Here is a 57,671-nt window from a genome sequence, read left to right as displayed (position 1 = left end):
CGAAAGGGGTTTCTGCCTGTTTTGCAGGGGTTACAGATGGGTGGCTTTTGATAGCCGGCGGATGTAACTTTCCAAAAAAATCCGCCAAGGATGGAGGAAGCAAAGAGTTCTATCGGGATATCTATGTTACAGAACTTTCGGACGATTCTGTGTTCTTTTGGCGAAAGGTAGGGGAATTTCCGCAACCTGTGGCTTATGGAGTGTCGGTTTCTACTTCGGATGGAATTGTTTGTGTAGGAGGTATGAATGCTGAAGGGACATTGAATACGGTATATCGCATTAGTATGGAGAATGATAAAAAAGTGCTTATAGAAGTATTGCCGTCTTTACCATGTGCATTGGATAATATGTCGGGTTGTATTTTAGGTAATACAGTATATATTGCCGGAGGTAATAAAGATGGTAAACCATCTAATGTTTTTTATTGTCTGAATTTGGAAAAACTTTTAGAAGGTTGGCAAAAACTTCCGGATTTTCCCGGTCTTCCCCGTATACAACCGGTGTGTGCAGTGCAAACTGATGTAACAGGTCGTCCGGCTTTTTATCTATGGGGTGGTTTTGCGGTTGGGGTGGGAGGTTCTCCAGCTTCATTGTCACTGGATGGGTATGTGTATTCGCCGAATTCAGGAAAATGGACATCTTTGCCTGCTCCTGTAAATAGGCAGGGAGAAACGATTTCATTAGGAGGAGGTACTGCCGTTGCTTGGGGAGATAGTCTGATTCTTTGTATGGGAGGGGTGAATAAAGATATTTTCTTGCAAGCACTTCGAAAACCTGCTCCAGATTATTTATCACATCCGGTAGAATGGTATCGTTTTAATTGTTTTTTACTTGCCTATAATACTCATCGTGAGAAATGGCAAACTATAGAATGTATTCCCGCTACAGCTCGAGCAGGCGCTGCATGTGTGGTATGGGGTAAAGACTTGTTCTATATTAATGGCGAACTGAAACCGGGCATACGTACTCCGGAGATCACTAGAATTCGATTGGAGAAATAGGAAATTAATACTATAAAATCGTCAAAAGCGGGATAATTATTATCCCGCTTTTGACGATTTTATAGTAGAATTTATTTTAATCGAATAAACTCTTGAACTTTTTGAAAATCTTTTCTTTAATTGATGTATTCGGTTTGAAATTATCCGATGTTTCCATTTCTTCAAGAACTTTCTTTTCTTCTCTGTTTAGAGTTTCAGGAACATATACACTGATATTTACCAATAAATCACCGGTCCCATATCCATTTACATTGGGTAAACCTTTACCACGCAGGCGAAGAACTTTACCCGGTTGTGTACCCGATTCGATCTTTACTTTCACTTTGCCGTCAATAGTAGGGATTTCTACTGCACCACCTAAAGCTGCTGTTGGGAAACTGAGGAGAAGGTTGTATATCAGGTCATTTTCGTCACGGATTAACTCTTTATCAGCTTCTTCCTCTACGAGTATCAGAAGATCGCCTGGTACACCATTATGTTTACCGGCATTACCTTTACCATTCATGGAGAGTTGCATACCTTCTGCTACGCCTGCGGGAATTTTTACAGATACTACTTCTTCACCGTAAACGATACCTTCACCGGCACATTCCTTACATTTATTCTTGATAACTTTACCTTCACCACCACATGTGGGGCAAGTGGCACGTGTCTGCATAGTACCGAGAATGGTTTGTTGATTACGTATAACCGTACCACTACCTTTACAAGTCTGACAAGTTTCTGCACCTCCGTCACCTTCGGCACCTGTTCCGTGGCAATGGTTGCAAGGAACATATTTTTTCAGTTTAAATTTCTTTTCAACACCGGTAGAGATTTCTTTCAGGTTCAGTTTTACCTTTACCCGCAAATCCGAACCACGATAACGGCGTTGTTGGGCACTACCACCGCCAAATCCGCCGAAACCGCCAAATCCACTGCTGTGTCCGCCAAAAATGTCACCGAACATGGAGAAAATGTCATCCATGGACATACCGCCACTGAAACCACCAAACGGCCCTCCATTGCCGGCAGCGCCACCCAGTCCGGCATGGCCGAATTGGTCGTAACGGGCACGTTTGTCCGGATTACTTAATACATCGTATGCTTCTGCCGCTTCTTTGAACTTCTCTTCCGCCGTTTTATCACCCGGGTTTTTATCCGGATGATATTGAATGGCTTTTTTACGATAAGCTTTTTTTATTTCTTCTGTCGATGCTGTTTTTTCGACTTCCAATACTTCGTAATAATCTCTTTTTTCCATATAACTTTTATGTTATTCTCCAACCACTACTTTGGCGTGGCGGATGACTTTGTCGTTTAGCGTGTAACCGGTTTGTACGCAATCCAGAATTTTACCTTTCAGTGCTTCGTCAGGTGCCGGAATTACGGCAATTGCTTCGTGATAGTCTGTGTCAAGAGGGAGTTCTTTGGTATCAATAACCTTTACACCATTCTGTCCCAATACATTCATAAACTTATTGTAGATAAGTTCAACGCCTTCTTTTACGGCAGCAACGTCAGTAGCTGTTTCCATGTTTTTGATGGCACGCTCAAAATCGTCTACGATAGGAAGAATACTACTGATACTCTTTTCACTGCCATTCAGTATAAGTTCAGCTTTTTCTTTCATTGTACGTTTACGATAGTTGTCAAACTCAGCAGACAAACGCAGATATTTATCTTTCTGTTCTTCAATTTCCTGATTGGCTTTTTCCAACTCCTGACTCAGCTTTTCTTCTTCGGTCAAAGGTGTCTCTTCTTTTTCGGAAGTTTCTTTTTCAATTGTCTCTTCCTCATTGGGAACAGCCTGAGCTTTCAATTCTTCTTCTTTGTTGGTTTCTTTTTCTTTAGAATTCATATTGTTATGCTTATTATTCTTATAAAATGTTTTTGTTTTCATTGTTGTCAAGGGTTTAAGTTAATATGATACCACTTCTTCTGCAAAAACTTTGCCAAAAAGACTGTTTTCGTCGAAAACGTTGCAAAGGTAGTACTTTTATGTCAGATTGACAGCGAAATATTCTATAAATAGGAAGTTAATATCGCATTTGTATAATGTTAACTGAATAAGATGCAGTTAGTTAACTTCATTGTGTATAGTTAGTTAACTTCATCTGATGCAAGAAGTTAACTTGTTGTAGCCTGATTTAGAGTATTATTTCGTATCTTTGCAACTTCAAAATAGTAAATCATAATTAAATCGTAAATATAAAGATGATTACAGTCTCGAATGTTTCGGTACAGTTTGGTAAAAGAGTGTTGTTCAATGATGTAAACCTGAAGTTTACAAGTGGTAATTGTTATGGAATTATTGGTGCCAATGGTGCCGGAAAATCGACTTTCCTACGGACTATTTCGGGAGATTTAGATCCGACTACCGGGTCTATTATGTTAGGACCGGGTGAACGTCTTTCTGTTTTGAGCCAAGACCACTTTAAGTGGGATGCTTTTACAGTGATGGATACTGTAATGATGGGACACACGGTGTTGTGGGACATTATGAAACAGCGTGAAGAGTTATATGCGAAGGAAGATTTTACCGATGAAGACGGCTTGAAGGTATCTGAGCTTGAAGAAAAGTTTGCAGAACTGGATGGATGGAATGCCGAAAGTGATGCGGCTGCCCTTCTTAGTGGATTGGGTATTAAGGAAGACAAGCACTATGTATTGATGGGTGAACTGAATAATAAAGAAAAAGTGCGTGTCATGTTGGCACAGGCTTTGTATGGTAACCCGGATAACTTGTTGCTGGATGAGCCTACCAATGACTTGGACATGGATACCGTAAGCTGGTTAGAAGAGTATCTTTCTAATTTTGAGCATACAGTGTTGGTAGTGAGTCACGACCGTCACTTCCTCGATTCTGTTTGTACACATACGGTGGATATTGACTATGGAAAAATCAATCTTTTTGCCGGTAATTATAGCTTCTGGTACGAATCCAGTCAGTTGGCTCTTCGTCAGCAGCAGAATCAGAAGGCCAAGGCTGAAGAGAAGAAGAAGGAGTTGGAAGAGTTTATTCGCCGTTTCAGTGCCAACGTAGCAAAAAGTAAACAGACTACCAGCCGTAAGAAGATGCTGGAGAAACTCAATATAGAAGAAATCAAACCGTCTTCCCGTAAATATCCAGGCATTATCTTTACACCGGAGCGTGAACCGGGTAATCAGATATTGGAAGTGTCGGGTTTGACGAAGACCTTGGAAGATGGTACGGTATTGTTCCGTGATGTAAACTTTAACGTTGAAAAAGGGGATAAAATTGTATTTCTTTCACATGACCCACGTGCTATGACTGCTTTGTTTGAGATTATCAATGGTAACATAAAACCGGATGCGGGAACTTTCAACTGGGGTGTTACGATTACCACAGCTTATTTACCATTGGATAATACAGACTTTTTCAATACCGATTTGAATTTAGTAGATTGGTTGAGTCAGTTTGGTGAAGGAAATGAAGTGTATATGAAGAGTTTTCTTGGGCGTATGCTTTTCTCTGGTGAAGAGGTCTTGAAAAAAGCCAGTGTGCTGTCGGGAGGTGAAAAAATGCGCTGTATGATTGCACGTATGCAATTGCGTAATGCCAACTGTCTGATTTTAGATACACCTACCAATCATCTTGATTTGGAATCTATTCAGGCTTTCAATAATAATCTGAAGATTTATAAAGGGAATGTTCTGTTCTCCTCTCATGACCACGAATTTATTCAGACTGTAGCAAACCGTATCATTGAATTAACACCGAATGGTATCATTGATAAGATGATGGAATATGATGAGTATATCACTTCCGACCATATCAAGGAATTGAAAACACGGATGTACGGGGAATAAATATGAACTTAGGGGCGTGATGGCATTCGCGCTCCGGTAAGATAATGTATTTTGGGGCACGGATTACGGGGGGTACAGACTGCGATATTATTGGTTAAATAAAAAATCCGCGTAGTCCGTGCTTGAATTATTGTTTATAAATCAATTTATCTTCTTCTTCTCCGAAAATATTATCCCCAAGGGTCGTAATTTTGTTTCCTGTAGCAAGTACTTTACGCAAGTTGGTACAGCCCATGAAAGCTCCATATTCAATAGCTGTTACACTGGAAGGTAATATTATGGTACCGCATAAACGGGTACAACCGCTAAAGGCACGTTGTCCGATACTTTTCAAAGCATGAGGCAAGGAGATGTTTAGTAGATATTTCTTTTGTGTAAAAGTATAGTCGGGAATTATTGTGGCATTACTTTTCGATAAATCAATAGAAACGAGATTGGGCATATAGTTGCGTATCAAAGTGAAATCGGCTTCATCCATCTTACCTTCCACAGTGAGAAAATTCACATCTTTGGGTTGTATACCTTTCTGAATAAGTTCACTTGCCAAGCTTCCCATCATCCCTATTTGTACAGTAATACTTATCGGTTCTCCTTCGATGAATGCAAATGCTTCCCATCTTTTCCCACGACGATAAGAGTCACTACTGCCTAGTGGTACAAATATGGCTGTTATGCTGTCTGCCAATGCTTCGGGCAGTAAATTGGGAGGAGTTTTCTTTCGGATCTGGCAGATCTTCAAATTGGTACAACCTTTGAATGCACCATCTTCAATGTTTTTAGTCTTGTCGGATATAATCACTCTTGTCAGCGATGTCTTTCCTGTGAATGTACTGTCGTTGACTTGCGTACAGAAGGCATACGAAGGTATACAGTTGGCGGGATAAACATAAAAACGGTCAGGATGCGTGCCGTTCTTTCCGGCATACATACTGATGGATGCGGTAGAAATATCCAATATCTGCAAATTTTTGAATTTGTCTCTTAAGTGGCGGAAGTCAATAGCATTCAGCTTACCCTGCAGTGTAAGATGAGTTATTTGGTTGGCTTCATTTTCAGTCAACATTTCAACTAAAGTACCCGGTTTGGCTACATAATATCTTTTGGAATTCTGTGCGGAGACATTCAGCATGAAATACATTCCAACAGTGACTAATAGTATTTTTCTTAGGCTCATGTTTTGAATTCAGATTAATTAAGTGCTTCAAATATAGCGAGAATATGCAAAGAATTACTAATGTTTTTTCTTTTTATTGTTATTTTTGTCGGATATTAATCAATTATATCCGATTTTGTTTATGGAAGCAATGACTAAAAAGATACGTGTAGGACTTGCCGCAGTAGATATTATCATGTTTATAGTGCTTGCATTTATTATAATGATGTTTATCACTATACCTTTTGGAGTCCTGTTTGATAAACTGAAGGGTACAGATATGGCGGAGAACATTCCTTTTCTCATGATAAATGAAACGATCATGCTGATCGGTGTGTTTTTGGCAGCATGGATTGTATTGCGGTTTCGTGGGCTCTCGCTTACCGGTTTAGGACTTTCTTTGAAAGGACGTTGGAAAGATTGGTTGGGTGGAACTTTGTTCGCTTTTGTACTTTATATGATAGGTTTTGGGTTTTCTCTACTTGTAGGCGTGGTAGAGGTAACAGGAATAACCTTTCAACTATCTACTTTGCTGATGACTTTGATGTTTTTTCTCTTGGTAGGCATCACAGAAGAACTGGCTTTACGCGGTTTTGTCTTGGGGCGTTTGCTGGATGCAGGTGTGAACAAGTTTTGGGCACTTCTCATTTCTTCCATCCTTTTTTCATTGATACACATCGCAAACCCTAATTTTGCTTTTCTGCCGTTCCTCAACATTGTGTTGGCAGGAATTCTTTTAGGGGCATCCTATCTATATACCCGTAATCTTTGTTTTCCTATTGCTTTACACTGGTTCTGGAATTGGCTGCAAGGCCCAATATTAGGTTATGAAGTCAGTGGCAACAAATTTGGTACTAGCTTACTGACCCTGCATTTTCCCGAAGCCAATATAATGAATGGTGGTTCTTTCGGATTTGAAGGATCTATAATTTGCACGATACTTATGATAATTGGGACAGTGGTTATTATAAAGTTTCTTGTTCCACTCCAATCATCGTCAACTGTATCCTCTTGCGGTCAGGATCCACACTAAGCACCTTTACACGGACATGCTGATGAATGGAAACTATTTCATTCGGGTCTGATATGTATCTTTGAGCAAGTTGGGAGAGGTGTATCAGACCATTTTCCTTGATGCCTATATCGACAAAAGCACCGAAGTTGGTAATATTGCCTACAATACCTGGAAGTTCCATACCGATACGCAAGTCATTGATGGTACGCACATTCTTGTCAAATTCAAATATCTTGATAGGACCGCGAGGATCTCGTCCGGGTTTATCCAATTCCTGAAGTATGTCCTTCAGGGTAGGCATACCTACGGTGGGAGAAAGGTATCGTTCCGGTTGTATCTTCAGTCGTAATTCTTTGTTGGTAATCAACTCTGTTACGGTACATCCTAAATCTTTCGCCATCTGTTCTACAATGTAGTAACTTTCCGGATGTACAGCCGTGTTATCCAATGGGTTTTTTGCTTCCGGAATACGTAAGAAACCGGCACATTGCTCAAATGCTTTTGCTCCCATACGGGGTACTTTTAATAATTCCTTACGGGAAGCAAAAGCTCCGTTTTCAGTTCGGTAATTTACGATGTTTTGCGCCAGTTGCGGACCGAGTCCGGATATATAGGTCAACAAATGACTGCTGGCCGTATTTAGGTTTACACCTACTTGGTTTACACAGTTTTCTACTGTTTGATCCAGTGATCTTTTTAATTTAGTTTGGTCTACATCATGCTGATATTGTCCCACTCCGATAGATTTAGGCTCTATTTTTACGAGTTCTGCCAACGGATCCATCAGTCTGCGGGCAATGGATACCGCACCGCGTACGGTTACATCATACTCGGGAAACTCATCCCTTGCTATTTTAGACGCAGAATAAATGGATGCTCCTTGTTCACTTACAATGAAAATCTGGATATTGAGATTGAATGTCTGTTGTTTTAAGAAATCCTCCGTTTCACGGCTGGCAGTTCCGTTACCGATGGCAATTGCTTCTATCTTGTAAGCCTCTATCATCTTTTGTAATTTTGAAAAGGCCTCTTTCGGTTTGTTCACCGGTGGATGTGGATATATATTTTCATTGTGCAAAAGATTTCCTTGGGCATCCAAACATACCACCTTACATCCGGTACGGAAACCGGGATCGATGCCCATTACTCGTTTTTGTCCCAGTGGTGAAGCAAGTAGTAGTTGACGCAGGTTTTCTGTGAACACACGTATGGCTTCTTCATCGGCACGTTCTTTACTCAGTGCTGCAAATTCTGTCTCAATAGAAGGTTTCAACAGGCGTTTGTAAGCATCTTGTACAGCTTCGGTCACTTGTTGTCCACAAGTATTATGATTAAACACGAATTGTCGTTCCAGACGTTCCAAACATTCATCATCATCCGGGCTGATACTTACCTTCAGTATACCTTCGGATTCTGCACGCCGAATGGCGAGTAGGCGATGGGAACTGCAACGTTTTAATGATTCGGAACAATCAAAGTAGTCCCGGTATTTGTTACCTTCTTCCTCTTTACCCTTTACAACTTTGGCTGTTAATATTGCCTGGCGCGAGAAAATATTTCGTAATGTGTTTCTTGCACGCTCATTTTCACTCACTTGTTCGGCGATGATATCGCGTGCTCCTTTTAATGCGTCATCTGTATTTTTTACATCACCCTTGACGAAATCGGTAGCACGCTTCTCCGGATGAGGCTCTCGCTGTAACATCAATAAAGTGGCAAGCGGTTCCAATCCTTTTTGTCGTGCGACTTCCGCGCGTGTTTTGCGTTTGGGCTTATAAGGCAAGTAAATATCTTCGAGCACAGTACTGTCCCATGTTTCATCGATACGTTTCTGTAACTCAGGTGTCATCTTTTCTTGTTCCCGGATAGTATTGATGATGGTTTCTTTACGTTTAGCGATTTCATTCAGTTTTTCATACTGAGTTTGGATGGCTTCAATCTGTACTTCATCCAATCCGCCTGTTGCTTCTTTTCTGTAACGACTGATAAATGGAATGGTAGCTCCATCGTTTAACAAATGTAAAGTCTGCCCGATTTGTTTTTCAGATATCCCAAGAGTGGCAGATATTATGTTGTGAAAAATTTGTGTCATGTCAATTAAATGATATTGATAATAGAGAGCAAATGTACGAAAAAGTATCTTTTTTCTATATCTTTATAAGTTTTATTATATCTTTGTACCAGTTACAAAGTTGTTGAATGAATCAATCAAAACATATATTCCATCGAGTTCTGTCAATACTTATGGCACTTTGTTTTCCCGTCTTGTCTGCTTTCTCCATGATGGGTGAACATCCTGTATTGATTATCAGTTCCTATAATCCGGACGCGCGCCAAACTTCGGGTAATATTTCTGATTTTATAGAAGAATTTCAGCGTCTGGGAGGTAAAAATGGAGTCGTATTGGAGAATATGAACTGTAAAAGTTTCTCAGAATCCACTTTGTGGAAACGGAGAATGACAGAATTATTATCGAAATATAAAGGCAATAAAGAACCTGTATTGATTGTTCTTATAGGGCAGGAAGCTTGGGCTGCCTATCTATCGGTGGAGGAGTCCGTCCGTGGAAATATTCCTGTACTTACGTCGTTGACGAGCCGCAACATAATAAAATTACCGGAACAAGGGGTGGATTTGAAGACATGGATGCCTGAGTCTTTGGACTTCTTTGAGGATTTTCAGGGTTTGCCTATTAAAGCGGGTTTTATGTATGATTATGACGTTAAAGCCAATGTCCGGATGATTAAAAAGATGTATCCGGCTACCCGGAATATCGCGTTTATATCAGATAACAGTTATGGGGGTGTCACTTTGCAGGCGCATGTCATAGAAGAAATGAAGAACTTTCCCGATTTGAATCTTATCCTTTTGGATGGGCGTGTAAATACTATTTATACAATCAGTGACAAACTTCACGCACTGCCTGCTAACACAGCCCTACTGTTGGGTACGTGGCGAGTAGATATGAATGATGGCTATTTTATGCGGAACGCTACTTATGCCATGATGGAAGCGGCTCCCGGGCTGCCGGTTTTTTCCATCACTTCGATTGGTATAGGATATTGGGCAGTAGGTGGAATTGTCCCTATATACAGAGCGTTAGGTAAAGGCATGGCACGTCAGGCCATACAGTTATTATCCAATCCCCACGATGAAAATAATCTGATAGAGGTCATTCCCAATGAAGCGTTGGTAGATGGCAAACTTATCAAAGAGAGAAAACTTGATATCTCTTTTTTGTCTGTACCCGTAAAGATAGTGAATGTGGCTCCATCATTTTATGAACAGTATAAATTCCAGATTTGGGGAGTATTCTCTATTTTGGTCATATTGCTTGCCGGCTTGTTTGTTTCGCTCTATTTCTATTACCACACCAAGAAATTGAAGGACGAGTTGCAAGTATCCGAAGGGGCTTTGCGAGAAGCTAAGGATAAAGCTGAAGAGTCCAGTCGGTTGAAGAGTGCTTTTCTTGCCAATATGAGTCATGAGATACGTACACCTTTAAATGCTATTGTCGGTTTTTCAGACGTACTCTCTGCCGGCGATACTTCTTTGGAAGAGCAAAGGGGATATTTCGATATTATCAAAACTAATTCGGATTTGCTGCTACGGCTGATTAATGACATTCTGGATGTGTCGCGTCTTGAAGCAGGTAGGGTAAACTTTTCAATGGAAAAGTGCGATGTTGTGCAAGTTTGTCGTCAAGCGTTGGCTTCGGTAGTGCAGGCACGTAGATCTTCTAATCATCTGATATTTGAGTCTGATCTGGAAATATTGGAAATGCGTACGGATATACAGCGTTTGCAGCAGGTTGTTATCAATCTTCTTTCAAATGCAGATAAGTTTACAGAAAAAGGCATCATCACTTTGAATTTAAAATTGGATAAAGGTTGTGGTATGGCTGTCTTTTCTGTATCAGATACCGGTTGTGGTATACCTTTGGAAAAGCAAAAACAGGTTTTTGAGCGTTTTGAGAAACTAAATGAATATGCTCAGGGAACGGGATTAGGTTTATCAATTTGCCGGTTGACTGTACAAAAATGGGGTGGAAAAATTTGGATAGACTCTACTTATACTAAGGGAGCGAGATTTATTTTCACTCATCCGTTAGATTTATAAAATACATGATAGAATGAAAAGAGTAAGTGTTTTTTTTCTGTGTTTTTTTATCCTGACCGCTTGTGTAAATACTCAGGAGAAAGAAATAAAATTGAAGATTGTACAAACGAGTGATATACACGGAAATTTCTATCCCCATGACTTTATTTTACAACGGGAAGCAACTGGAAGTTTGGCGCGCGTGTACGCATTGGTGCAGAAAAATAGAGAGGTATATAAAGATAATCTGATATTGTTGGATAATGGTGATATTTTGCAAGGACAACCTACGGCCTACTATTACAACTACATTGATACGGTTTCTCCTCATGTGGCTGCCGAAATGATGAACTTCATGGGTTATGATGCCGGAAATATGGGTAATCATGATGTAGAGACCGGTCGTACTGTTTTTGACCGTTGGGCGGGCGATTGTCACTTCCCGGTTTTGGGAGCTAATATCATTGAAACAGCTTCGGGAAATACACATTTTAAACCTTATCAGGTGATGGAACGTGATGGTGTGAAGATTGTGGTATTGGGGATGATTACTCCTGCTATTCCCGTATGGTTGTCAGAGAACCTATGGCAAGGACTTCGTTTTGATGATATGGAAGATACTGCCCGTAAATGGATGAAAACTATTCGCGAAAAAGAAAAGCCGGATTTGATAATCGGTATGTTCCATGCCGGACAAGATGCCTTGTTGATGGGAGGTAAATATCGTGAAAATGCCTCGATAGACGTTGCGCGGAATGTGCCGGGATTTGATATCGTATTGATGGGGCACGATCATGCCCGCGAGTGCAAGAAAGTGGTGAATGTTGAAGGAGATTCTGTGTTGGTGATAGATCCTGCCAGTAACGGTCTTGTTGTAAGTGATATTGACGTGACTCTGAAACTGCGTAACGGCAAAGTCGTGGATAAAAAGATAGAAGGAAGGCTCTCTGACACCAAGGATTACGGTATCAGTGAAGACTTTATGAAGCATTTTACGCCTCAATATGGTACTATTCAGGATTTTGTTTCCAAAAAAATAGGACGGTTCACTGAAACCATTTCCACGCGTCCTGCATATTTCGGCTCTTCTGCTTTCATCGATCTTATCCATACGTTACAGTTGGAAATCAGCGGTGCTGAAATTTCATTGGCCGCACCTTTGTCATTTGATACAGAGATAAAAGAAGGTGAAGTTTTTGTGAACGACATGTTCAATTTGTATAAGTACGAGAACATGCTCTATACTATGAAACTTTCGGGTAAGGAAGTTCATGATGCCTTGGAAATGTCGTATGATTTATGGACAAATCGTATGCAGTCGGCGGATGATCACCTCTTATTGTTCCGTGAAAAACGTCGTGAGGGTGCTGCTGATCGTGCTTCTTTTAAGAACTTTAGCTTTAACTTTGATTCTGCTGCCGGTATCATATATACAGTGGATGTGACGAAACCGGCGGGGGAGAAAGTAACGATTATCAGTATGGCAGATGGTAAACCGTTCGATATGAATAAGATTTATACGGTTGCCCTGAACTCTTATCGTGGTAATGGGGGTGGAGAACTTCTTACCAAGGGAGCGGGTATCTCACAGGATGACTTGAAAGGACGTATCATCAATTCTACCGATAAAGATCTACGTTATTATCTGATGCAATATATCGAACAGCGGAAAGTGATTACTCCCCATGCTTTAGGTCAGTGGAAATTCATTCCTGAAAAATGGACAGTGCCTGCTTCCAAACGTGATTATGAATACCTGTTTGGTAAAACTGACAAATAATTACTATCTTTGCCGCTTCAAATTAAAAAGATAGGTATCGGGACGTGAAGCAACTCAGAAAAATCATAGGCGCCTTATTCTTGCTTGTACTCTTCATAGCGTACCAGGCAAGTATAACGGCGTTTACTCATGTCCACTACGTAAATGGGGTATTGGTTACCCACTCGCATCCTTTTCATAATAAACATTCGCATTCCGATGCTTCACTTCTTGTCATCGGCTTGTTGTCTCATTTTATCTCATCCGAGCCGGATTGTTGCGAACAGTTGCATCCGATGTGTCCCTTGTTGACAGTGCTTAGAGTTGAATCTGGAAGCGTTGCCGTTAAAGGTAAAGCATATAGGGTGATTTCCCTTCGTGCCCCTCCATCTTCTATCATTCTTTAAATGCATTTTGTAATATCGACTGTTGGTATGTACTGTACCAGCGTTTGATATTTGTTGTACCGTTATTTGGTATTTATCGTACCAGCATTTGGTATGTGACAGATATTTATTGATAATTTTTTATATACGCTAATCATGAAACAATTTATATTGGCGTTGGTACTTACTGTAGTAAGCACCGGCGTAGCTATTGCCGTAAATCCTATCAGGGAAGGTAATATGATTTCAGGCCACGTCATTGTGGAAGGAAGTGAAGAAAATATACCGTACGCCACTATTTTGATTGTAGGGACAGGACAGGGAACGATATCCAATGAAGAAGGACAATTTCAATTTAAGAACCTTTCACCGGGCAAGTATAAACTGCGTGTGTCGGCAGTGGGATATAAAACGCAAGAAAAAGAGATAGAGGTATCCAAAGAATATACCGCTGTGGTACATTTTCAGATGATAGAGGAAAGTTTTATGACGGATGAGGTGGTCGTATCAGCTAATCGTAATGAAGTAAGCCGTAAAGCTGCTCCGGTAGTAGTGAATGTGATGAGTACCAAACTTTTTGAAATGGTGAATTCTACCGACCTTGCCAAGACTTTGAATTATCAGTCGGGACTTCGTGTGGAAAACAACTGCCAGAACTGTGGCTTTCCTCAAGTACGTATCAATGGACTGGAAGGTCCGTACTCGCAAATCCTGATCAACAGCCGTCCTATTATCAGCGCATTGAGTGGCGTATATGGCTTGGAACAAATTCCTGTGAATATGATCGAACGTGTAGAGGTGGTACGTGGTGGAGGTTCCGCTCTTTTCGGTGCCAATGCGGTAGGAGGAACCATTAATATCATTACTAAAGATCCTATTAATAACTCTTTTCAGGTATCGAGCATGTTCTCTAATATGGATGGAAAGTCTTGGGAACAATACATGGGGGGCAACGTTTCTTTGGTAGCCAAGGATAATTCTTACGGTATCGCTCTCTATGAGAGTTATCGTAACCGTAATCCTTACGATCGTGATGGCGACGGATTTTCCGAATTAGGTAAGTTGAATATGAACACTTTCGGTTTCCGTGCTTACTATCGCCCTACACAATTCAGCCGTATCAATCTGGAGTATCATACCACCAATGAGTTTCGTCGTGGCGGTAATAAGTTCGATCTTCAACCACATGAAACCGATATCACCGAACAAACCAAACATATTATCAATAGCGGGGGGGTAAGTTACGATCTGTTTTGGCGTGAATATAAACATAAACTCTCAGTATATGGCTCTGTCCAGCACACTGACCGCAACAGTTATTATGGAGCTCAAAGGGACGCAAACGCATACGGCAAGACGGATGATCTCACTTGGGTAGCCGGGGGAATGTATGTTGGTAATATGGATAACTGTTTTTTTGCTCCGGCTACTTTCACGGGTGGTTTGGAATATCAGAGTAATTCCATGCACGATGTTATGACGGGATATCACCGTGATATGGAGCAGGATGTACGCATTGCCAGTGCCTTTGTTCAGAACGAATGGAAGATGAATGTGCTGACGATGTTGGTAGGCGCCCGTCTGGATAAACATAATCTGATTGACAAATTGATTTTCAGTCCTCGTGTCAATCTTCTTTATAAACCTACTGAAGACTTTCAGGCACGATTGACCTATTCTACCGGTTTCCGTGCCCCGCAGGCATACGATGAAGATTTGCATGTGACTGCCGTGGGGGGTGAAGGTGTACAAATCAAACTGTCGGATAATTTGCGTGAAGAGCGTTCCAATAGTTACAGCGGTTCTATCGACTGGACTGCTCATTTGGGGCATTGGCAGGCAAATCTTCTGGTGGAAGGTTTCTATACAGACTTACGCCATGTATTTGTGCTGGAGGATATAGGCAAGGATGAGAATGGTGATGTCATCAAAGAACGTCGTAATGGTAATGGTGCCCGTGTATTCGGTGCCAATCTCGACGCTAAGATAGCGCATGGCAAGGAAGCACAATTCCAGTTGGGGTTTACGGCACAGCGTAGTCGTTATACTCGTGAAGAAGCCTGGACACAAGTAGATGGCGAAGACCTGACAACTAAACGTATGCCGCGTACTCCCGACTATCATGGTTACTTTACGTTTTCATCCGCTCCGGTAAAGAACTTTGATTTTTCACTATCCGGTACTTATACGGGTAAAATGATTGTACCTCATTATGCCGGATATGTAGAGAAAGACCATATGGAGCATACTCCTCAATTCTTTGATCTGAACCTGAAATTGAATTATACGTTCGTTTTGCACGATCACATCAAGTTTCAATTGAATATAGGTGTACAAAATATTTTTAATAGTTTCCAGAAAGATTTGGATAAAGGGGAATTTCGGGATGCAGGTTATTTCTATGGTCCCACACAGCCGAGGACTTTCTTTATCGGATTTAAGATTATGAACTAGAAAAATGTTCATATTTTCTTATTTTGCGAAGACATGAGCAATAATTCAAGGAATAATTCTACTTTTGTCGTCAAAAGAAGAAGCTGATGGACAAACAAAAAAGTATACGCAATGTAGATATATCATTAATACATCATTTACCGAAGATTGACTTTATCGGTAATGATTTCGCGATTTTTGATGATATAAAAGATATGCCTTTATCACTTTATCCCACCCGATTGAATGTAGCCTGCTTGGCTGTCTGTAATCGGGGATGGTGTAGAATGAATATCAATTTGCAGGAATATGAAATGAAGGAGGGGATGCTTGCCGTCATTCTGCCGGAGCAGATTGTACAGCAAGGTGAACGTTCTACAGATTTCTCCGGTAGTTTTATTGCCGTGTCCAGAGATTTTATGGATATGGTGATACCTACCATGCAACAATTGTTTCCTATGTTTTTTATGATAAAAGAGCGCCCTTGTATGTCTATTAGTCCGGAAGAACTGCAGTCTTTCCGGGAATATCATTCTTTCCTTTGGAGTAAAGTGAAACTGAAGGACAATCCCTATCGTAAAGAGATTACACAGGGATTGCTGATGGCTCTTTTTTATGAGATTTATAATATCTATCAGGGGCATGTCGTACAGGAGCGCATACCGAAAAGCCGTAAGGAAGATTTGTTCGAACGTTTTATCCGTTCCATTACCGAGTCTTATAAGAATGAACGTAGCGTATCATTCTATGCCGATAAAATGTTCCTTACTGCCAAACACCTTTCTACGGTAGTAAAAGAGGTGAGTGGAAAGACTGCCGGCGAATGGATTGATAGTCTTGTCATCCTTGAAGCAAAAGCTTTACTCAAATCTTCCGAATTGAGTATCCAGGAAATTGCCGATGAACTCCACTTTGCCAATCAGTCTTTCTTTGGCAAGTACTTTAAACATCACACCGGATTGTCGCCCAAAGAATACCGTAGGCAATAGAACTATTTTGAGAATATTTTCTATTGAAGGTTACATGATGTAATTAAAAACCGGACAGCAACGGTTGAAAGCATTTTCTTTCCGTTCCTGTCCGGCTTTTTATATATCATAGGTCTATTTATTTACCCAACGACATCAGCCACTTGCCATCTTTTTTCACCATCTTTTGGTCGCCTTCTTCCGTTTCACCGTTTCCAAAAGTCGTTTTTGTTTTTACAACAGCTGTATTGCCATCTTCAGAGATTGTTTCAGATAAAATTTCGATATCCTTAATTCCACCTTTCTTTTCGTACTCTTTCATCCCTTTTTCTTTGATCATGGAAGCCAATCCTTCTTTTTGCTCTTTGATCTGTTCGGGAGTTTGTTTGTCATCGAATGCCAGTCCATCTACAAACTTTACATAATCACCTTTTTGGAGGTATTTGCTGTATTCTTTCATTGCAGCTCCGGGAGAATTCGTGGAGGAAGAACAAGATACCATTGCCAGCATGACTGTCAACACAAGGCTGAAATACAATACTTTTTTCATACGCTTTTGTTTTAAATGAATAATGTGTGTTTAAAAATAGTATATCAAACAGAGACGTTTGCTCTGTACAATGTCATTCGGCAATAAATAGTCACCACGGAGCCCCGGTATATTGATAGAGCTGATACGTCCCTCAGGTAAGTCTACTCCTTCTTTACGGTATACATAATCTATCAACTCCGTACAATACATTTCAGTTGTGTCATTCAGGTTGTAACTGTGGTCAAACGGCACACGTTTCAGAAAGAGGTTCAAGGCGTTTTTTGCTGCTTTACATGCTACGGTTGAATCTTTCGATACACGCATCACTGCACCTCTTATGGCTTTTCCAGCCTCAAAAAAATGTTCTATCGTTTCCATTTTCACCCTGTCTGCATCACCTTTGAAATCCGGTTCTCCAGGGACTGCATGTATTACATGCCATTTTCCGTTTTCTTTTTTCAGAATGCCCACGTGCGAATAACTGCCTTCCCGGTCTGCCGCCAATACAATCCTGCTTGTAATGCCTGTACCTCTTCTGAAGACGATATCTCCGTCCCGGAACAGTTCTTGTGGCAAATCAACCGATTGTTTCTTGCTTTTGTTTCTGTCCATGCAGTTTGTAAAGCTGAATAAACAAAACAAGCAAAGCAGTCCGTTCACAATCGATGATATATGAATTTTCCTTTCCATTTGCCACAAATATAAAAAAATGAAAGCAAATCACAACAATTCTTTTATCGGACTAAATTTGAGTTTGTTGTTTCCAATGGTTCAAAGATACTACTTTTATTGTCTAAAATGGTATCAATGATTATTTTTCTTATGATACAAATGTAAAATTAAGTCTCACAGTTTTTCTGTGAGACTTAATTTATTTTATTGGGAGTTTATATGTTTTATAATAGTATTATTTTAATAATCTGATCAAGCCTATTTAAGTTTATAATATTCTTCCTCAGTTACCGGTTCAAGCCACTCGTTGGAAATATTTTCACCGGAAACTTCGAAGGCCAGATGGGCAAACCAACTGTTTGCCGCTGCACCATGCCAGTGTTTTACATTGGCGGGGATATGGATGACTGTACCGGGCAGGATTTCTACCGCTGGTTTGCCCTCTTCCTGATACCATCCTCGACCGGCTACACCGATAAGCATCTGTCCGCCGCCTTTCGTTGCACGGTGGATGTGCCAATTATTGCGGCAGCGAGGTTCAAAAGTGACATTGGATATGTTCACCTGTTCACGTGAAACAGGAGCGAGGTAGCTGTTACCGATGAAGTACTGTGCGTAGGCAGTATTAGGTTCGCCGATGGGGAAAATCATTTCGCGTTGGAAGGTTGCTTTGGCATCCTCACCGGTCGTGTCTTCAGCCCATATGTCTTTTGCAAGATTAAATGCTGCCCATGCTTTCGGCCAACCGGCATAGAAGCTAATGTGGGTGATAATTTCGGCTATTTCTGTGCGGGTGATACCATTCTTCTTTGCTGATTGAAGATGGTGGATGAGAGAACTGTCCGTGATACCTTGGCTGATCAGGGAGGTGATGGTTACTAAACTTCGGTCACGGAGACCAAGTTTGTCGGTACGGTTCCATACTTCGCCAAAGAGGACATCATCGTTGAGTTCCGCAAATTTCGGGGCGAATGTACCTAACTGGTTACGCCCTGCTGTCTGTACAATTTTTTCTTGTGCCATAACATTGAGTGTTAAAATACAGAGTGCTGAAAATAAAAGAAATTTATTCATAATCGTTTCATTTATTGGATAAAGTTATTGATCTGGTTTGCAGGGTTAAACGACGTTTGGCTCGAGAATGTTGTTTGCCCATACTGACAGGTATTTTTTTTCGTTATATTTCCGTTCCATGAAGAGACACCGGGTTACTCCTGATCTTCCCGTTTTACTCCGATCTTGTTGAGCCATTCGGTAATGTGGGTGTCCATTTGCGATAGATCCGAAGAAGTCAACAGTAATGTCTGGTTGATTATTGTCGCATAGGGGCAAAGTTTGCGGACTTCACTGACCGAGGTTGAAATGCCGCTACTTCCACTTGTCGCGAATAGAGCAACTTGTTTACTTGCCAGTTTCGAGGCATGTTCATGCAGAAATGTCTGCATCGGAGTTGCTATACTACTGTACCAGATCGGATAGCCGATGAAGACAATATCATAATCATCGAAATTCTCTACTGAGGTTTTAACAGCCGGATAATTTCCTTGTCGGATAGCAGCTAATTCTTCCTGTGCACGTTTCAACATGGAATTATAATCATTCTCGTAAGGCATTTGCGGTTCAACTTCCAGTATGTCACAATTGAGTACCGCTTGAATTCGTTTTGCCACACGTTCGGTATTACTCGTACGTGAGTTGTAAAGTACTAAATAGCGCCCTTTACCTCCGGGTGCTGGAGTATCGGGTTTATCATTACCTTCTTCGTCCGGTTGTTCGGATGTTCCGGGCTGTTCGGGTGTATATGGCTCGTTGTTGGAACCGCCACAAGCTTCTACAGACAATACTGTCAGTAGCATTAGGAAAATTAATAATAACTTCTTCATAATTTATTTGTTTTTTTATATTGCAAAGTTACCGCGTTGTGTAAAAATGGACTTAACTATATGCGGGGAGTTTATACCATTTTTACTGATTTTCATGTGTTGGTATTCGGATATCTATTTAAAATGGCCATTTTTTTGTATATATGTGTCGATTAAAAAAAACAGGCGACTTTGCACAACTATATCCACTAATATGTTATTCAGCTAACCCAAAATGGGCCATCGGTGGAATTAGTATTGTGCAAGTCGCCGAAAAAAAGGAATTTACTATTTGATATTAGAAATTGATATTCACTCCGCCCATGAAAGTTGCTTTGGGCATGGGGAAACCATTGTTTATTTCGTATCGTTGCGCCAACAGGTTTTCTCCTTTCACAAAGATGTCGGCGTATCGGCATAGACGGTAATTGGCACGAAGATCCCAAAGGACAAAACTTTCTTGTTTTTCCTTACTTTTGACTACATTAGTATGCAGGTCCTTGATGTATTGCAAACCGGTTGATACTCCCCAGCGTCTTTGGGTGAAATCTACACCTGCGTAGAGTTTGTGCTCAGGAGCGGCAACTACTGGATTTTCCATGTGCAGCCAACTGTAATTCGCATTTATCCGCCAATGGATATCAATACGATAACCCACATTCGTTTCAATTCCCCAGTTTTCAATCTCACCGGTATTTACATTCAGTGGTTTACCATTTACGGGGAGACTTGTGATCATGTTGTCTCCGTTGATGTAGTAAAGATTAACTCCGTAGTACAAGTTCCCGTTCAATAATCGTTGTGAGAAGGATAATTCATAATTCATCAGACTTTCCGCTTTTAAATCCGGGTTTTGTGGCGGAAACATATACATCTCACGAATAGTAGGGTTGCGGAAACCTTTACTGACCATTGCCTTCACTTCGACTTGCTTAGGCAAGTGAAAAGAAAGACCACCTTGCGGTATCCATTCCGTACCTACATGAGAGTGATGATCTACACGAATACCGGCATCCAATGAAAGCCAACTACCGAGGTCTTGCCGGAAATCGATGTAACCGGCAAATTCGTCCATCTGCTTGTCAACACCCGGTACACGCTCACCGGTAACAATTTCTCTGTTCCAGGACTCGCCACCAAAATGCTGATAATCGAAACCGACGGTTATGCGGTTCCCGGAAAAGAATGTCGCGCTCTGATACCATGATACACCCAACATCCGGTCTTTGGAATTGAAAAGAAAGGTTTGTGGCGTCCCTCCGGGATGATAGCCGTCGTTTATTTTATGACGTCCCCAGTTATAGAAGAAACTGAGTGCTCCGGAAGTTTGCTCATAGTGGTTTTCAAGGGCGAAAGACGTCATACCACGTGTGATGCGCGAGTCGTTGTCAATGTACGGATTACTGATTTCTCCGGGGTTGGATGCTTTAAATTGAGTGATGTTCACATCTCCCCATACTTTCCAGAAATTGTTAAATTCATAACCCAATTTGGCGTAACCACTGTATTGCTCAAACTCCATATCATCCCTATGACCGTTCGTTCGGTTGTAAGAGCCGGTAACTATACTGCTGAAACGTCCTTTTTTCACCCGGTTTGAAATCTCGCTCTGTAGAGTGTTATAAGAACCATATGCTATCTGTGCACTTGTTTTTACGCCATCTTCCTGCATCCGGCGGGTAACAATATTGATAACGCCACCCATTGCATTGGAACCATACAATACGGAAGCCGGTCCGCGCAGCACTTCTACACGGTCGGTCATCATGGTTTGATAAGCATCTGCAATAGGATGTCCCATCAACCCCATATATTGGGGATGTCCGTCAATCAATACTAATAAGCCGGCAGTCGGACTACCACCTATGCCACGCAGACTCATACCTCCTGCAGCACCTGTCGATACACCATATCCCATCATTCCCCGGGATGTTGTGAAAAGTCCGGGTACTTGTTCCGTCAGGGTGGGGAGTAAAGAAGGTTGATAGCTTTGTTCCAACAGTTTGCGGTCGACTACTGAAATTGTCATTGGCAAATGCCGGATATCGGTTTCGTTCCTTGTTCCGGTCACCACCACTTCATCTATGGTCAGGCTTTTGGTTATTTGGATGCTATCTTTGGTGGTTTGTGCCAGTCCTGCCAGAGTCCAAAGGCTGGTTATGGCGAGGAGAAATACATATTTCTTCTTCATATCGGTTATTTTCTTATCTGTTTATTTCGTTAAAAATACGGTGTCTTTTTTTATTTTCTTTGTACTATAGTCTCTCTTGTTTGAGCTTTTCTACAAATTGGTCTATTTCCTGTAACTTCTTCGGGATATCGATACCTTGCGGACAATGAGGATTGCATTGGTTACACCCTGTACAATGGCTTGCTTGTCGAAGTTTGGGTACGCTACGGTCATAGCCGATGAGGAATGCGCGACGTGCCTTCCGGTAATTCTCATCCTGACTGCTTTTAGGTACATTTCCTTCATTTATACATCGGTTGTAGTGTAGTAAAATAGCGGGTATATCCAGTCCATAAGGGCATGGCATACAGTATTTGCAATCGTTACATGGTACGGTAGGGTAGGTCAGCATCATTTGTGCAGTATCTTCCAGTAGAGCTATTTCTTCTTCCGTACAGGGGATGAGAGGCGAAAATGTACGTAAATTATCCTGAAGATGTTCCATATAGGTCATGCCGCTTAATACGGTCAGTACATTGGAAAATGTACCTGCAAAACGGAAAGCCCAAGAGGCGACACTGTCTTGCGGACGGCGTTGCTTCAAACGTGCCATCAGGTGGTCGTTCAGTTTGGAAAGACGTCCACCCAGTAAAGGTTCCATGATGACGGCGGGGATGCCACGTTTTACGAGTTCACCATACAGATATTCGGCATCGGTGTTACGGGCATTCACTTCTTTGGCGTGTTTCCAGTCTACGTAGTTCAGCTGGATTTGTACGAAGTCCCATTTCAGTTCGTCATGTCGGGATAGGAGGTAGTCGAATACTTCGATGTCGCCATGATAGGAAAAGCCTAGATTGCGGATACGTCCTGCTTCCCGTTCTTTCAATAGGAAATCAAGCATACCGTTATCCAGATAGCGGCTATGCAAGGCTTCCATACCCCCCATGCCGATGCCGTGTAGTAGAAGGTAGTCGATGTAGTTCACTTGCAGTTCATTGAAAGAACGGTGATACATGGCAAGCGATTCTTCCCGGCTGTGGGTAGTGGGGCTGAAATTTGATAGTTTGGTGGCGAGGAAGAATTTGTCTCTCGGATGGCGTTTCAAGGCAATGCCTGTGGCACGTTCCGATAGGCCTTGCACATAAGCTGGGGATGTATCGAAATAGTTTACTCCATGGGCAATGGCATAATCTATCAGTTCATTGACAGCTTCCTGGTCTATTTCGTCTCCGCTTCCATCTGCTTTTTTACGAGTAGGCCAACGCATACAACCATAGCCTAATAAAGATATACGGTCACCTGTAGTGGGATTGGTGCGATACACCATTTTATCAGTAGGGATTTCGCCTAATGCAGCCGTTTCACTATCAGTATTTTCTTTCTTATGCGAACAGCCATACAATGCGGCGGCAGATGCCATTACCCCCGCTCCGGTAAGTTTGAAGAAATCACGACGGGTTATCTTACTTTTTTTGTTTTTCTCCATATATAATAATTATTTATACCATCCTATGTCTTCCATGTCCTTCCACATAAATAGCACTGAACGGGCGTGACGGACATAAGTTCTCACACGCTCCACAGCCTATGCATCGCTCGGTATTGATAACCGGTATTTTACGGGCTTCATCGTTTTTCGGATCAGAAGATACCATTTGTATGGCGCCGACAGGACAATGACGAGCACAGTTTCCACAATCTACATCATCGGTCATGCAAATACAGTTTTCTTTTATCCATACGGCATGACCTATCTGGATGGCCGATTTATCGGCTTGGGTAATCGGTAATATAGCCCCCGCCGGACATACTTCCGAACATTTGGTACATTCAGGACGGCAATATCCACGTTCGTATGATATTTCAGGCTGCATCAACTTCGTCAAATCGGAAGAAGGGCGTAATACCTGATTGGGACATATGGACACGCAAAGCTGGCAAGCGGTACAATGTGAAGTGAAGTTACGGGCACTCAATGATCCCGGAGGAGTGATGGCTACGGCACGTGCAGGTTTTTTCTTTTCTTCGATGACAGCCAGTCCGCCGTCCACTTTTTTCTCTTGTGCCTTCATTGCCGTAGCGGTGGCAAATATGGCTGTTGCAGATAAAAAAGCCCGGCGAGTTTCGTTGATAGATGTGGAGGAAACTTCTTCCTTCATTGACGTTTGGATAGAAACGTTTGTCTTTCTATGTGTATAGGTAATGGCACCTTGTCTGCATTTATTGATACAATCCATACAGGCCACACATCGACTATAGTCTATTTCATGGGTCTTGGCATTGATGCACGAAGCTTTACAGTTGCGGGCGCAAAGTCCGCAACCGTTGCACTTCGTGGTATCTATAACTGGTTTGAGAAGCGAATATTTAGATAGAAAACCGAGAACAGTACCTATAGGACAAACAGTGTTACAATAGGTGCGTCCTCCACGTGCAGCCAACAGGATAAGTACGATCAACGTTACAGCCGCAATGACAAGAGTAGGAAGACTTTTCATCCATACATCCGTTTCGTAGAAAGCGTAACTATCAGTGCGTTCGGCCAGGTATGCCAATCCATTGTTGATCCATTGGTATACTGGAGCGAACAGATTGGAAACGATACGTCCGTATGCACTGTAGGGTGCTAACAATACCACAAAAGAGTTGATACCTCCGATGATGGCCAGTATGAATATTACCAATATACTGTAGCGCAACCACGATAATGCCGATGAATAACGGAAACGGTTTTTCTTTCGTTTACTGGAAATCCAAGAGACTATATCCTGATACACACCGAGCGGGCAGATTACAGAGCAATAGATACGTCCACATACCAATGTCAGTGTAATGAGAAAAAGTATCACACCAATGTTCAACGCCAATGCGGCAGGTAAAAATTGTATTTTTGCCAGCCATCCGAACCACGTATGCAGAGTTCCTGTGAAGTCGAGGAACAACATCGTGATAAGAGCAAAAAGTACAGTGGCAATAATTATTCTGATAGTACGTAACATGAATTCTATGGATATTTACTTATACGTTCTTACCCATCACGAAAGCTTCTTTCATAGAAGGCTTGTCATTGATTTCACCTACGTGCCATGCACCTACACCGTAGATTACACCACATTCTTTCGGCTCTTCCAGACAGTCGAGAAAACCACGGAAACCATCAACGGTACGTTCCATCAGCGGTATGCTGTTTTCTGCTGCCGCTACGATGAAATAAAACTCTTTATCTTTTATTTCCAGATAACGGGCGCAGCAACGATCTATTAAAGTCTTCATCTGTGCACTCATGGTATAGAAATAAACAGGAGTTGCCATGACGATGACATCAGCGGCAATCATTTTCTCTACTATTTCGTTGGCATCATCCTTTTGCGGACATGGTTTGCCATACATACTGCAAACGCTACACCCTGTACAATAGTTGATGTTTTTGTCTTTCAGGAATATTTTCTCTACCTGGTTACCGGCTTCTTGAGCACCGCGCATAAATTCATCACACAAAGTGTCGGAGTTTCCACCACGGCGGGGACTTGAAGAGAGGATTAATACTTTCTTAGTCATAATTTTTGTTCTTTTAGTGCGTTATCAGATTTTACATTGCAAATGTACGCTGTTTGATTAAAAATCCCTGTATATACATTACAGATGTTTTTACCAATTTTACGGTTCTAATAAAATTTCCCTGTTTGTGCCGATTTCTTTTTGAAAATCCCGGTCATGAGAAATGATGAGTATCATGCCGGTACAGTTTCGTATCGTAACTGTGAGGATACACACAGTAATGGCTAAACATCGATATTTGGGGATTCCCGGCGTTCTATATGAAAAAGCATGTATAAATGATGTTTACCGAAATGTGCCGTCTTTACTTAGATATTCTCATCGATTTTTTTTAGTTAGCGGGCGCAAAGATTGAAATAATTTTTTATTCCATGGCAGAAGCATCAAATGAAAGTGGCAACAATGCTCCTACATTTTTCAGTTCATAGATACCCTTTTTACCAAAAAGTAATATACGCATGGGTTGCTTAAAGCGTTTTTCGGTTTCGAGCATTACTTGCCTACATGCACCACAGGGAGGAATGGGATTTTCCAGAAACTCTCCCCGTTCGTTACGTGCAGCTATGGCAAGTACCGTCACTGCCTGATCGGGATACTGCGAATTGGCATAAAATAGAGTAGTTCGTTCGGCACAAAGTCCGGAGGGGTATGCGGCATTTTCCTGATTGGTACCACTGACAATTATTCCATTTGACAAACGTGCCGCCGCACCTACCGAGAAATGGGAATAGGGAGCATAGCTTCGCTGAGTTGCTTCACAGGCAATATCTACCAGTTCGCGGTCGGAAGAACTTAATTCGTTCAACTCGTATATTTTTAGGTCAATGCGAATATTCAAGTCTTGCATGGCGTAGGAGATTATATTGTAATTAATGTTACAAAGATAGGAAAGAGATTGGATTTTTCAATTCTTTTGCGGACTTTTGTGCCGAACTCAATAATCGAAGCATGAAACATATTTTCAGACTGGCTGCTATTTTTGCACTTCTTTTTGTTTCTGTGGCTGCACAGGCACAACGCAGAAACGCACGTTACAATGAATACATCAAGATATACGCTCCTCTCGCTGTGGAACAGATGCAACAACATAAGATACCTGCTAGTATTACTTTGGCTCAAGGGTTACTGGAGAGTGGTGCCGGTTATAGTGAACTTGCCCGGAAGAGTAATAATCATTTTGGCATTAAGTGTGGCGGTAATTGGAAAGGTCGAACAGTACGCCATGATGATGACCGGCGTCAGGAATGTTTTCGTGCCTATCGTCATCCGAAGGAGTCATACGAAGATCATTCCATATTCCTGAAACGCGGTGCACGATATGCTTTTTTGTTTGATTTGAAGATTACAGACTATAAAGGTTGGGCACGCGGGTTGAAGAAGGCGGGATATGCTACAGATCCTTCGTATGCAAATCGTTTGATTACGATTATTGAAGATTATGAGTTATATAAATATGACAGTAAAGGTGGAAGTAAACGCGAGGCGCGTAATTGGGAAAAGGAACTGAAAAAGAAACCTTGGCTTGCTCATCCGCACCAGGTTTATATAGCCAACGATATAGCTTATATTGTTGCCCGCGATGGAGATACTTTTCAGCTTTTGGGTAAAGAATTTGATATTAGTTGGCGTAAGTTAGTGAAATATAATGATTTGCAAAAAGATTATACGTTAGAAGCGGGTGATGTCATTTATCTGAAAGGTAAACGTAAGAAAGCTGCCAAGCCATATACGGTTTACGTTGTAAAGGATGGCGACTCTATGCATACTATTTCACAGAAATACGGTATTCGTTTGAAAAATCTGTATAAGATGAATCGTAAGGATTCAGAATATGTACCTGAGGTGGGTGATAGGTTGAGGTTGCGATGAATGCCCATTTCTATAGGAAAATAATGTAATTATCAGAAAATATCCGAAAATGTACAGGGTGTCCGATATCGGACACCCTTCTTTTTGGCCTATTCTTTATTTTTCAGATACTTACACTTTTGGCACGGATTTAGTATTAATATAGAAGAAACTATTTTTTTGAAGACAAATAACTATAATCGTACATTGTATATAATTAAATTGTAAATAATCGTATGGATAGAGAAATTCCAAAAGAAGTGCGTAATAAAGAACGCAATAAGAAAATCATTCGTTATGGTGGTATGAGTATAGCTGGTGTAGTAGTGATCAGTGTGCTCATTTCATTGATGCGTACAGGAGTGAAAGAAAAAGATCTTGTTTTCTCAAAAGTAGATAAAGGTACGATTGAAGTCAGTGTCAGTGCTTCTGGGAAAGTGGTTCCTGCGTTCGAGGAAATTATGAACTCACCGATTAATACTCGTATTTTGGAGGTTTATAAGAAAGGTGGAGACAGTGTAGATATCGGAACTCCTATCTTGAAACTGGATTTGCAGAGTGCCGAAACCGATTATAAGAAAATGTTGGATGAAGAACAGATGCGTAGTTATAAATTGAAGCAGCTTAAGCTTGACAATATGACCAAACTGAATGACCTCCAAATGAAAATTAAAGTATCTGCCATGCAACTGAACAGGAAAAAGGTAGAGCTACGTAATGAACAATATTTGGATAGTCTCGGGTCCGGAACAACCGATAAGGTTCGCCAGGCAGAACTCAGTTATAATGTAGCTGAATTGGAGTACGAACAGTTGAAACAACAATATGCCAATGAGAAAGAAGTGTTGGAAGCGGAGTATCAGGTACAAGAGTTGGAATTCAGTATCTTTAGAAAAAGTTTGGCAGAAACAAAACGGACATTAGACGATGCGCAGGTTCGTTCTCCCCGGAAAGCTATCCTTACTTATATTAATAATCAAATCGGTGCACAAGTTCCCGAAGGTTCTCAGATTGCCGTTATCTCCGACCTGAGTCATTTCAAGGTAGAAGGCGAAATTGCCGATACTTACGGTGATCGCGTAGCTGCCGGTGGCAAGGCTATCGTGAAGATTGGTAGCGAGAAACTGGAAGGCTCGGTAAGCAGCGTGACACCGCTTTCCAAGAATGGTGTAATCTCTTTTACCGTACAACTGAATGAGGATAATAACCGCCGTCTCCGTTCTGGTTTGAAAACGGATGTGTATGTGATGAATGCCGTGAAAGAAGATGTAATGCGGATTACCAATGCTTCTTATTATGTGGGGCGTGGAGAGTATGAACTTTTTGTTCGTGACTCTGATAAAGAAATCGTGAAACGTAAAGTCCAGTTGGGTGACAGCAATTTTGAGTTTGTGGAAGTAATTAGCGGTTTACAACCTGGTGATGAAGTGGTAGTAAGTGATATGAGTAGTTATAAGAACAAGAATAAACTGAAGTTGAAATGATAAAAGTCTACTTGAAACAGGCTTGGATGCTGTTGAAGCAGAATAAACTTTTTAGTAGTCTCTACATTGCGGGTACGGGGCTTGCTATTGCCATGACTGTGATTATGGCGGTGGTATACTATGTCAAGATAGCCCCTGTCTATCCTGAGACGAACCGGATGAAGACACTTTATCTTACTACTGCCCGTTTTGAGAAGAATGTGGCAGGGAATAAAAATGTCGTTCAGTGGGCTGTGTCCTACAAAGCATTGCAAGACTGGTTTTATTCTCTTAAGAATGTCCTTTATGTATCTGCACAGTTACAATGTGATATGAGAAAAAATAGCTACATCCAGCCCGATGATCATAGTGGGGACTTTCAAGTAGATGTAAGATTGACTGATCCCGCTTTCTTTCATATCTATCAGTTTCATTTCCTTGAAGGAAAGCCTTTTACTGTAGCCGATCTGACAAGCGGGATACATACTGCTGTCATTACCGATGGACTCTCTCGTCGGATTTTTGGTACTGTGGAAGGAGTAGTGGGACGTAGGTTGAGTCTGAATTATGTGAACTATCGGGTTTGTGGTGTGGTGGAGGAGGCAAGTTATCTGACTTCTCAATCTTACTCACAATTGTATGTTCCTTACAGTGTATTTCCCGGCTATCGGGAACCCAAATACGATATGGATTATTTAGGAGCTTTCTCTGTCACTTTTATGGTGAAAGATGATGCGCAAGCCGATGATTTGAGAAAGGAAATAACCGAGATTGTCCGCAAAACGAATTTGATGTATAAAGATGAGTGGTCGGTAGAATTTTGGAACCAACCCACTTCGCATTTGGTCAGTGTTTTCCAGTCTTCTGCCGGTGAAGAGTTTGATGCAGGAGCCACCATACGTTATTTTTTGCTTGTCCTGTTGGTACTGTTGTTAGTGCCTGCACTGAACTTGAGCGGCATGATTTCCAGTCGTATGGAAGGGCGACTGGCAGAAATGGGAGTTCGTAAATCCTTTGGAGCAGGACGTGGTTCATTGCTTTCGCAAGTGATGTGGGAAAATCTGTTATTGACGCTTTTGGGGGGAATATTGGGATTGTTGTTGGCTTGGTTATTGCTCTATATAGGACGTGATTGGGTATTCACAATGCTCGACAAGTGGCCCGATATGGTACCCGAAGGTATAAATGTACATGTATCCGGTGAGATGTTGTTTGCTCCACTGGTATTCGTGCTAACCTTGGTGCTGTGCATTTTGCTGAATATGTTGTCTGCATTAATACCTGCTTGGTATTCATTACGTAAACCGATTGTACATTCGTTGAGCGAAAAGCAATAATTTGTATTATGTTGAAACTGATATTGAAAAATCTTTGGGCGCGTCGTCGTCGTAATGGTTGGTTACTTGCCGAACTGATAATAGTGGGCGTCATTAGTTGGGTTATTTTGGATCCGGTGATTGTATTGACGCATGACCGTCATATTCCTATGGGATATGATGCCGATCGTCTCTGCCTTATTTCTTTGGGTGCTTTGCAACCGCAAGCACCTGGCTATGATGAACAGGTTCAGGATTCTGTTATGATGATGAACGGCTATTTGAATATGGTGCGGCGGGTGTGCGATTTTGAAGGTGTGGAACTTACCACTCCCGTATTAGGTTTCTGTTATCCTAATTCAGAGGGTAACGGTAATAACGAACTCATTGCCGAGGGGGATACCTTGAAACATCCTGTTATGTTTATGAATTTTCTGCCTCATACAAATTTTTTCGAGACTTATGGTTTCTGTCCCGGTAAGGGGAGGAGTCTTGAACAACTTTCCGATTATGATTATACACAGAATGACATTGTACTCAGTGAGAATACGGCACAAAATATTTTTGGTACAGTGAATGTAGAGGGTAAACGTTGTGTACGGTATCATAACCAAGATACTACTTATCTGCCTGTCATCGGTACTGTAGGAACTTTTAAAGCTTATAGTGACTGGCGACCGTCGCCAGTCTATTTTAGTCCATTACTTGTTGTGGATATAGAAGATATTCCCGAATATGCTCGTATTCTGGTGCGTTTGCGCGAAGGTGTCAGTATGGAACGCTTTCTTCACGATTTTCGTCCATGGATGGTGAAGGAACTGCGTGCGGGTAATCTTTTTGCCCGTAGTATACAATCATACGACGACATTATCAGGGAAACAGAGGCGGGATCTTCCACTCCCATTTATCGGCGTAACTTGGCGATGGCAATCTTTTTTCTTGTCAATCTTTGTCTTGGAGTTATCGGAACCTTTTGGTTACAGACGCGGACGCGGTGTGAAGAAGTGGGAGTGATGCTTTCTTTCGGTGCTACTCCCGGCTATGTGATGCGCTTATTGATGGGTGAGGGAGTGGTACTGACTGTATTCGCTTCATTTATCAGTTTTCTACTTTATCTGCAATATGCCATAAAAGAAGGATTGGATGAGGGGATGAATTGGATGAGAGAAGTGAAAACGTACTGGGTGTCTGATTTTGCGTCGCATTTCGTTATCGTGTCACTCATTATTCTGCTGATATTGCTTGTAGTAGTATTGATCGGTATCTATATTCCTGCACGTAGTATTAGTCGTATAACACCTACGGATGCACTGAGGGATGAATAATTGGAAATAGAATAATAATTAAATACTTACCATTATGATTAAGTTAACTGAAATCAACAAGATTTATCGTACTAATGAGATTGAGACTGTTGCATTGGAAAATGTGAACCTTGAAGTGAATAAGGGGGAATTCCTTAGTATTATGGGACCGTCAGGTTGCGGTAAATCAACCTTGTTGAATATTATGGGGTTGCTGGATGCACCCTCAAGTGGAACCATTGAGATTGCCGGTGTTAAAGTAGATGGAATGAAGGATAAAGAACTGGCTGCTTTCCGTAATCAGAAGTTAGGATTTGTGTTTCAGTCTTTCCATTTGATTAATTCGCTGAATGTGCTGGATAATGTAGAATTACCTTTATTATATAGAAAAGTATCTGCAAAAGAACGTCGCCATTTAGCAGAAGAGGTATTACAGAAAGTGGGTTTGAGCCACCGTATGCGCCACATGCCTACACAGCTTTCCGGTGGTCAGTGCCAGCGTGTTGCCATTGCCCGTGCCATTATCGGCAATCCCGAAATAATCCTTGCCGACGAACCCACCGGTAATTTGGATTCCAAGATGGGTGCTGAAGTAATGGAACTCTTGCATCAACTGAATAAGGAAGACGGACGTACTATTGTGATGGTAACTCATAATGAAGAACAAGCCAGACAAACCAGTCGCACTGTTCGTTTCTTTGACGGACGTCAAATAGAATAATTATCTTGTATTCAAACTAAAAAACAGATTAATATGAAGACTTTATTAATAACTTTGACTTTTTTATTTGCCGCTATTGCGAACACTGTTTATGCTGCCAATGACAAGAATTCTGAGGTGAGTGAGGTTCGTAAGGTAGAAGCGTTTTCATCTATCAATATGACTTCCGTGGCAACCGTACACTTTATACAGAGTGATACTTATTCTTTAAAAATAGAAGGTAAGGAAGAATATGTGAAAAACATTTCTTCTTCTGTAAACAATGGCTGTTTGGTCATTGGATTTAAAAATAAGAAGGAGAACCGTAGCAAGAAATACGGTGTGACTATTTATTTGTCTGCTCCCGATTTGAAAAAGGTGGAATTTACCGGTGTAGGTTCTTTTAATTGTAAAACTCCGTTGAAGTTGGAGGATGTGAAGTTTGCCATAGAAGGTGTAGGAAACCTTAATGTGAAAGATTTGACATGTAAGTCGCTTACCATCACTTTGGAAGGAGTTGGCGATGCGGATATACATGTGGATTGTGACCGTTTACGTGCCAGTGTGGAAGGTGTGGGCAGTGTAAAACTGAGCGGCACTGCCGGAATAACTGATATCTCGAAAAGTGGTATTGGTAGTGTAAATACCCGCAATTTAAAAGTCGGTCAGTGACTAAAAATGCCGTCATCTTGATTGTAAATAATAAACCGTAAACTGAAGAATGATTAAACAATACTTTACCCAGGCATGGGCACAGCTTCGTCAGCAACCGTTGATCAGTGTCGTCAGTATCGCAGGTACGGCACTTGCCATCTTCCTCATTATGCTGGTAGTAATGATACAGCAAGTGCAGGTAGTCCCGTTTGCTCCAGAGAGTAACCGTGATCGTTTTTTGCACGTTAAGTGGATGAGTATTTCTAATAAAGAATGGGGAGACGCTACGAGTAATGGTCCGATGAGTGTCCGCACAGCCCAAGAGTGTTTTCAGTCATTGAAAACTCCTGAAGCAATTTCTATTTATGCATGTCAGACAGAAACTACACCGGTCAGCTTGCCGGGACAACCGTCAACAGGAGTAGATATGTTGCAAACGGATGATATATTCTGGCGGATATTTGATTTCTCTTTTATAGAAGGTAAGCCGTATGACAAAGCAACATTTGATGCTGGCATACCAGTAGCTGTTATTACAGAGAGTGTATCGCGCCATCTTTTTGGAATTACGGAGTCTGTCGGTCGTGAATTCTTGTTGAATCATGCTCCCTATCGGGTATGTGGTGTAGTGAAGGACGTTTCCACCCTTGCTACTACAGCTTATGGACAGGTATGGATCCCTTTTACTTCTACCAATTTCAAGGATGATGTGTGGAGCGATCATATGGGAATGGCCAGTTGTATTATCCTGGCTCGAGACCGAAATGATTTTCCTGCTATCCGTGAAGAAGTTGAGCGTCGACAACAGGAATATAATACGCTTATCGGTGAGCAAGGTTATGAGCTGGTTTATCGTAACCGTCCTTATGATCAGGAAAAAAATGCACTTGTAATCGGTGCTAATGTAGAGCCGGATGTGCATGCGGCACGTTGCCAACGGCTTGTTATTTTCGTTATCTTGCTTATTGTTCCGGCTATAAATCTGAGTAGCATGACTCAGAGCCGCTTGCGGCAACGTGTCAGTGAAATAGGAATAAGAAGAGCTTTCGGTAGTACACGCAGAGAGATAATGGGACAGATTGTAGCCGAAAATATGGTAGTGACTTTTTTTGCCGGTGTATTGGGATTATTGTTGAGTGTGATATTTGCTTATCTGGGTGAGTCTGTACTTTTTGCCGAAGGATTTAGCAAGGCCGTGAATGTACCTCTTATCGATACATCCATTTTGTTGCATGTTTCTACTTTTGGATGGGCATTGCTTTTCTGTTTTATATTGAATTTATTGAGTAGTGGGATGCCTGCATGGAAAGCTTCAAGAGTGGGAATAGTAGATGCTTTGGGAGGAAAACTTCAAAAATAGAATGTTAATATGTTGAAATAAGTAAGATGACAAAGAAACTTTTTACACAGATAAAGAACGAGTGGCGTAGTAATACATGGCTGGCCTTAGAGTTATTGGTCGTTAGTGTGGTGATGTGGTATATTGTTGACTACATTTATACGCAGGCAGCCACCGCTATGGAGCCGAGAGGTTTCGACATTGAGCATTGTTACCTTATCAATATGGGACGGCTTACTGATAAAAGTCCTGACTATATACCCAACCAGTCTGTCGAAGAACAACAGGAGGATATACAGGAAATGCTAGATCGTTTGAAACACCGTCCGGACGTGGAGGCTGTGAGTCTTTCGCAGAATTCCTATCCTTACAATGGGAGTAATAGTACAGCAGAGGTACAATATGATACGTTACGGTCACCCAATTGGACTATTCGATCTCTTGTGACACCAGACTTCGTCCGGGTATTCCGTTATCGAGGTACGCGTGGTGAGACTCCCGAACAGTTAGCTGTCATGTTGGAAAAAGATGACCAGTTTCTTGCTTCGGATAATCTTTTCAGAAAGTATAATGTTCCGTTGACCTCATTGGTAGGAAAACGGTTTAACCTCTTTGGGGATACGACCAATACGGTGAAGTTGGCTGCTGCCATACAGAATGTACGCTATAGTGACTATCAGCAGGCTCGTTACTCATACCGTATGCTTTATAAAATGCCTTCTACATGGATGGATTATAGTAAGGAATGGTGTGTGCGTGTGCGTGCTGATCAGGATCATGATTTTATTGAACGTCTGAAGGCTGACAGTGAAAGACTATATCGTGTGGGCAACATATTCATAGCCGAGGTTCGTTCATTTACTGAGATCCGCGATGATTTTCAACGTAGCTGGAAGAATGGATTGCGTAACTATATGACGGGTATGGGATTTTTGTTACTGAATATTTTTCTCGGTTTGCTGGGGACGTTCTGGTTTCGCACACAGCAACGCCGGTCAGAGATAGCGCTCCATAAAGCCCATGGAGCTACGGATATCAGCATTTTCAAACGTCTTTTGTGCGAAGGGTGGCTTTTGTTGGTATTAGTTACTCCACTGGCTCTGGTTATTGATTATAATCTGGCAAGCTTGGAACTGAATTCCTGGCGCAATGGTACAACTTTAGAATGGGGACGTTTATTGCTGTGCGCAGTTATCACCTTTGTTCTTATTGCTCTGATGATTACCATCGGTATTGGCATTCCTGCACGAAAAGCGATGAAGGTACAACCTGCCGAGGCTTTACATGACGAATAGACACTAATATTATTCTTATAATGATAAGACTTTACTTTCAACAAGCTTTTTACCACTTGCGTGAAAATCCGATTGTCACTTGGGTCTCCGTGATAGGTACAGCCCTTGCTATTTGCATGATTATGGTGCTTGTCATCACTTTACAGGTACGTATGGTGGATTGTGAACCGGAAGTGAACCGATCGCGTTCGCTTTATGTCTCTACAATGGCAGTGAGACAGAAAGGAACTGACAGTGGGGCTTATGGTCATATGTCTGTACAGACGGGTAAGGGATGTTTCAAGCAACTTTCTACGGCAGAAGCTGTCACACTTATATCTTTACCGGAAAAAGTACGTGTGTCGTTGCCTGCCGGAGCGAAGTTTACGGCAGATATGGTACAGACGGATGAGCAGTTTTGGTATATTTTTCGTTTCCGTTTTTTGAGTGGAAAAGGTTTTAGCAAAGCAGACAGTGATGCCGGGATACCATGTGCCGTTATTTCGGCTGTTGTGGCACGTCAATTATTCGGTACTACGGAAGTAGCAGGGCAGATATTGCAATTAAATCATGTGGATTATAGGATTTCGGGGGTTGTGGCAGATGTCTCCATGCTTGCTACTTCAGCATATGGACAAGTGTGGGTACCTTATAATTCTACAGACGCTGCCGGCTTTGCCTGGTGGGAAAATACGATGGGACAGATGAAAACCGTTATTTTGGCACACTCATCTGCCGATTTTCCGGCTATTCGTGAAGAGGCGGAACGGTTACGTCTTGCCTATAATTCCGGTTTGTCTGATGCGGAAGTTTTTTATCGTGACCAGCCTGATGCGGTGTTTGCCAATCTATATCGCAAATGGGATCATTTACCGGATGTGAAAGGAACTGTCTTGCGTTATGTGCTTGTCATTACCATTTTGTTGCTGGTACCTGCCATCAATCTTTCTTCAATGACACTCTCGCGGATGCGAAAGCGTATGAGCGAAATCGGGGTACGTAAAGCGTTCGGCGCTACGGGTGGTGAATTGGTGAGACAGGTGTTTTTTGAAAATCTGTTGCTTTCGTTGTTGGCCGGGATACTTGGATTGGCTTTGAGTTATGGTGCCACTTTCTTACTGAACGGTTTTCTTTTTGGCAATAGTGCTAATGCTTATTTAAGTGGAGATACTTCATTGACACCCGGTATGTTGCTTTCGCCATGGGCCTTTCTGGCAGCTTTTGGCTTCTGTATGCTGATGAATTTACTTTCAGCCGGTATTCCGGCATGGAGAGCTTCCAGGATGAATATAGTGGATGCAATTAATCAGAAGGGAGAATAACGTATGAAAAATATGCTGATTCAAATCAAGAATGAATGGCGTTCCAGTCTGTTTCTTTTTACGGAATTGCTGTTGGTGTTTGTAGTGTTGTGGTACATTGTAGATTGGACTTTGGTTACTTTCCGTGTTTATAATGCCCCGATGGGGTTTGACACGGAACATTGTTATAATATAACAGTCAATAAACTTACTCCCAAGTCTGTTGCCTATAATCCGGATTTGACTACAGACGATGATATGCGACATCTTGTGGAACTTGCCGAACGGTTGAGACATCGTCCCGGTGTGGAAGCTGTGGCACTTTCACAAAATTGTTTTCCTTATAATGACGGCAGTAACGGTCTCAATCTGGGACTGGATACCCTATCGGTGAATGTCCATCTTCTTTGGGTAGAGCCCGATTTCTTCAGAGTGTTCCGTTATGGGAGTTCAGATGAGGAGATGCTTACTCGTATGGCTTCTACTATACGTGATAATCGTATGGTGGTTTCTTCCAATCTTTTTGCCGGTTATCCCCGATTGCACTTGGATGATGCGGCTTCGTTGCAAGACCGTGAGCTTATGTTACTGAATTTCGGTAGCGATGAACGATGCCGTGTGGGAGCAGTCGGTGCGCCTGTACGCTGGTCGCACTTCTATACTTCTTCGGAGTGGGGTGGCTCCTATGCGGCTTTGCACCTTAGTCTTGACAGACTGAAAGAGTATGGTAATCCACGGTACATCACGCTCAGTTTACGTGTACGACCTGATGACGATACCGATTTTATGGCGAAGTTGATGGATGACGCTGACCGGCTTTATCAGGTAGGAAATCTCTACCTGCTTGATGTAACCTCTTTCAAAGATTTGCGTGAGATTTGCGAACGTGAGGATATGAATGAAGCCAAGACCCAGCTTTGTGTACTTGGTTTCTTGTTGATGAATATTTTTCTTGGCGTTATTGGTACATTTTGGTTTCGTACGCAACAGCGGCGCAAAGAGGTGGCTCTGCGTATGGCATTGGGCAGTAGTCGTAGTGCAATTTTCTCTCGCTTGATGGGTGAAGGGGTAGTATTGCTTGCCCTTGCAACACTATTGGCAATAGGCATTACCTTTAATATCGGAATTGCTGAGTTGGTGAATATTGACAAGATGCCATTCACCGTCGGCCGTTTCTTACTTGCCCTTGCAGTCACTTGGTTACTAATGGCTTTGATGATTATAGCCGGAATTTGGTATCCTGCACGGATGGCGATGAAGGTTCAACCGGCTGAGGCTTTACATGATGACTAAGAATAAAGGACATGATTAGTAAATACAAAGAAGTAGATACCACTTATCCAATGAAAAGTGACAGCATATATAAATTCTTTCGCAGATATTTTAATATGACTGTCATGTGGTATTCTACTGTCTTTTCACTGATAGATAATTGCTCGGCGATCTGTTTATAAGTCAGATACTGTTGTCGGCTCATACGGAATATTTGCTGTTGTCGTTCCGTCAGTTGAGAGAGTAATAAAGAAAGGTGCTGTTTTAAATCGGACATTTCAAGTTTATCTTCCTCTTCGTACGACTTCTCTATAGATTGTAATACTGTTACTTTCAAAAAAGCATAATTCAATTGTTTGCGGGAATGATTGAAAACCTTATTACGGGTAATAATAAACAGAAACCCTTCGAAAGATTGTTCCTCATCTACTAAGTGTCTTGCCTCCCAGAGTTTAATGAAAACTTCCTGCACAACTTCTGCCACATCTTCAGGGGAAGTAATGTAGAGGCTGGAAAAATGATATACTTTTTCCCAGTATAGTTTATATATTACCGAGAAGGCTTCCTCATTACCTTCCTTGAATTTTCTTATTAATTCTTTGTGCGTCATTTTAACCTTTGATGTGCGAAGTTAGTTAATATTTTTATTATTGAAATAAAAAAAAGAAAAAGAATTTTAAGAAAAAAGTAATGGCTCTGTTTAGGGTGTGGACTTTGGGAAGTGTATTTATAGTATATAGGTAAAATATATCCAATGAAAGAAAGACAGAAAAATACCAAACTGATAAAAAGTTTATTTAAAAATGAGCTTAGGAGGGAAGACCTCGAACACTTGACCGAGATTGATATCGTAAAAGAGAGAATGAAAGAACAGTGGGAAGAAGGTACAGAAAACATAGATCCTAAAATAGGAGAACAAATATGGGCAAACATACTGAAGAGATATAAGATAGGAAGGCAAAGAAGGCTTATACTTCGGATGCGCCGACCGTTGATTGCTGCCTGTATCAGTTTGTTTTTGGTTATTAGTGGCTATTTTGTACTGAAAGGAACTCAGGCTTTAGAGAAAACGGAGTTTATGGAAGTAGTGGCAAAAAATAGTATGCTCTATATATTACCTGATAGCTCAAAAGTATGGATGCGTCCGCAGAGTTCCATTCGTTTTGCTAAAAATTTTGTGAAAGACAGAAATGTTTGGTTAAAGGGAAGTTCTTTGTTTGAAGTACGTAAGCGTTTGGGAAGTAAATTTCATGTATATATAGACAAAGCATTTATAGAGGTAAAAGGAACACGTTTTTTAGTTGAAAAACAAGAAAATGGAAAAAATGAAATAACCCTTTTCAATGGTAGTATAACCTTTAAGGTGGAACCCACAGGAAAACAGGTTGAAATGCAACCTTTACAGCAGGTGCTGTACAATTCACTGAATAGTGAAATACAAACCCGAAAGATAGAGAATATAGAATGGAAGGATGGAAAATTCAAGTTTAATGCCATGCCTTTAAATCAATTATTACATGTTATTGGCCAGATATACAATGTGCAGATTGTATTTGAGGGTAGAGATATAAATCCGTCATTTAGTGGTACAATTCGTCAGGATGAGTCATTGAGGAATGTGATTGATAAAATTTGTTTCATAATGAATCTCCATGAAACAAGGGATAATGACAAAATTATAATAAGCAACTAAAATAGTTTTAAAGTAAATCTTATGTCTAATATTAATTAAGTAAAACATGAAAAAAAGAGATTTTTTTTATTGGCGATATCTTAGGATTATCGCGGTGCTTTTGTTCTTATATCCGATTTCGGTTCTGGCTGCACAGAGCAATATTTCGGTGAAAGGACAATATTCTTTAAAAGAAGCTATCCGGTTCATAGAGAAAAACAGTGAATATACTTTCTTTTATAAGGATAGTGATTTAAAAGATAATTCCAAAAGAAACATCAATTTCAGTGGCACGGTCGACAAATTATTGGAACAGTTGCTTGCAGGCACTGATGTTGATTATGTGATTAAAGATAAGGATGTTATTTTCAAAGTATCAAAATCTGAAAGTATTGAACAGCAGCCCAAGAAGCGTGTAATAACAGGTATCATTATGGATGGGGATCTGAAAGAGCCTATCATTGGTGCCAGTGTATGGTTAAAAAACAGTTCTTCCGGTGCTATTACTGATTTGAATGGAAGGTATACTCTTACTGTAGAAGGCATTGGTGGCGTCATTGAATTTTCATATATCGGTATGAAGAAACAGGAAGTGGCTATCGGCAATGATAATGTAATTAATGTTACCCTGTATTCGGATACAAAAGCATTGGAAGAAGTAGTTGTAGTAGGTTACGGACATCAGAAGAAAGAGAGTGTGGTAGGTGCTATCTCTTCAATGGATGTAAGCGGGCTGAATATTCCGGGGGCTAATATATCCAATGTGTTGGCTGGGCAATTGGCTGGTGTCGTTTCTATGCAGGCGTCCGGTGAACCGGGTAAGAATGGTGCTTCCGATTTCTACATTCGTGGTATTGCTTCTTTCAAAGGAAATTCTACTCCTTTGGTTTTGGTAGATGGTATCGAACGTGAACTGGATTTAGTTGACGTAGATGATATTGCTACTTTTTCTATTTTGAAAGATGCTTCTGCATCGGCTGTTTATGGTGTGCGCGGAGCCAATGGTGTTATCCTGATTACGACAAAGAAAGGTACCGAAGGCAAGCCGCGTATTAATGTACGTGCAGAGATGGGATTTAAAACTCCTACCCGTATGCCCGAAATGGTAAACTCAATGCAATGGGCCGAGATGTATAATGAAGCCAAAGGGTTGACCGGTAATGGTGACGGAGGATACTCCCAAGAAGATATTCAGAAATATAGAGATGGTTCCGATTCGGATCTTTATCCGAATGTGAATTGGTTGGATCAAATGTATAAAAATTTGGCTTCAAGCGAACGTGTCACCTTGAACCTTTCTGGTGGTGGCGATATTTGTAAATACTATATATCAGGTGGTTTCTATAATGAAGGTTCTATTTTTAGAAATGCCGGTAATGTTTACGATTACAATTCTTCCATCCATTATACGAAATTTAATTTCCGTGCCAATATGGATTTTGCGGTAACCCCGACTACCACATTTAACGTGAACTTGGCTAATATTTATGAAAGTTCATGGGGACCAGGAGCAAAAGTAGACGATATATGGGCAACAGCATTCAATGCGTCTCCGAATGCCTATCCTGCACAATATTCTGACGGTACTCTTTCTGCACCAAGTGCTGCAAGTGGAGATAATCCGTGGAATTCGCTTGTACACTCCGGTTATCGTGAGCAAAATTGGAACTCTGCACAATCATTGGTTGGAATTACTCAAAAATTAGATATGATTACTCCGGGATTGACAGCCAATATCAAGTTCTCATGGGATGCCTCCAATAATACATTACAGGTACGTTCAAAGACTGCTCCACAGTATCATGCGACAGGGCGGGATGAAAATGGTAATTTACTTTATAAAACTATTTATGAAGGTTCCAATAACTTGTCATATGAAAAACCGGTAACTGTTTCCAAAATGACCACATATATGGAAGGTTCTCTTAACTATACTCGTTTGTTTGCAGAAAAGCATCGTATTGGTGCATTGTTCCTGTACAACCATAAAATATATAAACTGTTGACTGCGGAAAATCAAAAAAAGTCCTTGCCATACAAAAGCCAGGGAATTGCAGGACGTTTGACCTATGCCTATAAGGATACATATTTTGCAGAATTCAATATGGGATATACCGGTTCAGAGAATTTCGCCCGTGGGCATCGTTTCGGTTTCTTCCCGGCTTATGCATTAGGCTGGATGATTTCTAATGAAAAATGGTTTGAGCCGTTGACTAAAGTGGTAAATGACTTGAAAGTAAAAGCATCTTATGGTAAAGTAGGTAATGATGATATCGGAACATTAAGAAGATGGGCGTATGAGTCGACAATTAATACATTGGCGGTTGCCAATGTATGGGCTTATGGAGAGACTGGCAATCAGAAACCTACAGCCTATCGGGTAGGTGAAATTGAAAACACAAATGTATCTTGGGAAGAAGCTACGAAAGTAAATATAGGAGTTGAGGCTCGTTTGTTTGATAAATTGAGACTTCAGGTAGACTATTTCTATGAACAACGTGATGGTATTTTCCTTCAACGTGCAGGATTGCCTGCGCTTGTAGGTCTTTCTACTCTTCCGTATGTAAATGTCGGTAAGGCCAAAGTATCCGGCATTGACGGCACCCTTGAATATCAACAACAAGTGGGTAAAGTCTTGTTGACAGGTCGTGGAAACTTTACTTTTTCACGCAATCAGATGTTGAACAATGATGAACCGGATTGGGAATATAAATATCAAAATTCTATTGGTAAACCGTTTGGACGTAATGGTGCCGTACAGCGTAAAGGGTATATCGCTTTAGGTTATTTCGAGAGCCAGGCAGAAATAGACAACAGCCCGAAACAATCATTTGGAGAATATAGAGTAGGTGATATTAAATATCAGGATATAAATGGAGATGGCGTCATTAATTCTTATGACCAGATAGCCATCGGTTATACCGATCTGCCTGAAATTACTTATGGATTTGGTTTGACCGCTAAGTGGAAAGATTTTGATGCAAGCGTATTTTTCCAGGGCGTAGCACATTCTTCCATCTATTTAAATAGTAATCCTTTGCATCCTTTCGCTAGTGATAATATGGATCGTTCCGCTTTTTATGAGGATATTTATAAATACTCATGGAAAACAACCAATACAGCCGAGCAAAATGCCTTGGCAAAATATCCCCGGGTAGCTTATGGTTCAGAAGCCGGTAGCTCTAATAATAACCAGTCATCTACATTGTGGTTACGCGATCGTGATTTTCTTCGTCTGAAAAATGCGGAAATCGGTTATACATTACCGAAAACATTGTTGAATAAAACTTTTATCAAGTCTTTCAGACTTTATGTTGCCGGTACAAACTTACTTACGTTCAGTAAGTTTAAACTATGGGATCCTGAATTGTTGGATACTACAAACGGAGCAAAGTATCCTAATAATATGACTGTGACTATCGGTATAAATGCTAATTTCTAATTAATAATACGAAATCAATATGAAACTATCAATAGTAAAATATATATTGTTACTTTGTGGAGTAATTCCATTGTTAACTGCATGTGAGAGTTTTCTGGATAAGCAGGAAACGGAAGATATGACTTTCGAACAAATTTGGCAAAAAAGGGCATACGTGCGTGGATATTTTCACGGTGTAATGAGTTTTCTGCCAAATGATTTGACCGGTTATGTGAATACCCCTCAGAGTACTGCGACAGATGAGTTGATTAACGCGGCCAGTGTAGGGGCTGAATCTATAAATACCGGTGCTTGGAATGCATCAAATATACCTTCGGGTAACTTAAATCTTTATAATGGAATACGTGAATGTAATATTTTCATGCAGAATGTTCAGAATTGTACAGATCCTACCGTAACGCAGGAAGAAAAAGATAATTGGTACTGGTATGTACGTTGGGCACGGGCCTACTATTATTTTCTTATGATGCGCAATTATGGACCGGTATTCCTTGTAGGAGACGAACTCTTGCCTTATGATGCAACCACAGAATCTTTATATCGTCCACGTAACACCTGGCAACAATGCGTTGATTATGTTACAGCCGAGATGACCAAATGTGCTGAATATTTTAAGTCACAAGGTAAAGAGAGTTGGAATGCAGGTGAAGAATACGGCTTGCCTACGGCGGGTGCTGCTTTAGCTGTAATTTCAAGGTTGAAACTTTATTCTGCCCGCGATTTATTTAATGGTAATACCTTGTATAGTGCGGTAAAGAATCCTATGACTGCAGAATTTCCGGATCTTTCAGGACAAGAACTTTTTCCACAAACATATGATAATGCAAAATGGCAAGAAGCTGTGTTGTCGGCTCAAGCTGTAATTGATCTGGGTAAATATACATTATACAGGGAGGGCGACGGTACAAATGCGTACGCCAATTACTTAGGTATTACCGAAAAAAATTGGAATAGTGAACTTATCTGGTCTACGGGTTATGCAAACCGGAATATCATTGCCAGAAGAACCACTCCGACTGGTGTAAAAACAAAAATGGGAGGTAATGGTGAAGCTTATGGTGCTTTGGGACCTTCACAGCAACAAGTAGATGCTTATGCGATGAAGGATGGCAGATATCCGATTACGGGATATGAGGCTGACGGGACTCCTGTTGTTGATCAGGCTTCCAAATATTCGGAAGATGGTGAGACGTTATTTGAAAATCCTTATCTTGCTTATCTGGGGAAAGGTCAGGCAGATCAGGCTCAATATACTACTCGTAAATGCCGTAATATGTTTGTAGGGCGTGAACCACGTTTTTATATAGCCGTATATTGGAGTGATAGTTATTGGAGATGTGGACCGAATAAAGATAATTATGTACTATGCAGTCTGGCAAATGGTGGTAATTCGAATACTTCCCACGACCATTCAAGAGGTGGATACCTGATAAATCGTTTTGTTAATCACAAAGCAAATTTTGTGAATAATCAACCTGGGAATATGGTATTTCCAACTTTCCGTTTGGGAGAAATTTATCTGAATTATATTGAAGCAGCCTTGGAGTGGGAAAACAGGACAGGAGATGCGCAGTATCGTACCAATGCAATGAAATATTGGGATGATTTGCGTGACCGTTCTGGATTGAAACCGATAACAGAGGTTTATCCGAATGTTACTACTGCTGAATTGATTGAGTTATGTCGTAAGGAACGTAGGGTAGAGCTTGCTTTTGAGAACCATCGTTATTTTGATACACGTACATGGATGATTGCTACAAGTACCGATAATGGCCCAATCTATGGTATGAACATTGAAGCGAAAGCAACCTCAAGCGACGATACTCCGAGTGCTTTTTGGCGTAGAACAGTTGTTCAAAATCGGGTATTCAGAGCTAACCACTATTTGTATCCATTTAGCCAGAGGGAACTGGATCGTAACAAATTGCTGACGCAGAATTACGGTTGGAAATAAGCTATTGTATTATTAATCTAATTAGAATTAAATTGATATGAAGACAAAAATATATACACTTTCACTTTTGGGCTGTTTGCTGTTGACTATGGGAGCCTGTCTGAGTGATGGAAAAGAAGACTATTTGGATGAATATACATCATTTCTTTGCATCTTGAATAGTAACGAACAAGACGTGACATTCTATAATACTGGTGAACCCGCTACTTATGACATTACTATTGACAAGGGAGGATACAATTTGAATATGGCAGCTTCGGCTGTACTGAAGGTCTTGAGCGATTTTGATGTCAAAGCTTATAATGATGAAAATAAGACTGATTTCAAGCAACTGCCTGCCGAGTGTTATGAATTGCCCGCTGATATGTCTGTTTCTTTTGGAGAAAAAGATTTGTATCAAGTCAAAACAGTTACTTTCCATCCTGAGGAGTTTTCCGGATTGAGTGCAGATGGTTCTACCTATGTATTGATGATGGAACTTGCCGAAGGTACTTCGCCTATTAATGCTAAGAATAAATATATTATTGTGAAACCTACGGTGTATCAACCGGAGTTGTCACTTGCAGAAAACGGATTTAAACTACCTTTTGCAATCACTCAGGGGGTAACGGAGTATACTTATGAACTTCCCGTAACTTTAAGTACGCCATTAACGGAGGATATAACATGTGCAGTGACCGTAAAAAAATCGCTGTTGGATGATTATAATTTGGAGAATGGAGTAGATTATAAACTGATGACTATCGGTTATACCATAGGTACGCTTACCATTACAAAGGGTAATACAACCGCTAACTTGACAGTGAAAGTTGATATCACCAACTTGGAAGGAGATTTTGCACTTCCATTGGAAATAACTTCAAAATATCCTTTCTACGGTGACAATACGATTATAATCGGATTGAAGAACTCGATACCGAAAATAACGCTTACACCGAATATGTTTAGTTTAACCGGAACTACTATGGCTGAAGGTACTTTTGCAGATTGGTTTGATGGAAAATTAAATACTTATGCACAGGTTGCATACGGAGGTGCGGCTAAGCCATTCCCGCATATGCTGGATATCCATTTAGCTGCTGCTATTTCCAAACTGAAAATAAGGTATGCAACAAGAAATACTAATCAGCATCCGTCAGAGTTCATTATTTATGTGAGCAATGATGGGGCAAGTTGGACCCAAATTAAGAAGTTTACTTCAGCAGATGGCCTTCCTACTACCACTACTACTTACTATGAGGGTTGTCCGGTGATGGATTTGGGTAATTCTTATACTTATGTTCGTTTTGAGGTTCATAAATCTACTAATCCTAATGGTGTTAAAACGTGGGCTCTTTCTGAGTTCGAATTATATGGAAAATAACCGCATTCTCTTCTAACCTTGATTAAAAACGTTCAGAGGGCTGACAAACAGGTAATGTAATGGTAAATTAGATTCCTTTTGATCAGCCCTCTTTTAATACTGAGAGTATGAAAAAAAGCTTTGTATATTTATTTATATCCTTATTGCTATTTTCATTATCGTCCTGTAAAGACGATGATGATTCAATTCCCGTATTGGAATTGAGTTCGAAAAACGCTGATTTTTATAAAGAGGCGAATTCTGTTGTTATTGATGTAAAATCACTTCCTGTAGACTGGACGGTTTCGGTAGATGAGAATGGCGCTGAATGGTGTGATGCCCAACCTGTTAATTCTGGCACGGGAGTAAGGATTAACGTGACGGATAGTCCGGATAAGACAGTCCGTAGTACCAATGTTACCATAAACAATGGTAAGTTGAGTGAGAAAATATTGGTACGTCAGTTAGGTACCGATGCCGATATATTAGTATCACCCACCTCTTTTACTTTAAGTGCGGCAGGAGGTCAACTTGATTTTGTAGTGACGACCAATTTAACGGAAAATGACTTGGAAATTACGTATCCGGATTGGATGAAGAAAATACCTGCTACACGTACTACTACGATTGAAGTCTCCTATAAGTTTTCCGTGAATGCCAATAGTGGAAGCAGTTCACGTACTGACAAGGTGGTGGTAAAAGACAAAAAGTCCAATGCTTCAGCCGAAGTTGTGATTGTGCAGAATGGATTGGATAATTACACCGCCGGCGATGCAGAGGGAATAGTAGATGATGTTCAGTTGAAAGTAATAAAGGGCGAAGCGTCCACTTATCATGCCGGAGAGAATATAGATAATACTTTTGATGGAGATATGGCTACCATCTATCACTCTAATTACCCTTTTGCCACAGGCGTTACAAGCCATTATCCCGTAACGTTGACCTGGTATTTTGAAGATCATACGGAAACTCTTGACTACTTCACTTATTATCCGCGTACCAGTGGAACAAATGGGCATTTTGGCGAGGTTGAGGTTCAGATATCCACTGAAGAACATCCTGTTTTTGTGAGTGTCACAGGTAACAAGAATTTTGATTTCGGTTCGAAAGGTGTCACGGCTTCTTTCTCATTTAACAATACAATACAGAAACCCAAAGCAGTCCGTTTGATTGTAAAATCCGGAGTAGGAGGACATGCTTCTTGTGCCGAGATGCAGTTCTTTGCTAAAAATCCGCAAGGGTTTGATCCGTTGACATTGTTTACTGATGCTACTTGTTCCGAATTAAAAGATGGTATTGGAGAAGCGGAGATTGAAGCGTGCGAATATCCGTTGTTCAAGAATATAGCCTATTACATGTTGAAAGGTAAATATCCGGCTGATTTCCGTATTGCTGCTTATAAGCCATACCAGCATCCGGATGTACAGGCAGCTCTTAATAAGACCAGTACCTATAGTTTACTGGATAATCCTACTGGTATTTTTGCCAAGAAAGGCGAGGCGTTGATTGTATTGGTGGGCGATACCCACGAACAGAATATCGGTTTGCGTATACAGGATATGGATACTAACAAGGACGGCTTCAACAGCAGTGTTTCTTATGCTTTGAAAACAGGTGTAAACAAGATTGTTCCGGAGAAGAAAGGTTTGATATACCTGATGTATCATGTCAATGACAATCCGGCAAATTATCCGGAGATAAAGATACATTTTGCATCCGGTAGTGTCAATGGATATTTTGATGTGGCGAAGCATACTCGTGAACAGTGGGCGACACTACTCAACGGAGCCGTGGATAAGTATTTCGATGTAATAGGAAAATACGCACATCTCACTTTCCCTGTTGCCAATCTGAAGAATGCTTCCAATGGGAAAGACTTGATTGATCTTTTTGATGATATCGTATATCAGGAACAATTGTTTCTGGGATTGAGAAAATATAATAATGATGGCGGTGCCGGTACTGAAACCGATAATCGTATGTTTAAAAACCGTATGTATTTTAATGTGATGTACGGTGAAGGCGATTATATGTATTCAACCGCTTACCATACTGCTTATCATCTGTCTACAATGAGCAGGCTGTGTAGTGTGGACGAGATGAAGACCAATAATTGGGGACCTGCCCATGAAGTGGGGCATAGTAACCAGACACGTCCGGGATTGAAATGGTTCGGAACGGTAGAAGTAACGAATAATATTTGTGCGATGCACATTCAGAAGCTTTATAAGATTGCTTCACGATTGGCAACTACGGCTCCTGCGGCTTCGAAAGGCAGTTTTAATAATTATTATGAGCATGCAATGACACTTGCTCTTTGCAACAGCGATATTTTCCATGCAAAATTGGAAGATGTATTCGATAAATTAGTACCTTTCTGGCAGTTAGAACTATATATGGACTATGCATTGGGTAAATCCGATTTTTACAAAGATGTATACGAATATATACGTGTCAATCCGGATTTGAAGACGGATGGTGAACGGCAGATAGAATTTGCCTATATCTGTAGCAAGGTGTCAGGACTGAACTTGACGGACTTCTTTATCAAATGGGGATTTTTGAAAAAAGGGTTGTTTGAGGGTAGCGATACCTATAATAAAGGTAAGGTCGAAGTGACTCAATCTCAGGTAGACGCCCTGATAGAACGAATTTCCCAGTTGGGATATACCGCTCCGCAGCATAAATTAGAATATATAACGGATAATAATCTGGAAATGTATAAGACAAGTGCGTCGGTCATTGCGGGAACGGCTGCCTATTCCGGTTCCAAACTGACAATGACCGGTTGGAAAAATGTAGTGGCATTCGAGGTTTATGACAACAGTAGTAAACTGATATTTGTATCGCCGGAGACATCATTTACCGTAAACGCTACATTGCCCCAGGGCTTCAAAGTTTATGCCGTTGCTGCAAATGGAACTAAAACACAGGTATCATTCAAATGATGGACAGGCAATCTTATGTCTAACTTTAAATAAATAAAATATGAGAGATTTTAATTTTGCATTTTGTGCGTTGGCAGGTCTTTCTTCATTACCTGCTACTATGCTGGCCGGACAGTTGCAACCGGAGAAAAAAGCAGCTGACAGGCAGGCACGGCCGAATATCATTCTGATTGTGGCGGACGATCTGGGATACGGTGACTTGAGTTGTTACGGCGCCCATCGTATCTCTACACCGGGTATGGATCGTATAGCCAATGAAGGTATCCGTTTCACACAAGGTTTCTGTACGGCGGCTACTTCTACCCCCAGTCGCTATTCGGTGATGACAGGGCTTTATCCCTGGACTAATGTAGATGCGAAAATTCTTCCTGGTAATGCTGCCTTGATTATCGATACGAAGAAAATAACTTTGCCCAAGTTGATGAAACAAGCCGGATATGCTACCGGTTCTGTAGGAAAATGGCATATAGGTCTGGGCGACGGTAAAGTGGATTGGAATAAAGATGTTTGTCCCGGAGCTGCCGAGATAGGGTATGACTATTCATTTATTCAAGCGGCTACTAATGACCGTGTTCCATGTGTGTTTTTGGAGAATGGGCGTGTTGTTGGTTTGGATCCCGGTGATCCGCTGTATGTAGATTATCGTAAAAACTTTCCGGGAGAACCTACCGGTAAAGACAATCCTGAATTATTACGGATGCACCCGAGTGTGGGACATGCCGGTTCCATCGTAAACGGTGTGCCGCGTATCGGTTTTCAAAAAGGAGGTAAGGCTGCGCAATGGAAAGATGAAGAAATGGCCGAATTGTTCTTGAATAAGGCAAAGCAATTTGTGGATGATCATAAAGATGCTCCTTTCTTCTTGTATTACGGATTGCACCAGCCGCACGTACCCCGTGTGCCGAACGAACGTTTTGCCGGTAAGTCGGGGATGGGACCGCGTGGAGACGTTATTTTGGAAGCAGATTGGTGTGTATCCGAGTTTTTGAAGGAATTGGACAAACAGGGACTGGCTGAAAATACAATAGTCATATTTACCAGTGATAATGGGCCGGTACTTGATGACGGATATAAGGATGATGCAGTGAAGTTGGTGGGTGATCATAAGATAGCAGGTCCTCTTCGTGGAGGGAAAACGAGCATGTTTGACGGTGGTACACGTATTCCTTTCATGCTTCGTTGGCCTGCAGCGGTGAAACCTCAAGTATCCGATGTTTTTGTATGCCAGATGGATATGCTTGCTTCTTTCGCGTCTTTACTGGGACAGACTTATCCTGAAAAGTTGGACAGCGAGAATACGATGGATGCTTTCTTGGGAAAAAGTAAGCAGGGACGCAAAGAGCTGGTTATCGAAGGCATGTTCAATTATGCATTCCGCCAAGGAGACTGGGCTTTGATCCCTCCTTACTACAATCCTTATAGTAAAGAAGATGGAGAATATATCGGCCTTGGCTATGGATATAAGTTGTATAATTTGAAGAAGGATATCGGGCAACAAGAAAATGTAGCTTATAAATATCCGAAGCTGATGGGCGAAATGATCAATCGTTTTGAATATTTGAAGTCTACGACGAATAAAGTGACACGATATTAATTATTTTCTTAATGCGGTTTTTGCAGGATAATACGGGTTGTTTCGATAATGAAACGTATTATAAGGCAGAAACCGCATTTTTTTGTTTTTTTACCCTGATAATCCGTTTTTTTAATGCTTATCCATACCAAAAATGTCAAGAAGAGAGAGGCTAAAAACTCTATTGGACAAGCTTTTTATGGTAATTAAATATTTTTTGCAGAATTGGTGCATTTTCCCAATATAACTTGTATATTTGCGTTATTTAAAGAAATATTTGCGCGACAATCCAAAATAAAAATATGAGGAAACACCTGTTCGTAATATACTCGTTTGTTCTTTTGTGCTTGACATCAGGTACACTTTCAGCGAATGAAAAATCATACAATGTATTATTCATACAATCATATACCAGTCATTCTCCGTGGCATGGACTTTTGATAGAGGGATTACGTAATGGATTGGAGAAAGGAGGAGTGAATGCAAATATTTTTACGGAATATTTGAATGCCGACTTTTGGACTTTTTCTTCCGAGTGTGTCATCATGCGGCGTATTTGTGAGCGCGCTCGTCAACGAAAAACCGATTTGATTGTGACTTCCGGTGATGAGGCTTTCTTCACTTTGATGCATTGTGGCGATTCTTTACCCTATCAGTTACCTGTAGTGGTTTCCGGTATTAAGTTTCCTGATAAGGAATTGTTGGAGAGAATGCCTAATGTCTCCGGTTATACGTCGGAAACCGATTTTGATGTACTGATGGAAGAAGGTATACGTTTGTTTGGTAATCGTAAAGAAATAGTTTGTTTGTCAGACAGCAGCTTCTTGAGTCTTAAAGGTGTAAAAGCTGTGGAAGAGTCTTGGGAACGTTTAAGATCCAAGTATCCCGAGCATAGTTTGAAGATACTGAATGTACAGGTTAAATCGTTGAATTCCATTATTACTTCCATCTGCTATGACTATAATGCTTATAAACATTTTGTCATTTCTCCTAAATGGATACCTTTCCTTTCTTTAAAACTGAAAGCTCCCGTCTTTGCCAGCCAAAACCTGGCCATGACGAATGGAGTTTTATGTGTCTACGATGTTAAACCCTCCGAAGACGCGTATGCCGCAGGTGTACAGGCTGCGCAAATATTGAGGGGAAAATCTCCGGCTTCTTTCGGTGTGAGCGATCAGAAGGGAAAATTATTGTATGACTATAAACAGTTGGATTTTTTTAATGTAGACCCTGATATCGCAGAGAAAAAAGGCATTATCTTGAATATTCCACTGATGGAACGTTACCGTGCGCTTTTTATTATTTTATATTCATTGATTGTAGGGGCGTTGGTCCTACTGGTACTTTGGCTGATCCGTGCCAATCGCCGGGAATCACGCCGGCGTATACATGCACAGACGCGGCTGTTGATACAGCATCGTTTGGTGGAACAAAGGGATGAATTTGATAATATCTTCTGCTCCATCCGTGACGGATTGATTACGTACGACACCGACCTGCGTATCCATTTCGTAAACCGTGCTTTGATGGTGATGCTGGGACTTTCACCCGAGACGCATTCGGCGCGTCATTATGAAGGTCAAATAGCCGGTTCCATTTTCAGGATATACAGGGATGGAGAGAATATTCTGCATGATTTGCTGAAACAGGTTCGTACCGATAAGAAACCGATGTCTATTCCGGAAAAGACCTTTATGCAGGAAAATGTAAATAGAACCTATTTCCCCATATCCGGTGAAGTGGTACCCATCTTTGCCAATGATAAGTTGACGGGTATGGCGATTGTCTGCCGCAATATTTCTGATGAAGAAATGCAGAGGCGTTTCTTCAATATGGCCGTTGAGGAAAGTTCCATCTATCCGTGGCAGTATAACATGCGTATGAATTGTTTCCATTTCCCTGGCGGACTGCTGCAACGGTTTAACTATTCGGGTGCGACGGAAGATTATGTTTCCAGGGAAGAGTTGGACGACCTGATCCATCCCGATGATTTGATAAACATCCGTAAACGTTTCGATGCCATCATTGCCGGATATGAGTTGAATTCCCGTATGAACTTCCGTTTACAAAATGTGGATGGGGGCTATGAGTGGTGGGAGTTCCGTAGTACTGCCTATGACGGTATGACCTCCGATGCTCCTTATATGGTTTTGGGTGTGTGCCAAAGTATCCAGCGTTATAAGGATACGGAAGAAGCCTTGATAGCCGCCCGAGACCGCGCACTCCAGGCAGATAAGCTGAAGTCTGCATTTCTTGCCAATATGAGCCATGAAATCCGTACACCGCTGAACGCGATTGTCGGTTTCTCTGATTTGTTGAAAGATATTGATGCTTTCTCACCCGAAGAGGTACAGCAATTTGTAGAGACCATTAATACCAACTGTACCTTGTTGCTGGCATTGATCAATGATATTTTGGATCTTTCACGTATTGAGTCCGGTACGATGGACTTCCAGTTCTCCTCCTTTAACTTGACATATATCATGCAGCAAGTATATGATTCTCAACGCTTGAGTATGCCACAAGGAGTGGAGTTGTGTATGGAAATTCCCGAAGATTCCGGTAAATACGTGATAACCGATTCCGTACGTTTGAAGCAAGTCGTGAATAATCTGATAAACAATGCCAAGAAGTTCACGGTGAAGGGGAATATCACTTTCGGTTACGAGATACATGATCCCGGTTACACTACGATCTTTGTACAAGATACCGGAGCAGGTATTTCGGAGCAAGACCAGCAACGTATTTTCGAGCGCTTCTATAAAGCGGACAGTTTTACGCAGGGTGCAGGTTTGGGATTAAGTATCTGCCAGACAATTGTAGAACGTCTGAGGGGTACTATAAAGGTGACTTCTCGATTGGGTGAAGGAACGCGCTTTGAAGTACGCGTTCCCGATACGAACGAATAGTATTCAATGCTTATTCTATTCTTTTGCAGCTGTTCGACTGTAAGAATTCATCCAGCATCTGCACATAGTTACCATGTAATAGGATGTGATGATTTCCTAACGGACTTTTCAGGAAATAGTCGGCCGGACTACTTAATTTTATGCGTACCTGAGTACGGCACATGTTGATATAATTGGTGTTTTCAGTCAACGTACCCGAAGTCAGGTAATATTCATCCAGACATTCTCCGCCACATTTTACGATGGTAACATCTCCGGTGGGCAAGATACCTTGAATGCCGATGCCGCTTTCCGTTTCAAAATGATTACGGATAATAAACTGTTCGGTTTGTTTGATACCGATGGTACAATGCGCCAATATGATTTCGTTGGTACGGGCATTAATCATGGAGGGGTTTGCCATGAAAGTGGACTTTCCGGTCAGTACCTTGGTTGCCAACATGGTGAAGATAGACTGGAGGTCGCCCTCGCATCCGGCAATGATACCTTCATCATTCAGCAATGCAAGCGCCAGACATCCTGTTGTACCCGTTTGGCCTATCAGACGGAAACAACTTAAAGTAATCGCACTCAGTTTTTCTTCTTCTACTATTCTTTTGAGGGCACGATAAAGCCGCATCGCTTTTATCATATCCTCCGGAGTAGCCTCACGGCATGCCAAGGCTTTTCCTGCAAGATGGGCGCAGGCTTCACCTACTTCATCATCCGTAATTTGTTCAAAGTACTCATAGACACGTTCCAATGCGATGTCGGTATATTCCACTCCCCAGCGTCGTTTAGCGAGCAAATAGTCAACATTGCTTGCAATGAGCCAGTTCGAGGGAGTACCTATCACCCCGATACGTACGCCGAAAAGACTGCGTTGAGCCTTGAAGTTACTGTGAAGAACAAATATACGCTTGATGATTTCGGATAACTCACCGTGCAGAATTTCACTTCTCATACCTCGTCCACGCAGCCAGGATGATATTTCAAGAGCTGCAGCAAGTGAGTTTTGCATGCCATCGGCCAATATGATGGTGGGGCGAGGCAGAGACTCAAAGTGTTGGATAACCAACCGTTCTACACCGCCGGTAGCAATGAACAAAATGCTGAAATCACTGGGAGTTAGTTTACTGATATCTTGATAATCTACAAAATTGACTGTGAAATATTTTTCCAATTCAGTCAATATCACTTCATGGGAACTGCGAACAGATGCTTGTTTATGTAGTAGTGAAGCAAAAGTTATTAGGTTTATGACCATGGTACTATTTACGATTTAACAATTTACAAATTACGATTGAAGCCACTTCGCTCGCTTGTTTTTCAAAGGTACAAGTTTCTTTTTAAATAGCATAGTGTTTTTAATATAGATAAGGTTTTTAAAGTTTTTATGTCTTTGCTTCCCTTTGGTTTCAAATAAATCACTACATTTGCAACTTTAATAATAAACTGATAGTAATATCAATCGTAAATCGTAAATAATCTCATGCCGACAATATCCATTCGCGGAACAGAAATGCCCGCATCTCCTATCAGAAAGCTGGCTCCGCTGGCAGATGCAGCCAAACAGCGGGGTACGCATGTATTTCATCTTAACATCGGACAGCCAGACTTACCTACACCGCAAGTCGCCATTGATGCAATTCGCAACATTGACCGTAAAGTGTTGGAGTATAGTCCCAGTGCCGGTTACCGTAGTTATCGCGAAAAGTTGGTAGGGTATTATGACAAGTACAATATCAAGCTCACTGCTGATGACATTATCATCACTTCCGGTGGGTCGGAAGCCGTACTGTTTTCTTTTATGGCTTGCCTGAATCCGGGTGATGAGATTATTGTTCCCGAACCTGCGTATGCCAATTACATGGCATTTGCCATTTCAGCGGGAGCCAAAATCCGTACGATTGCCACTACTATCGAAGAAGGTTTTTCGCTTCCTAAAGTAGAGAAATTTGAAGAACTGATCAATGAGCGTACCCGTGCCATCCTGATTTGTAATCCCAACAATCCGACAGGTTATCTGTATACCCGCCGTGAAATGAACCAGATACGTGACCTCGTAAAGAAGTACGACCTTTTTCTCTTCTCCGACGAAGTGTATCGTGAGTTTATTTATACAGGTTCTCCTTATATTTCTGCTTGTCACCTCGAAGGTATCGAGCAGAATGTTGTGTTGATTGATTCTGTATCCAAGCGCTACTCCGAATGCGGCATCCGTATCGGTGCTTTGATAACCAAAAACAAAGAGATACGTGATGCGGTTATGAAGTTCTGCCAGGCACGCCTCAGTCCTCCGTTGATTGGACAGATTGCCGCTGAAGCTTCTCTTGACGCTGGTGAAGAGTATTTGCGTGACACCTATGATGAATATGTAGAACGTCGTAAATGTCTGATTGATGGACTGAACCGTATCCCGGGAGTCTATTCTCCCATTCCGATGGGGGCTTTCTATACTGTAGCGAAACTACCTGTCGACGATTCGGATAAGTTCTGTGCTTGGTGTCTTTCCGATTTTGAATACGAAGGACAAACTGTCTTTATGGCTCCTGCTTCAGGTTTCTATACCACTCCCGGTTCCGGACGTAATGAAGTTCGCATTGCATATGTGCTGAAAAAGGAAGACTTGACCCGCGCGCTGTTTGTGTTGCAAAAAGCATTGGAAGCGTATCCGGGACGGACGGAATGAAGAAAATGAGTCTCTCCCTCTTCCTTGCCCGCCGCCTTTACCACGACAGTGATGTCGGAAAACAAGTATCCCGTCCTGCCGTACTCATCGCCACTATCGGTGTAGCTATCGGATTGGCGGTGATGATTATTGCCGTATCGGTAATTATCGGTTTCAAGAGTGAGGTAAGAGATAAAATCGTAGGTTTCGGCGCACACATCCAACTCACCAACTCTGATGCCGCCCGTTCTTACGAAACCCGCCCTATTGCCGTGGAAGACAGCATGTTTGCTGCTCTTGCCGATTATCCTGGCGTGAAGCATGTTCAGCGTTATTCCACTAAACCGGGTATGATAAAGACTTCCGATGCTTTTCAGGGCATGGTATTGAAAGGTATCGGTCCGGAGTATGATACTTCATTCTTCCGTCGCCATTTATTGGAAGGAGAGTTTCCGCAATTCAGTGACTCCGCTTCTACCAATCGTGTTGTAATTTCCAGGGCAATTGCCGATAAGATGAAGTTGAAACTGGGCGATAAGATAGACACTTATTATATCCAAGATGATGTGCGTGCACGCCGTCTGAAGATTGTTGGTATTTATCAAACGAACTTTTCTGAATATGATAACCTCTTTTTGCTTACAGACCTTTGTCTTGTAAACCGTCTTAACAAGTGGGAACCAGATCAGGTCAGTGGTATCGAGTTGCAACTTGACGATTATGATGAACTGAATGCTACTACCTACGAGATAGCGGATGATGTGAACGAACGTCCTGACCGCAATGGAGCAGAGTATGCCGTTCGCAACATAGAGCAACTCAATCCTCAGATATTTGCCTGGCTGGATATTCTGGACGTCAATATTTGGGTGATCCTTATCTTGATGATTGGTGTGGCGGGTTTTACCATGGTGTCCGGTCTTTTGATTATCATCATCGAACGTACTTCCATGATAGGGGTCTTGAAATCATTGGGTGCCAATAATTTCACCATTCGTAAACTCTTCCTTTGGTTTGCTGTCTTCCTCATCGGAAGGGGTATGTTGTGGGGAAATGTTATAGGACTGTCTTTCTATTTTCTCCAGAAAAGTTTCAGCTTGTTCCGTCTCGATCCTGAGACATATTATATGGATACTGTTCCGGTATCTTTCAACATTTGGCTATTCCTATTGCTGAATGTGGGTACGTTGCTTGCTTCCGTTTTTATGTTGCTGGGACCTTCTTATCTTATCACACGCATACATCCCGCCAACTCCATGAGGTATGAATAGTTTCTCCTAACGGAAA

42 protein-coding genes (1 of these 42 only partly in view) are annotated in these 57,671 nt (G+C 41.4%); 27 read left to right on the top strand and 15 right to left on the bottom strand.

What is annotated here, in order from left to right; all coding sequences use genetic code 11:
- Positions 1-1,001 carry the end of a cyclically-permuted mutarotase family protein gene (locus DXC10_RS13980; RefSeq protein ID WP_101545837.1) on the top strand. 2,137 nt of this gene lie to the left of the window's left edge, so the window shows 1,001 of its 3,138 coding nt (coding positions 2,138-3,138); its start codon lies beyond the left edge, outside the window; it ends in the stop codon at positions 999-1,001.
- A 76-nt stretch (positions 1,002-1,077) separates the two neighbouring features.
- On the opposite strand, the gene dnaJ is transcribed toward DXC10_RS13980, so the two are convergent.
- Both dnaJ and DXC10_RS13970 read right to left on the bottom strand, forming a co-directional pair.
- The gene (gene dnaJ / locus DXC10_RS13975; RefSeq protein ID WP_101545833.1) at positions 1,078-2,244 is read right to left on the bottom strand and encodes a molecular chaperone DnaJ; all 1,167 of its coding nucleotides are present in this window, start codon (positions 2,242-2,244) and stop codon (positions 1,078-1,080) included.
- Positions 2,245-2,256: 12 nt separating this feature from the next.
- Positions 2,257-2,883, bottom strand: a complete 627-nt coding sequence (locus DXC10_RS13970) for a nucleotide exchange factor GrpE (protein ID WP_101545919.1) — start codon at positions 2,881-2,883, stop codon at positions 2,257-2,259.
- A gap of 314 nt (positions 2,884-3,197) precedes the next feature.
- On the opposite strand from DXC10_RS13970, the gene DXC10_RS13965 reads away from it, so the two are divergent.
- Positions 3,198-4,814, top strand: coding sequence for an ABC-F family ATP-binding cassette domain-containing protein (locus tag DXC10_RS13965; protein ID WP_101545831.1), 1,617 nt, complete (start codon positions 3,198-3,200; stop codon positions 4,812-4,814).
- 127 nt (positions 4,815-4,941) lie between these two features.
- On the opposite strand, the gene DXC10_RS13960 is transcribed toward DXC10_RS13965, so the two are convergent.
- Positions 4,942-5,988 carry a leucine-rich repeat domain-containing protein gene (locus DXC10_RS13960; RefSeq protein ID WP_101545828.1) on the bottom strand — a complete coding sequence of 349 codons (1,047 nt, stop codon included), beginning with the start codon at positions 5,986-5,988 and terminating at the stop codon, positions 4,942-4,944.
- A 121-nt stretch (positions 5,989-6,109) separates the two neighbouring features.
- Here DXC10_RS13960 and DXC10_RS13955 point away from each other — a divergent pair, with 121 nt between their 5' ends.
- Positions 6,110-7,000, top strand: a complete 891-nt coding sequence (locus DXC10_RS13955) for a CPBP family intramembrane glutamic endopeptidase (protein ID WP_101545825.1) — start codon at positions 6,110-6,112, stop codon at positions 6,998-7,000.
- On the opposite strand, the gene DXC10_RS13950 is transcribed toward DXC10_RS13955, so the two are convergent.
- On the bottom strand, positions 6,933-9,074 hold the full coding sequence (locus tag DXC10_RS13950; RefSeq protein WP_101545819.1) for a Tex family protein: 2,142 nt from the start codon (positions 9,072-9,074) through the stop codon (positions 6,933-6,935). The genes DXC10_RS13955 and DXC10_RS13950 overlap by 68 nt on opposite strands.
- Before the next feature lie 152 nt (positions 9,075-9,226).
- On the opposite strand from DXC10_RS13950, the gene DXC10_RS13945 reads away from it, so the two are divergent.
- The 5 genes from DXC10_RS13945 (at position 9,227) to DXC10_RS13925 (ending at position 16,647) form a co-directional block, all read left to right on the top strand.
- Positions 9,227-11,101 carry an ATP-binding protein gene (locus tag DXC10_RS13945; RefSeq protein WP_370448218.1) on the top strand — a complete coding sequence of 625 codons (1,875 nt, stop codon included), beginning with the start codon at positions 9,227-9,229 and terminating at the stop codon, positions 11,099-11,101.
- A gap of 13 nt (positions 11,102-11,114) precedes the next feature.
- A complete protein-coding gene (locus DXC10_RS13940) occupies positions 11,115-12,860 on the top strand; it encodes a bifunctional UDP-sugar hydrolase/5'-nucleotidase (protein ID WP_117738106.1) in 1,746 nt (581 codons plus the stop codon).
- 44 nt (positions 12,861-12,904) lie between these two features.
- Positions 12,905-13,246: a hypothetical protein gene (locus DXC10_RS16580; RefSeq protein WP_101545811.1), complete on the top strand. Its 342-nt coding sequence runs from the start codon at positions 12,905-12,907 to the stop codon at positions 13,244-13,246.
- A gap of 135 nt (positions 13,247-13,381) precedes the next feature.
- Positions 13,382-15,679 carry a TonB-dependent receptor gene (locus DXC10_RS13930; protein WP_101545808.1) on the top strand — a complete coding sequence of 766 codons (2,298 nt, stop codon included), beginning with the start codon at positions 13,382-13,384 and terminating at the stop codon, positions 15,677-15,679.
- An 86-nt stretch (positions 15,680-15,765) separates the two neighbouring features.
- Positions 15,766-16,647: an AraC family transcriptional regulator gene (locus tag DXC10_RS13925; RefSeq protein ID WP_101545804.1), complete on the top strand. Its 882-nt coding sequence runs from the start codon at positions 15,766-15,768 to the stop codon at positions 16,645-16,647.
- 118 nt (positions 16,648-16,765) lie between these two features.
- Here DXC10_RS13925 and DXC10_RS13920 read toward each other — a convergent pair whose 3' ends face one another.
- From DXC10_RS13920 to DXC10_RS13880, 9 genes are all read right to left on the bottom strand, one after another.
- The gene (locus DXC10_RS13920; protein WP_101545801.1) at positions 16,766-17,176 is read right to left on the bottom strand and encodes a DUF4878 domain-containing protein; all 411 of its coding nucleotides are present in this window, start codon (positions 17,174-17,176) and stop codon (positions 16,766-16,768) included.
- 30 nt (positions 17,177-17,206) lie between these two features.
- Complete coding sequence (locus DXC10_RS13915) at positions 17,207-17,770, bottom strand: YiiX/YebB-like N1pC/P60 family cysteine hydrolase (RefSeq protein ID WP_101545799.1); 564 nt, start codon at positions 17,768-17,770, stop codon at positions 17,207-17,209.
- A 318-nt stretch (positions 17,771-18,088) separates the two neighbouring features.
- Complete coding sequence (locus tag DXC10_RS13910; RefSeq protein ID WP_101545797.1) at positions 18,089-18,904, bottom strand: carboxymuconolactone decarboxylase family protein; 816 nt, start codon at positions 18,902-18,904, stop codon at positions 18,089-18,091.
- Between the two features lie 134 nt (positions 18,905-19,038).
- Entirely contained in the window at positions 19,039-19,713 is a 675-nt protein-coding gene (locus DXC10_RS13905; RefSeq protein ID WP_101545795.1) for a flavodoxin, read from the bottom strand.
- Positions 19,714-19,990: 277 nt separating this feature from the next.
- Positions 19,991-21,883, bottom strand: coding sequence for a TonB-dependent receptor (locus tag DXC10_RS13900; RefSeq protein WP_101545793.1), 1,893 nt, complete (start codon positions 21,881-21,883; stop codon positions 19,991-19,993).
- Between the two features lie 64 nt (positions 21,884-21,947).
- Positions 21,948-23,351, bottom strand: coding sequence for an aldo/keto reductase (locus DXC10_RS13895; RefSeq protein ID WP_101545778.1), 1,404 nt, complete (start codon positions 23,349-23,351; stop codon positions 21,948-21,950).
- 13 nt (positions 23,352-23,364) lie between these two features.
- Positions 23,365-24,864, bottom strand: coding sequence for a 4Fe-4S binding protein (locus tag DXC10_RS13890; RefSeq protein ID WP_101545774.1), 1,500 nt, complete (start codon positions 24,862-24,864; stop codon positions 23,365-23,367).
- Between the two features lie 19 nt (positions 24,865-24,883).
- The gene (locus DXC10_RS13885; RefSeq protein ID WP_101545771.1) at positions 24,884-25,423 is read right to left on the bottom strand and encodes a flavodoxin family protein; all 540 of its coding nucleotides are present in this window, start codon (positions 25,421-25,423) and stop codon (positions 24,884-24,886) included.
- Between the two features lie 364 nt (positions 25,424-25,787).
- The gene (locus DXC10_RS13880) at positions 25,788-26,270 is read right to left on the bottom strand and encodes a cytidine deaminase (protein WP_101545767.1); all 483 of its coding nucleotides are present in this window, start codon (positions 26,268-26,270) and stop codon (positions 25,788-25,790) included.
- A gap of 101 nt (positions 26,271-26,371) precedes the next feature.
- Here DXC10_RS13880 and DXC10_RS13875 point away from each other — a divergent pair, with 101 nt between their 5' ends.
- The 10 genes from DXC10_RS13875 (at position 26,372) to DXC10_RS13830 (ending at position 37,915) form a co-directional block, all read left to right on the top strand.
- Positions 26,372-27,292 carry a glucosaminidase domain-containing protein gene (locus DXC10_RS13875; protein ID WP_101545764.1) on the top strand — a complete coding sequence of 307 codons (921 nt, stop codon included), beginning with the start codon at positions 26,372-26,374 and terminating at the stop codon, positions 27,290-27,292.
- Between the two features lie 215 nt (positions 27,293-27,507).
- Positions 27,508-28,755, top strand: coding sequence for an efflux RND transporter periplasmic adaptor subunit (locus DXC10_RS13870; protein WP_101545762.1), 1,248 nt, complete (start codon positions 27,508-27,510; stop codon positions 28,753-28,755).
- Positions 28,752-30,071 carry an ABC transporter permease gene (locus DXC10_RS13865; RefSeq protein ID WP_117738104.1) on the top strand — a complete coding sequence of 440 codons (1,320 nt, stop codon included), beginning with the start codon at positions 28,752-28,754 and terminating at the stop codon, positions 30,069-30,071. Before DXC10_RS13870 ends, DXC10_RS13865 begins: the two co-directional genes overlap by 4 nt.
- 8 nt (positions 30,072-30,079) lie before the next feature.
- Positions 30,080-31,375, top strand: a complete 1,296-nt coding sequence (locus DXC10_RS13860; protein WP_101545756.1) for an ABC transporter permease — start codon at positions 30,080-30,082, stop codon at positions 31,373-31,375.
- 34 nt (positions 31,376-31,409) lie between these two features.
- Positions 31,410-32,075, top strand: coding sequence for an ABC transporter ATP-binding protein (locus DXC10_RS13855; protein WP_101545753.1), 666 nt, complete (start codon positions 31,410-31,412; stop codon positions 32,073-32,075).
- 33 nt (positions 32,076-32,108) lie between these two features.
- On the top strand, positions 32,109-32,726 hold the full coding sequence (locus DXC10_RS13850) for a GIN domain-containing protein (RefSeq protein ID WP_101545750.1): 618 nt from the start codon (positions 32,109-32,111) through the stop codon (positions 32,724-32,726).
- Between the two features lie 49 nt (positions 32,727-32,775).
- Positions 32,776-34,068, top strand: coding sequence for an ABC transporter permease (locus DXC10_RS13845; protein ID WP_101545746.1), 1,293 nt, complete (start codon positions 32,776-32,778; stop codon positions 34,066-34,068).
- A gap of 26 nt (positions 34,069-34,094) precedes the next feature.
- Complete coding sequence (locus tag DXC10_RS13840) at positions 34,095-35,342, top strand: ABC transporter permease (RefSeq protein WP_117738103.1); 1,248 nt, start codon at positions 34,095-34,097, stop codon at positions 35,340-35,342.
- Positions 35,343-35,362: 20 nt separating this feature from the next.
- Complete coding sequence (locus tag DXC10_RS13835; protein ID WP_101545741.1) at positions 35,363-36,643, top strand: ABC transporter permease; 1,281 nt, start codon at positions 35,363-35,365, stop codon at positions 36,641-36,643.
- 3 nt (positions 36,644-36,646) lie between these two features.
- On the top strand, positions 36,647-37,915 hold the full coding sequence (locus DXC10_RS13830; RefSeq protein WP_101545738.1) for an ABC transporter permease: 1,269 nt from the start codon (positions 36,647-36,649) through the stop codon (positions 37,913-37,915).
- Positions 37,916-37,958: 43 nt separating this feature from the next.
- On the opposite strand, the gene DXC10_RS13825 is transcribed toward DXC10_RS13830, so the two are convergent.
- Complete coding sequence (locus DXC10_RS13825) at positions 37,959-38,504, bottom strand: RNA polymerase sigma-70 factor (protein ID WP_101545734.1); 546 nt, start codon at positions 38,502-38,504, stop codon at positions 37,959-37,961.
- Between the two features lie 144 nt (positions 38,505-38,648).
- Here DXC10_RS13825 and DXC10_RS13820 point away from each other — a divergent pair, with 144 nt between their 5' ends.
- The 7 genes from DXC10_RS13820 to DXC10_RS13790 all read left to right on the top strand — a co-directional run bounded on the left by DXC10_RS13820 (position 38,649) and on the right by DXC10_RS13790 (position 53,734).
- Entirely contained in the window at positions 38,649-39,587 is a 939-nt protein-coding gene (locus DXC10_RS13820) for a FecR family protein (RefSeq protein ID WP_101545732.1), read from the top strand.
- 46 nt (positions 39,588-39,633) lie between these two features.
- Positions 39,634-43,008 (top strand): TonB-dependent receptor, encoded by a 3,375-nt coding sequence (locus DXC10_RS13815; RefSeq protein ID WP_117738102.1) that lies wholly within the window; start codon positions 39,634-39,636, stop codon positions 43,006-43,008.
- Between the two features lie 19 nt (positions 43,009-43,027).
- Entirely contained in the window at positions 43,028-44,962 is a 1,935-nt protein-coding gene (locus DXC10_RS13810) for a RagB/SusD family nutrient uptake outer membrane protein (protein WP_117738101.1), read from the top strand.
- 37 nt (positions 44,963-44,999) lie between these two features.
- Positions 45,000-46,325 carry a BT_3987 domain-containing protein gene (locus tag DXC10_RS13805; protein WP_117738100.1) on the top strand — a complete coding sequence of 442 codons (1,326 nt, stop codon included), beginning with the start codon at positions 45,000-45,002 and terminating at the stop codon, positions 46,323-46,325.
- 107 nt (positions 46,326-46,432) lie between these two features.
- Complete coding sequence (locus tag DXC10_RS13800; protein WP_117738099.1) at positions 46,433-49,252, top strand: M60 family metallopeptidase; 2,820 nt, start codon at positions 46,433-46,435, stop codon at positions 49,250-49,252.
- A 40-nt stretch (positions 49,253-49,292) separates the two neighbouring features.
- On the top strand, positions 49,293-50,846 hold the full coding sequence (locus DXC10_RS13795) for a sulfatase-like hydrolase/transferase (RefSeq protein ID WP_101545714.1): 1,554 nt from the start codon (positions 49,293-49,295) through the stop codon (positions 50,844-50,846).
- Between the two features lie 281 nt (positions 50,847-51,127).
- Positions 51,128-53,734, top strand: a complete 2,607-nt coding sequence (locus DXC10_RS13790; RefSeq protein WP_117738098.1) for an ATP-binding protein — start codon at positions 51,128-51,130, stop codon at positions 53,732-53,734.
- A gap of 10 nt (positions 53,735-53,744) precedes the next feature.
- Here DXC10_RS13790 and DXC10_RS13785 read toward each other — a convergent pair whose 3' ends face one another.
- Complete coding sequence (locus DXC10_RS13785; RefSeq protein WP_101545708.1) at positions 53,745-54,980, bottom strand: fucose isomerase; 1,236 nt, start codon at positions 54,978-54,980, stop codon at positions 53,745-53,747.
- Positions 54,981-55,205: 225 nt separating this feature from the next.
- On the opposite strand from DXC10_RS13785, the gene DXC10_RS13780 reads away from it, so the two are divergent.
- Both DXC10_RS13780 and DXC10_RS13775 read left to right on the top strand, forming a co-directional pair.
- Complete coding sequence (locus DXC10_RS13780) at positions 55,206-56,405, top strand: pyridoxal phosphate-dependent aminotransferase (protein WP_101545704.1); 1,200 nt, start codon at positions 55,206-55,208, stop codon at positions 56,403-56,405.
- A 5-nt stretch (positions 56,406-56,410) separates the two neighbouring features.
- A complete protein-coding gene (locus DXC10_RS13775) occupies positions 56,411-57,655 on the top strand; it encodes an ABC transporter permease (RefSeq protein WP_117738181.1) in 1,245 nt (414 codons plus the stop codon).
- The last annotated feature ends 16 nt before the right edge of the window (positions 57,656-57,671 follow it).

Origin of the sequence: Bacteroides sp. OM08-11, assembly GCF_003438665.1 — a bacterium.
Lineage (GTDB): Bacteria > Bacteroidota > Bacteroidia > Bacteroidales > Bacteroidaceae > Bacteroides > Bacteroides cutis.
This window is presented reverse-complemented; position numbering and strand designations above follow the sequence as displayed.

Excerpts from the sequence above, each read along its gene's own strand:
- dnaJ (WP_101545833.1), bottom strand. The coding sequence starts at position 2,244 with ATGGAAAAAAGAGATTATTACGAAGTATTGGAAGTCGAAAAAACAGCA.
- DXC10_RS13970 (WP_101545919.1), bottom strand. The coding sequence starts at position 2,883 with ATGAAAACAAAAACATTTTATAAGAATAATAAGCATAACAATATGAAT.
- DXC10_RS13965 (WP_101545831.1), top strand. The coding sequence starts at position 3,198 with ATGATTACAGTCTCGAATGTTTCGGTACAGTTTGGTAAAAGAGTGTTG.
- DXC10_RS13960 (WP_101545828.1), bottom strand. The coding sequence starts at position 5,988 with ATGAGCCTAAGAAAAATACTATTAGTCACTGTTGGAATGTATTTCATG.
- DXC10_RS13955 (WP_101545825.1), top strand. The coding sequence starts at position 6,110 with ATGGAAGCAATGACTAAAAAGATACGTGTAGGACTTGCCGCAGTAGAT.
- DXC10_RS13950 (WP_101545819.1), bottom strand. The coding sequence starts at position 9,074 with ATGACACAAATTTTTCACAACATAATATCTGCCACTCTTGGGATATCT.
- DXC10_RS13945 (WP_370448218.1), top strand. The coding sequence starts at position 9,227 with ATGGCACTTTGTTTTCCCGTCTTGTCTGCTTTCTCCATGATGGGTGAA.
- DXC10_RS13940 (WP_117738106.1), top strand. The coding sequence starts at position 11,115 with ATGAAAAGAGTAAGTGTTTTTTTTCTGTGTTTTTTTATCCTGACCGCT.
- DXC10_RS13930 (WP_101545808.1), top strand. The coding sequence starts at position 13,382 with ATGAAACAATTTATATTGGCGTTGGTACTTACTGTAGTAAGCACCGGC.
- DXC10_RS13925 (WP_101545804.1), top strand. The coding sequence starts at position 15,766 with ATGGACAAACAAAAAAGTATACGCAATGTAGATATATCATTAATACAT.
- DXC10_RS13920 (WP_101545801.1), bottom strand. The coding sequence starts at position 17,176 with ATGAAAAAAGTATTGTATTTCAGCCTTGTGTTGACAGTCATGCTGGCA.
- DXC10_RS13915 (WP_101545799.1), bottom strand. The coding sequence starts at position 17,770 with ATGGACAGAAACAAAAGCAAGAAACAATCGGTTGATTTGCCACAAGAA.
- DXC10_RS13910 (WP_101545797.1), bottom strand. The coding sequence starts at position 18,904 with ATGAATAAATTTCTTTTATTTTCAGCACTCTGTATTTTAACACTCAAT.
- DXC10_RS13905 (WP_101545795.1), bottom strand. The coding sequence starts at position 19,713 with ATGAAGAAGTTATTATTAATTTTCCTAATGCTACTGACAGTATTGTCT.
- DXC10_RS13900 (WP_101545793.1), bottom strand. The coding sequence starts at position 21,883 with ATGAAGAAGAAATATGTATTTCTCCTCGCCATAACCAGCCTTTGGACT.
- DXC10_RS13895 (WP_101545778.1), bottom strand. The coding sequence starts at position 23,351 with ATGGAGAAAAACAAAAAAAGTAAGATAACCCGTCGTGATTTCTTCAAA.
- DXC10_RS13890 (WP_101545774.1), bottom strand. The coding sequence starts at position 24,864 with ATGTTACGTACTATCAGAATAATTATTGCCACTGTACTTTTTGCTCTT.
- DXC10_RS13885 (WP_101545771.1), bottom strand. The coding sequence starts at position 25,423 with ATGACTAAGAAAGTATTAATCCTCTCTTCAAGTCCCCGCCGTGGTGGA.
- DXC10_RS13880 (WP_101545767.1), bottom strand. The coding sequence starts at position 26,270 with ATGCAAGACTTGAATATTCGCATTGACCTAAAAATATACGAGTTGAAC.
- DXC10_RS13875 (WP_101545764.1), top strand. The coding sequence starts at position 26,372 with ATGAAACATATTTTCAGACTGGCTGCTATTTTTGCACTTCTTTTTGTT.
- DXC10_RS13870 (WP_101545762.1), top strand. The coding sequence starts at position 27,508 with ATGGATAGAGAAATTCCAAAAGAAGTGCGTAATAAAGAACGCAATAAG.
- DXC10_RS13865 (WP_117738104.1), top strand. The coding sequence starts at position 28,752 with ATGATAAAAGTCTACTTGAAACAGGCTTGGATGCTGTTGAAGCAGAAT.
- DXC10_RS13860 (WP_101545756.1), top strand. The coding sequence starts at position 30,080 with ATGTTGAAACTGATATTGAAAAATCTTTGGGCGCGTCGTCGTCGTAAT.
- DXC10_RS13855 (WP_101545753.1), top strand. The coding sequence starts at position 31,410 with ATGATTAAGTTAACTGAAATCAACAAGATTTATCGTACTAATGAGATT.
- DXC10_RS13850 (WP_101545750.1), top strand. The coding sequence starts at position 32,109 with ATGAAGACTTTATTAATAACTTTGACTTTTTTATTTGCCGCTATTGCG.
- DXC10_RS13845 (WP_101545746.1), top strand. The coding sequence starts at position 32,776 with ATGATTAAACAATACTTTACCCAGGCATGGGCACAGCTTCGTCAGCAA.
- DXC10_RS13840 (WP_117738103.1), top strand. The coding sequence starts at position 34,095 with ATGACAAAGAAACTTTTTACACAGATAAAGAACGAGTGGCGTAGTAAT.
- DXC10_RS13835 (WP_101545741.1), top strand. The coding sequence starts at position 35,363 with ATGATAAGACTTTACTTTCAACAAGCTTTTTACCACTTGCGTGAAAAT.
- DXC10_RS13830 (WP_101545738.1), top strand. The coding sequence starts at position 36,647 with ATGAAAAATATGCTGATTCAAATCAAGAATGAATGGCGTTCCAGTCTG.
- DXC10_RS13825 (WP_101545734.1), bottom strand. The coding sequence starts at position 38,504 with ATGACGCACAAAGAATTAATAAGAAAATTCAAGGAAGGTAATGAGGAA.
- DXC10_RS13820 (WP_101545732.1), top strand. The coding sequence starts at position 38,649 with ATGAAAGAAAGACAGAAAAATACCAAACTGATAAAAAGTTTATTTAAA.
- DXC10_RS13815 (WP_117738102.1), top strand. The coding sequence starts at position 39,634 with ATGAAAAAAAGAGATTTTTTTTATTGGCGATATCTTAGGATTATCGCG.
- DXC10_RS13810 (WP_117738101.1), top strand. The coding sequence starts at position 43,028 with ATGAAACTATCAATAGTAAAATATATATTGTTACTTTGTGGAGTAATT.
- DXC10_RS13805 (WP_117738100.1), top strand. The coding sequence starts at position 45,000 with ATGAAGACAAAAATATATACACTTTCACTTTTGGGCTGTTTGCTGTTG.
- DXC10_RS13800 (WP_117738099.1), top strand. The coding sequence starts at position 46,433 with ATGAAAAAAAGCTTTGTATATTTATTTATATCCTTATTGCTATTTTCA.
- DXC10_RS13795 (WP_101545714.1), top strand. The coding sequence starts at position 49,293 with ATGAGAGATTTTAATTTTGCATTTTGTGCGTTGGCAGGTCTTTCTTCA.
- DXC10_RS13790 (WP_117738098.1), top strand. The coding sequence starts at position 51,128 with ATGAGGAAACACCTGTTCGTAATATACTCGTTTGTTCTTTTGTGCTTG.
- DXC10_RS13785 (WP_101545708.1), bottom strand. The coding sequence starts at position 54,980 with ATGGTCATAAACCTAATAACTTTTGCTTCACTACTACATAAACAAGCA.
- DXC10_RS13780 (WP_101545704.1), top strand. The coding sequence starts at position 55,206 with ATGCCGACAATATCCATTCGCGGAACAGAAATGCCCGCATCTCCTATC.
- DXC10_RS13775 (WP_117738181.1), top strand. The coding sequence starts at position 56,411 with ATGAGTCTCTCCCTCTTCCTTGCCCGCCGCCTTTACCACGACAGTGAT.